Raw genomic sequence first — 49,261 nt, 5'->3', positions numbered from 1 at the left:
TTTAAAATTTTTTAAAATTTTTATAAATAAATTGAAAGAAGAATTTAGGTATTTGATAAATCGTTAAAAACTATAAGTTAGAATTTAAAATAATAAATTATTTTAACATCAAAAAAGTTTTCATTGCATGAAAAACAAAAAAACATATATGACTAGTTTAATATTAAAAAAATAATTAGGTTGAAAAAAAACTCAAAAATTAAATTACTATAATCTAGTTTTAAAAATTAATAACAACCAGATATTAAAACTAACTAAATTTGAAAGTAGAATTAAAATAAGATAATTAATTTAAAATTATAGGTTTTAATTATCAGGATTACAAAAAATTAAACAATAAAAGAATTGAGCATTGGGAATCTAAAATAAAAAAATAACGAAAATAGAATTAAGTATCAAATTCATTGCTATTTAGCAACCAACTTAGAAAAACCATGGTAAATTCCCATTTAATTGGTTTTACTTTTTAATAAAAATATTAGTAAAATACCATCTATCATTTATATTCTTTTCAGCAGAAATATCAAAATGTGTAAAATCCCCTTCTATATTTTCTTTATGCGATTCGCTTTTTAACCAAGCATTTACAACACCTTGTGCAGTACTGTAACCATAAGCCACATTTTCAGAAACTTTTAATGCACCTACATTAGCTTTCAAATAATCGCTTCGAGTATAAAAATTAGCATGAGATACTTCATCGTTATCCACCATATAGTCTGTATGGGAATGCGCTACCGATTTTACTATATTCAAATCTGCTAAAGGTTTTAAACCTAAAGATTGCCTATGGTCATTAATTAAATTTAAAATTTCCACTTCGATGCTTTTAGCTTGTACATTTTCAAGGTTTAATTCTATGGCATCTACTCTATCATCTATGCTATCTGTTGAACATGAAGAAAATGTCAAAATAACTAACAGTGCCAGTAAAGGCAGTTTGGTAAACAATTTCATAGGTTAAGTAAATTTAGATTTGGTATTATAAATTTAACAACCTAATAATGAAATGAATGTTAATGATATGTTAAAATCGACTAAAAACATACATTTAAACGATATTAAATGTTTTTAATCGATAAAATACACAATGTATTTAAAATATTATGTATTTAGTCGTTAAAATCATGGAGATAATCGATTAATTTGCCAGCTAAAATCATCTTGTAGCTTATACCTAATTCTGTCATGTAATCTATTTGGCCTACCTTGCCAAAACTCAATCTCTACTGGTTTAACTATATAACCTCCCCAAAAGGAAGGTCTTGGGATATCTTTACCTTCAAATTCTTTTTCTAAATTCAAAAGTTTATCTTCAATATACTTTCTATCTGAAATAATTTCACTTTGATTAGATACAACTGCCCCTAATTGGCTTCCTCTTGGTCGCGATTCAAAATAACCATCACTTAAATTTTCAGCAATCTTTTCTGCTTTCCCTTTTATGATAACTTGTCTTTCTGCTCCATGCCAAAAAAAAGATAAACAAACATTAGGATTATTAGCTATAGCCCTTCCTTTTTCACTGTTATAATTTGTGTAAAAAATAAATCCCTCATAGGTATATCGCTTAAGAAGTACGACTCTACTTTTAGGGAAACCATCTAATCCTATTGTAGAAATAGTCATAGCATTTGTTTCATCTTGTTCAAAATGAGAATCTACTTCATAAAACCATTTTTGAAATAGCTCTAAAGGGTTTTCTAGCATATCATTTAAAACTAAAGCACCTTTCTCGTAAGATTTCCTATAATTACTTAAATCTTTTTCCATAAGCTACAAAATAACAAAATTTTAAATTTGGTTTCATTGTTTATAACTATAAACTTCTTAACTTGAGCATACATTATTTTTTTATGAAATTTGAAACTTCAAAATTTTTCAAAGAATTACATCCTTTCAAATTAGAGATGCCATTTGGTAATTACTACTTTTTTGAAAACTTTGTAGTTGCAGAATTGTTTGAAGGTGTACATTTTGATTGGGATAAAGTAAAAAAACTTATTACTGAAATAATTAAATTTTATGGTCAAGATGCTCAAATAGGGTTTATTTCAAACAGGGTTAATCATTACTCAATAGACCCACAAAATTGGACTAGACTAGAAAAGGAATATAATTTAATAGTTGCAAGTGCCATTATTATGTACAATAATTTAACTTACATTAACGCTTCAATAGAAAGACAATTTGCTAAAAAGAGTATTAAACGCTGTACAAGTATAACAGAAGCTTTTGATTGGATGCTGAATTTGAAAGAATTTAATTAAAATTCAAATACTTTACCGTCCTCAGATAACTCAACATTTTTAAAAACTTCCTGAGCTTCATCTTTAAATACATTTAGGCTATCGTAACGCGTAGAATAATGTCCTAGAAGTAATGTGTCTACTTTAGCTTTTTTAGCGATTAGAGCAGCTTCTTTTGCTGTTGAGTGCTTTGTTTTCACTGCTAAGTTAGCGTGTTTATCAAGAAATGTAGATTCATGATAAAGGACATGTGCATTCTCAATAATAGATACAATATCTTCTTTATACATGGTGTCACTACAAAACGCATAACTTTTAGGCTTTTCACAAGCTGATGTAACTGTATCGTTTTTTATAACAACACCATTTTCACTAACTACATCAAAACCCTGTTTTAATTTTGAGTAATAAGCTACATTAATTTGAGCTTTTTCAGCAGCTTCAATATTTAACTTTCGTTCGCCTTCTTTTTCTTTAAAAAAATAACCATTTGTATAAATTCTGTGATTTAGTGGAATGGTATAAACTTCAACTTTTTCATCTTCAAAAATTAATTCGGAAGTTTTAGAAGTTAATTCGTGAAAAATAAGATTGTAATTAGTCCAAGAATCGGCCAATTTCATTTGAAGTGTCACAATTTCTTTAATCCCTTTTGGTCCGTAAATATTTAAATCCGCTTCTCGAGTCAGTAATCTAAACGTAGAAATTAATCCAACTAATCCAAAAAAATGATCTCCATGTAAATGGGAGATAAAAATATGCTTAATTCGATTAAATTTAATTTTATGTTTTCTTAATTCTACTTGAGTACCTTCTCCACAATCAATTAAAAACATATGATTGTTAATTTCTAATACTTGTGATGTTGTATTATTTAATGTTCTTGGAGTTGCACTATAACAACCTAAAATGGTTAACCTCATAGTTATAAAAGAGGTTTGTAGTTTAATGAATCGGAAACAGAAAATTTACTTTTAAATGTAAAAGCATAAGGACTTTCTCCGTGATTATTTAGATAATCTATACGATTTTTTGCATCTTTAAATGTAGGTTGATAATCTTCTAAAGTATACCAGAATGCCATATGCATCATTTTGATTTTACTAAACCATTCCTTTTTACGTCTAAAAATTTCAATGTGTTCTGAGTTATATGTAAACTTAAAAAGGGACTCCAAATCTTTCCAAACAGACATGTTTATAATTAAAGTATCATCTTGAAAAATAATAGCAGCTTCTTCTTTATCTTCATTTTGTAAACGCCAAATAAAACCTTCACTAGAATCTGCAACAGTATTTATTCTATCAAGATTACCAACAAAATCTTTCATCATTGGATTTTCCATTGGTGCCAATCTTTTTGCAATATTTACTTGTGCTAAATGGAATTTACTCATATTAAAAACCTAAATCGCGCTCCATTTCTTCCATTTCAATAATATCATAAGCTTCTTGTAATGTGGGTACTACAATAATATGATCTGGAACAATATTTAAATCAATTTTATCAGAAACAATCACAAAGGAATGTTTTGAGGCTTTGTGCATTTTTGATAATTCTAAAAACTCAATGACCTCGTTTAAAACAATTGTTTTTAAAGATGAAAGTAATACAATAAGATTATCATTCTTAAACTTTGGATAAATAGCTTGAAGTTTTTTAACCAACTCCACAATGGTGAAATTTTCTTGTGAAACTGTAGTGAAATTTCCGTTTTGATTTAAAATCATTAGTTACTGTTTAATTTTTGAAGCTAATAAATAAATAACTGCCATTCTAATTGCTACGCCATTTTGAACTTGATCTAAAATAATGGATTGCTTAGAGTCTGCAACATCACTAGTAATTTCGACACCTCTATTAATCGGTCCAGGATGCATTATAACAATTTCTTTATTTAGAGAATCCAACAACATTTTATTAACTCCAAACTGTTGTGTATATTCCCTGGTTGATGGAAAATAAGTGATATCCATACGCTCATTTTGAACCCTTAACATATTAGCCACATCACACCAATTTAATGCTTTAAATAGGTTTGTTTCAACTTTTACACCAAGTTTTTGGATGTATTTAGGAAGTAATGTTTTTGGACCACAAACCATAACTTCGGCGCCTTGAAGTTGTAGTGCAAATATATTTGAAAGTGCTACTCTACTATGTAAAATATCTCCAACAATAACCACTTTTTTTCCTTTAACTTCCCCAAGTTTTTCTCTTATTGAATAAGAATCTAGAAGTGCTTGAGTAGGATGTTCATGTGCACCATCTCCAGCGTTTATAATACTCGCTTTAACATGTTTTGATAGAAATACACCTGCACCAGGATTAGGATGACGCATCACTACCATATCAACTTTCATTGATAAAATATTATTAACAGTATCAATAAGTGTTTCACCTTTTTTTACTGATGATTGTGATGAAGAGAAATTAAGTACATCAGCTGAAAGTCGTTTCTCAGCTAACTCAAAAGAAAGTTTAGTCCTCGTTGAATTTTCAAAAAATAGATTAGCAATAGTAATATCTCTAAGAGAGGGCACCTTTTTAATAGGACGATTAATTACCTCTTTAAAATGATCGGCAGTTTCAAAAATAAGTTGAATATCTTGTTTGTTAAGATATTTAATCCCTAATAAGTGATTAACACTTAATTCGCTCATTGTTTTATTATTTTTCAATTAAATAAACTGAATCTTCTTTATCGCGTTCTTTCCAGTTTACTTGAACTTTTTCATTATTTATAACATCAACCTGCCTTCCTCTATAGTCGGGTTGTATTGGTAAATGCCTGCTAAAACGTCTATCAATTAATGTTAATAGTTCTATTTCATTTGGCCTTCCAAATGATTGAATAGCTGTAAGAGCTGCTCTAATACTTCTTCCTGTATACAGAACATCATCAATAAAAACAATGTTTTTATCTTCAACTATAAAATTAATTTTAGTCATATTGGCTTCTAAAGGTTTATCACCTCTTCTAAAATCATCTCTAAAAAAAGTAATATCTAGATAACCTAATTGAATATTTTTAACTTTATAATTTTCTTTCAAAATTTCTGCTAACCTGTCAGCTAAAAAAATACCTCTTGGCTGTAAACCAATTAAAACCGTATTAGAAAAGTCATTATGTTTCTCAATAAGTTGACAAGCCAATCGATGAAGAATGATGTTTACCTCTTTTGCGTTAAGTAAAACTTTTTGACTCATATAGTATCCAAACGTATTTGGTTTACAAATGTAATGCAAAATTTTAGAAGTTAAAACATAAAATATAATACTTACGTTTAAGTATGCTTTCTTTACAAAAAAAAGCCTTCAATTTCTTGAAGGCTTTTGTATTAAAAAAATGACTTAAAAATTACTTTTTCTTAGCTTTTGGCTTAGCAACTTTTCCATCCATTTTATCTTTCAGAGCTTGTAAAGAATCGTTTGCATCACCTAAAGTTGGTTTTGCTTCTGCAGCTGCAGACTCCGCTTTTCTTACCGCTTGCTTAACTATTTTAGCTTCTTCAGCTTTAAATACGGCTGTATGAGATGCCACTACACGTTTAAATTCCTTATTGAATTCAATAATTTTAAACTCGGCAGTATCTCCTTTTTTAAGCTTACTTCCATCTTCTTTTTCAAGATGACGTACTGGTACAAATGCAACGATATCTTCATTAAACTCTACAGTAGCGCCTTTATCTACGATTTCAGAGATTGCCGCTGTATGTACAGTATCTAATGCAAAATCAGTTTCGTATTTATCCCAAGGGTTTTCTGTAGTTTGTTTATGACCTAAACTTAATTTACGTCCTTCAACATCTAATTCTAATACAATAACATCTAGTTTATCACCAACTGCACAGAATTCGCTTGGATGCTTGATTTTCTTAGTCCAAGATAGATCAGAGATGTAAATTAATCCATCAATACCTTCCTCTAATTCAACAAAAACACCAAAGTTTGTAAAGTTTCGTACAATACCAACATGGCTAGAACCTAATGGGTATTTACCTGTAATATCTGTCCAAGGGTCTGAAGTTAATTGTTTAATACCTAAAGACATTTTTCTATCTTCTCGATCTAAAGTCAAGATAACTGCTTCAACTTCATCACCAACAGAAACAAAATCTTGAGCAGAACGTAAATGCGTAGACCAAGACATTTCTGATACGTGAATTAAACCTTCAACACCATCAGCAACTTCAATAAATGCACCGTAATCAGCAATAACAACTACTTTACCTTTTACTTTATCACCAACTTTTACAGTATCTGCTAAAGCTTCCCATGGGTGTTTAGATAATTGTTTAAGACCTAATTGGATTCTAGATTTATCTTCATCAAAATCAAGAATTACAACATTTAATTTCTGATCTAATTCAACAATCTCATTTGGATGGTTGATTCTAGACCAAGATAAGTCAGTAATATGAATTAATCCGTCAACTCCACCAAGATCGATAAATACACCGTAAGAAGTTACGTTTTTAACAACTCCTTCTAATACTTGACCTTTTTCTAATTGACCGATAATTTCTTTTTTCTGCTCTTCAATATCAGCTTCTATTAAAGCCTTATGAGAAACAACTACGTTTTTAAACTCATGGTTGATTTTAACAACTTTGAATTCCATAGTTTTATTTACAAATTGATCGTAATCTCTAATTGGTTTTACATCAATCTGAGAACCTGGTAAGAATGCTTCAATACCGAAAACATCTACAATCATACCACCTTTAGTTCTACATTTAACAAAACCATTAACGATTTCACCAGTTTCATGAGCCGCGTTAACACGATCCCACGCTTTAATTACACGAGCTTTTCTGTGAGATAATACTAATTGTCCAGTTGCATCTTCACGAACATCAATTAATACTTCTACTTTATCTCCTACTTTTAAATTTGGATTGTAACGAAATTCGTTTAAAGAAATTACACCTTCAGATTTAGCGTTGATATCAATAATTGCATCACGATCTGTAATGTGTATTACTGTACCCTCTACAACTTCATCATTTAGTGTATCTACGAAATTTTCTGCTACTAGTTTTTCAAATTCTTTAAGTTGTTTATCGTCAACTTCATCAATACCCTCTTGGTAATTATGCCAATTGAACTCTTTTAAGAATTTTTCAGGATTTGCTTTAGCTTCAGATACTACTGGAGCTGATACAGTTGTTGCTTCAGTTGCTTCAACTTCTGCTTGTTTTGCCTTTTCAGCCATGTGCTGATTAAATTTTGTATTCTGTATGTTTCGGAAGATTTAAGCGTTTAGCACACAGAAGTGTTATTGTTTTTTTAGTTTCAGTTCCTTTTATCTTTCCGACGATTCGCTAAAAGGAGTGCAAAAATACATATTTTTGATGTAATTACCTAAAAATGAGAAAATAAATTAATTGTGACTTTTTCAAATATCTAGTGTCCTAAAATCAGAAACAATATCTTAGGAAATAGATAATATCAAAACATAAATAATTCCTTATATTGTTATTGTATATTAACATTAAATATTTTATTATGACTGCAAAAAGTAAATATCAAGCTGTTCTGGATTTAGGAGAATTATTAAAAATTCAAGATGGAAATGTAAGTGAAGAAAATGGTGTTTTGAAAATCAAAGGCACTGCAAAAACACCTTATGAGAAAAATATTATTTGGGATAAAATAAAAGAAATTGGTGGTAGTAACCCAACAGATATAAAGGCCAATATTTCTGTTGCTGATGAAAGTGTATATGCCTTGCATACTGTAAAAAGTGGCGAAACTTTGGGTAAAATTGCTAAACATTATTACGATAGCGCATCAAAATACCAAGCTATTTTTAATGCAAATACTCATATTTTGAAAAATCCAGATTTAATTCATCCAGGACAGGAGTTAGTAATCCCTAACCTTTAATTTTACTAAAAAAATCAAAACCACTAATATTTATAAAATGTTAGTGGTTTTTTTATACATGTTGTTTTTAATGGTAATCAAAAAAATTCTATTAAATTTATAATCTAAATTGTTACTAATGAAAAATATATTTGGGGTTTTAGCATTAATACTTCTATTTAATTGTTCTAAAGACGAAACCCAAGAAGCTAAAGACATATTAGTAGATAGTCAATTGATTTCAGAGTGGATTATAGAATCAAAAGGTATTAATAATACACCGTCAATTGAAACTTACTGTTGTGAGTCTATCACATTTTTATTTGACAATAACATCCAAGATTTAACCGGTAATTTCATTCAAATTATAGATTCCGAGGAAATTACTGGAAAATTCACTGTAAATCCTTTAATAAATACTATATCGTTTTCTAGCCCTAGCGTAGCTGATTTTATTTATAATTATGAAATTGAACAGTCAGATTTTTTAAAATTATCTTATTTTGAAAATGGTGCTGTTTATTACATGCGATATAGCAGAGCTAACTAATTAAAGTTATTCATAATCTTCAATAGTAATCATTACTAATTGAAGTATTTTATTAAATTGATCTTCTAAAGACATTTCAGAGTTATCTATTTCTATAGCTTCTTTAGCTTTTTTTAATGGCGAATCATCTCTGGTTGAATCCATGTAATCACGAGTTATTACATTTTTTAAAACATCTTCATAAATAACATCATCACCTCTTTCAATAAGTTCGTTAAATCGTCGTTTTGCTCTAGTTTCAGAAGATGCAGTCATAAATAATTTAAGTTCAGCATTGGGAAAAACAACAGTTCCTATATCTCTACCATCCATAACAACACCCTTGCTTTGCCCCATTTTTTGTTGTTGTTCCACTAGTTTTTGACGAACTTCTGTAATTGCAGCAACTTGACTAACAAAATTAGAGACTTCAAGAGTTCTAATATTTTTTTCAATATTTTCTCCATTCAAATAAACCTCAGCAAAACCTTTATATCTATTAAATTTAAAGCTGATTTCAATGTTTGGTAATTGATAAATAAGGGCTTCTTTGTTGAAATCTTCTTTATTTATTAAACCTTTTTGCATTGCATAATAAGTAACAGCTCTATACATTGCTCCTGTATCAACATAAACATATCCTAAATATTTGGCAAGTTGTTTAGCTACCGTACTTTTACCAGTTGAAGAAAATCCGTCTATGGCTATGGTTATTTTTGTCATTATTAAGTTTGAAGTGTCTAAAGTAATTAAAATGTAGAAAGTGAAAAAATATGAATTTTAAATACTAATAATAATCATTGTAAATCTATTTGCAAACCAAAGAAGTTTGAATTTGCTGCACTTGTGAATTTTGCATGTGTATAGCTAAAACGCATCTTATTCATTTTAATAGAAATACCAGCTGATAGTCCAGAGAAATTCCTTTGATCAATAATTCTAAGTTCTTCACCTCTTCTAAAATTATACCCTAAACGAATATTAAAACCTCCTTCTGGAAATAACTCAGCTCCCAAAATAGTGTGACGGATAACTTGACCTAATAAACCAACTTTTTCATTGGTTTGATTACCACTTAAATCACTGGTAGTTCTTGCAGGGTTTGGTCTAGAAATAGGCCACTCTTGGAGGTTCTCTAGAGTAACGTGCCATCGAATTGGTACGTTTTCTACCCTTTGAGACATCCCAAAAGCCACTTCAAAAGGTAAGGGTTCATTTAACCCTGCATAAGTAGTTATTTGTGTTCCTAAATTTCTAACTACTAAAGCTGCATTAAAATCTAAATTTTCATTAATATAAATTAAACCTAAATCTACAGCAGCACCAAATGAATTATATTGTTCTAATTTTGAGGTAATTAATTTTATGTTTCCACCAAAATAAAAATCTGAGTAGCCTACTTGAGTTGCATAACCCATGGAAAGTGCCGTTTCATTCCCAGTAAACGTTCCTGTGGCATTTCCAGCTTCATCATAACCATCAAATGAACCATAATTTATATAAGTTATTCCAGTATGAAAGGTTTGTGTACGCCTATCCACAGTATAAGCATAAGAAGCGGTGCCATAACTTATACCACCTAAATAACTGGTGTAATTTATTGATAATTGATTATCCATTTCAACATTGATGGTTGCTGGATTAAAAAGCCCTTGTGTTACATCATAATCTACATTAGTGAAAACTTTACCACCTAATGCTGCTTGTCTGGGTGATGATATCAAATTTAAGAACTGATAAGTGGTTTCTCCTCCTACTTGGCTATAGGATAAAGTAACCATTAACAAACAAAAAAATGAGATAATTTTTCTTAGCATATTTACGATACAAAGTAAGTAAATCTATCTTAAAACGATAGCATGTATCTTTTATTTTAAACGAAAAAAAACCTTGAGTATTTTGGCTCAAAGTTTTTTTAAATTTTTATTCTATTAAAAAATAGAAATCCTTTATATATTCTTAGGATTTTTAACTTTTTGATTCGTTATAGCATGCTTTATTACCTCACTCATATCAGTAACATAATAAAACGTTAAGCCTTTTAAGTATTCTGGTTTAATTTCTTCAATATCCCTTCTGTTATCTTCACATAATAAAATCTCTTTTATTCTTGCGCGTTTAGCTGCTAAAATCTTTTCTTTAATACCACCAACTGGAAGTACTTTACCTCGAAGTGTAATTTCACCTGTCATTGCTAAACTTTTCTTAACTTTTCTTTGAGTGAATAAAGAAACTAATGATGTTAACATCGTTACACCTGCACTAGGTCCGTCTTTAGGCGTTGCACCTTCAGGAACATGAATGTGGACGTTGTAATTTTCAAAAACAGAAGTGTCTATTCCAAATTCCTCTGCATTAGATTTTATATATTCCATAGCTATGGTAGCTGATTCTTTCATAACAGTTCCTAAGTTACCAGTAATACTCATAGTCCCTTTTCCTTTTGAAAGAATAGATTCTATAAATAGAATATCTCCACCAACACTCGTCCAAGCTAATCCAGTTACTACACCAGCTACATTGTTATTTTCGTATTTATCTCGCTCTAATCTTGGGCCACCTAAAACTTCAATTATATCTTCATTAGTAACTTTTAAATTGTAAACCTCTTCCATAGCGATATTTTTAGCAGCATGACGAACCATTTTTGCTATTTGCTTTTCAAGACCACGAACACCAGATTCTCGAGTATAACCCTCTACTATTTTTTCTAATTGTTGTTTAGCAATTTTAAGATGAGAATCATTTAAACCATGCTCTTTTAATTGTTTAGGTAATAAATGACGCTTTGCTATTTCTACTTTTTCTTCGATGGTATAACCTGTTACATTTATAATTTCCATACGATCGCGTAAAGCTGGTTGTATGGAAGACAAACTATTAGAAGTTGCAATAAACATTACTTTAGATAAGTCGTAACCCATTTCTAAAAAGTTGTCGTAAAACTCATTATTTTGTTCTGGGTCTAAAACTTCTAACATAGCAGAAGATGGATCGCCTTGATGTGAGTTTGATAGTTTATCTATTTCATCTAAAACAAAAACTGGGTTTGATGTTCCTGCTTTTTTTAAACTTTGAATAATTCGCCCTGGCATTGCTCCTATATAGGTTTTTCTGTGCCCACGTATTTCGGCTTCGTCTCTTAAACCTCCTAAAGAGATACGAACATACTCGCGACCTAAAGCCTCTGCAATAGATTTTCCTAAAGAAGTTTTTCCAACCCCTGGAGGGCCATATAAACACAAAATAGGCGATTTCATATCGTTTCGAAGTTTTAAAACTGCTAAATATTCAATAATTCTGCGTTTTACATCTTCCAATCCAAAATGGTCTCTATCAAGTATTCGTTTTGCACGTTTTAAATCGAATTTATCTTTGCTAAATTCATTCCATGGTAAATCCAAAAATAGCTCTAAGTAATTACGTTGTATAGAATATTCAGCTACTTGAGGATTCATACGTTGCATTTTAGCTAATTCTTTTTCAAAATGTTTAGCAACTTTTTCATCCCAAAGCTTACCACTAGCTTTATCGCGCATTTCTTCTATCTCCTCGTCATGACTAACACCACCCAATTCTTCTTGAATAGTTTTCATTTGTTGATGTAAGAAATATTCTCGCTGTTGTTGGCTCATATCCATCTGAACCTTTGACTGAATATCATTTTTAAGTTCCAATTTTTGAAACTCAACATTCATATACTTAAGCGTCGCTAATGCACGTTTTTTAAGGTCATCCATTTCTAATAGCGATTGTTTTTCGCTAACTGAAAGATTCATATTTGACGATACAAAATTTATCAAAAATGAATTACTTTCAATATTTTTTATAGCAAAAGATGCTTCACTTGGGATGTTTGGACTTTCCTTAATAATTTCAAGAGCTAAATCTTTAATAGAATCGATTATAGCAGAAAACTCTTTATTTCTTATTGCTGGTTTTGCCTCAGGAATATCTCTTATTGTCGCAGTCATATAAGGTTCTTCTGTTAGAACTTCGGTCACTTTAAATCGTTTCTTCCCTTGAATGATTACCGTTACATTTCCATCAGGCATTTTTAAAACCCTTAGTATTTGAGCAACTGTTCCAATTTCATGTATTTCTTTTGCAGAAGGATTTTCAACAGATTCATCTTTTTGAGCAACAACACCTATAATTTTTTTTCCTTTGTTAGCATCGTTTATAAGTTTGATAGATTTATCTCTACCGGCAGTAATTGGAATAACAACACCAGGAAATAAAACCGTATTTCTTAATGATAAAATAGGTAAAGTTTCGGGCAATGTCTCATTGTTTATAGCTTCTTCATCCTCAGGTGTCATTAAAGGAATTAGCTCTGAGTTTTCATCAAAGTCCTGTAATGACAAACTGTCAAGTGTAATAAAATTTGACTTTTTCATATATATTTTTTGGTCAATCTGTCATTAAAACAAATTAAACTTTTCTTTTTGATATTTAATAAAACCATTTAAATATCTGAAAAACAATAACTTAATAAAATATAAAGTAATTCAGATAATAAATAAAGTCAATACTTATGCCATTAATAGATTATAGAAACAATACTTTATATTTTACCTATTTTCTTTAAAACAAATATCAATACAATAGGGATTGCTAATAAAACAATCATCAATAAATTAGTTTCAAATAGCCATGGCGAAAGAATCAATGTAACTATATAGCCACCTATTGCACCACCAAAATGTGCATCATGCCCAATATTACTTATTCTTTTTTTCATACCATAAATTGAATATAGTAAATAGCCTATTCCGAAAAGATATGCAGGAATAGGAATGGGTATAAAATACATATACAAACTCATCCCAGGTTGTAATAAAATTGCGGAGTAAATAACGCCCATTACTGCACCACTAGCTCCAACAGCGCTATAATGATATTCGTTTTTATGAAAATAAAAAGATAATAAACTACCTAAAACCAAACTGCTAAAGTATATGAGTAGAAACTGTATGGGATTCAAAAGACTTATAATCACATCTGCGAAAAAATAAAGTGAAAACATGTTAAAAAATAAATGTGCTGTATCTGCATGCAAAAAACCAGAGCTAACCATTCGTATTTGTTCACCACGCTGTACAGCTCCAACTTGAAATTTATACTTATCAAAAAAGCTATAATCACTAAAACCTTTGTAAGATATTATAACGTTAGCTGCTATTATTATAATGGTTACTATATCTAAATTAGCCATAGGGTGTAAACGTTTAAACTTAAATTAATTTATATTTGCCAGTACAAATCTAAAATTAATTAATGCAATTTCTAGCTTATATTATTATTTATCCTTTTTTATGGATTATTTCAATATTACCTTTTAGATTATTATATTTTTTTTCTGACGGACTTTATATACTTATTTATCGCATTATTGGGTATAGAAAAAAAGTAGTAATTAGTAATTTGAATTTGGTTTTTCCGGGAAAATCAGATTTAGAGATTAAGCAGATTACTGAGGTTTTCTATCATCATTTATGTGATATGATATTAGAATCTATCAAATCCATGACTATATCAGAAGCTGAAATGAAAAAACGTTTTATGTTTACTAATGTAGAATTGATGCAAGATATTGAAAACCAAAATAAAAGTATCATTTTAATGTGTGCTCATTATGGAAGTTGGGAATGGATTTTTATTTTACAAACCTATGTAAAATCTAGGGGTAATGCCGTTTATAAGCAGCTAGCAAATCGTTATTTTGATAAATTAGTAAAAAAAATAAGAGCAAAATATAACAGTTATTTAATAACAACAAAAGATATTATACCCACATTAATTGAACAAAAAAGAAAAGGTATTATATCTATAAATGGTTTTGCATCAGACCAGTCTCCAAAACTTGATAAAGCTTTTCATTGGAATGATTTTATGGGTATAAGGGTTCCAGTGCATACTGGTGCTGAAATGCTTGCCAAAAAACTAGATATGGCTGTAGTGTTTTTTTGTGTTAAAAAAATTAAACGTGGCTATTACGAGACTACTTTTAAAACTATAACATTAAACCCAAAAGAGTTTAAAGATTACGAAATAACCGATATTTTTTTAAAACTAGTTGAAGCACAAATCCTTGAAGCTCCAGAGTATTATTTATGGACTCATAAACGTTGGAAGCACCTTGACAAGGAAAAAAATAAAAAAACAACAATCTGAAAAAACATTTAAATTGTAATCGCTATTTCAGCTCTTTTGATGTAAAAATTAAAAATCTTAATTAATTATTTGAAATTTATTATTCTAAGATTTTTATTAAGTATTTGATTTAATAATTTTTTCCAATTTTAATTTTCTGTTTTCTTCCTATAATAAAATATAAAACCTTACCAAGTAAGTTAATAAACAAAACAACTAACATCCAAATAATCTTATTATTACCTGAGAATTCACTTTTTAAAATATCAATAAGAGCAACTATAGTTATTATAAATCCGAAAAACACCACAAATAATATTAAAATTATTTGCAAAGGCCCAATAGATAAAAGTTAGTTCAACTTATTAATATTTATGTAAAGTTAACAATCCAATTTAAATCTATTTTATACGTCATAGTTAAATCTTGTTTTAGCCCCAATTGAAATTGCATCCTTTTTAAAAGCCTAAACTATCCACAAGGTCTCAACTGTTTGCAATCTCTCCAATTTCAGCAATAAATTTATCAGCTAAAGCATCAGCTTCTTTTTGCGATTTTGCTTCGGTATAAATTCTTATAATAGGCTCTGTGTTGCTTTTTCGTAAGTGTACCCAACTTTCTGTAAAGTCTATTTTTACGCCATCAATAGTTGTAAGTTGTTCTATGTTATAGCTGTTTTCTATTGTTTTCAAAATACGATCTACATCCAAACCAGGCGTTAATTCTATTTTCTTTTTACTCATAAAATAATTTGGGTAGGTTTTTCTGAGTTGGCTTACAGACATTTTTCTGTCTGCCAATAAACTTAAAAATAAAGCTACTCCTACTAAGGCATCTCTTCCATAATGAGCCTCTGGATAAATAATACCTCCATTACCTTCGCCACCAATAACCACTTTATTTTTTTTCATGAGTTTAACCACATTTACCTCTCCAACAGCACTAGCTTCATAAAAGCCGCCATATTTTTCTGTAACATCTCTCAAGGCTCTAGTCGAGCTCATATTGCTCACCGTGTTTCCTGGAGTTTTACTAAGTACATAATCTGCGCAGGCTACAAGAGTATATTCCTCCCCAAACATCTCGCCATTTTCGTCCATAAAAGCTAAACGATCTACATCTGGATCTACTACAATACCGAAATCTGCATTATGTTTTTTAACAGCTTCAGATAAATCTCCTAAATGCTCTTTTAAAGGTTCTGGATTATGAGGGAAATGTCCGTTTGGCTCACAATATAGTTTTACAACATCTACACCTAAACGTTCTAAAAGTAAAGGAATTGCTATACCTCCTGTGGAGTTTACACCATCTACAACCACTTTAAATCGGGCTTCTTCAATAGCATTTACTGTTACTAAATCTAGATCTAAAACTTCTATAATATGCAAATCTATATAAGCTTTATTTTTGGTTATTTTACCTAAGTTATCCACATCAGAAAAAATCATGTTATCGCTTTCTGCAATTTCTAAAATTTTAGCGCCTTCAAAATTATCTATAAACTCACCTTTTGCGTTTAATAATTTTAACGCATTCCATTGTTTTGTATTATGACTTGCTGTTAAAATTATACCACCATCAGCATGCTCTAAAGGCACAGCAACTTCTACAGTTGGTGTTGTTGATAAACCTATATCTACTATATGAATTCCTAAACCAACTAACGTATTCATTACTAAATTTTGTATCATTTGCCCAGAAATACGTGCATCTCTTCCTACTACAACTTTATAGTGCTCTTTATCTCGCTGTTGTTTTAACCAAACACCATAAGCCGATGCGAATTTTACAGCATCTATTGGCGTTAAGTTTTCTCCTACTTTTCCACCAATAGTACCTCGTATTCCTGAAATTGATTTTATAAGTGTCATACTTTATTTTAAATTTAGAAAAACAAATATAGTATTTCAAAATCGGTTTGTTAAATCAGAATTCGTAAATTTCACAAATGAATTACTTGGCCCATATTTATCTATCTGGTGATGATCCTTTAATAACAATTGGTAATTTTATTGCAGATGGTATTAAAGGAAAAAGTTACAATAAATACCCAAAAGATATACAAATAGGTATTTTACTTCATAGACACATTGATAGTTATACAGATGCGCACAAAACAGTAAGACTCAGTACTAAAAGGTTACATGAGAAATATGGCCATTATTCTGGCATTATAGTAGATATTTTGTATGACCATTTTTTAGCTAAAAATTGGAAAAATTATAGCGATATTCCTCTTAGTGTTTTTGTAGAATCTTTTTATGATTCTCTTGAAGCGCACTTTGATATACTTCCTTCAAGGATACAAAAAATGATGCCCTTTATGTTAGCAGATAATTGGTTGTTAAGTTATGCATCTATAAACGGGATTTCAAAAATTTTAGATGGAATGAATAGAAGAACCAAAAATCGATCTGGCATGAATAAAGCTGTTATAGAATTAGAAACATTTTATAATGAATTTGAAATTGAATTCACCTTATTTTTTGATGAATTAAGAGCATTTTCAAAAAAAAAATTAAAAGAACTGACCAGTAAATCATGAAGAAATTCACCTATTCCTTATTGTTCATAGCATGTTTCATTTCTTGTAAAAAAGAACCCCTAATAATTAAAAAAAAAGAACCACAGGTAGGTTTAGTTTCTAAAAATGCGATGGTAGTTTCTGCGCGAGCTGAAGCCTCGCAAATTGGGATTGATATACTAAAAAAAGGCGGCAATGCATTTGATGCTATGGTTGCAACTGAACTAGCCTTAGCTGTCGCATATCCTTATGCTGGAAATATTGGTGGTGGTGGTTTTATGGTTTATAGAATGGCAAATGGGGATATTGGAGGTATTGATTATAGAGAAAAAGCACCTCTAGCATCAACAAAAAATATGTTTTTAGATAAAAACAGCAATGTAATACCAGGTAAAAGTACCCTTGGCGCCATGGCTGTTGGTATTCCAGGTACGATTGCTGGCGTATTTGCTGTGCATGAAAAACTGGGTTGGCTGCCTATTGAAGATATTTTAACTCCAGTTATTAATTTAGCCTATAAAGGCATTGTAGTTACAGAAAAACAAGAAAAACGCATTAAAGAGTATCAACCTCAATTCCTAAAAGCAAATAAAGAAGCTACACTATTTAATAAACATTGGAAAACTAATGATACTATAAAATACCCTGCCCTTGCTAAAACTTTAGAACGGATTTTAAAAAATGGTAAAGATGAATTTTATAAAGGAGAAACCGCTAAAATATTAGCTAGATTTATTAAAGATAATGGTGGTATTATAACCGAAGAAGATTTGTCTAAATATAATGCCAAATGGCGGGATCCCATAACATTTACCTTTGAGGATTTAAAAATCATTTCAATGTCTCCACCTTCAAGTGGTGGTGTTTGCTTGGCTCAAATAATGAAAATGATAGAACCTTATAATATTTCTCAATATAATCACAACTCATTAAAAGCCATCCAAATCATCACAGAAGCTGAACGACGCGCTTATGCAGATAGAAGTTTTTATTTAGGTGATCCGGATTTTGTTGAAATCCCTTTGGATAAACTAATTAGCAATTTTTATTTAAATGAACGAATGTCTGATTTTTCCTTTGAAAAAGCGACCCTTTCAAAGGATGTATCTCATGGCAATGTGCAAGTTATTGAAAGTGATGAAACCACACACTACTCTATTGTAGATCAATTTGGTAATGCTATATCTGCAACCACAACTTTAAATGGTGCTTATGGTTCAAAATTGTATTGTTCAGAACTCGGTTTCTTTTTAAATAATGAAATGGATGATTTTAGTAGTAAAACAGGAGAGCCTAATATGTTTGGTCTTATTGGAGCTGAGGCCAACAGTATTGCACCAGAAAAACGTATGTTATCTTCGATGACGCCTACTATTGTTGAGAAAAATGGAAAGCTTTACATGTCTGTTGGCACACCTGGAGGTTCAACCATTATAACCTCGGTTTTACAAACTATATTAAATGTATATGCTTTTAAAATGGGTATGCAAGAAGCTGTTAACGCACCTCGTTTTCATCATCAATGGTTACCAGATGAAATTAGAATGGAACCAAATTTATTTGATGAATCAGCAATAAACGAACTTAAAAAACTTGGTTATTTTATTAATGAAAAAGATTCTCGTGTAATTGGTAAGGTCGATGGAATACTAGTTTTAAATGATAAGTCTTATGAAGGTGGAGCAGATCATCGAGGTGACGATACTGCGGTCGGTTTTTAAAAGTTTTTTTTTTGCAACTCAATAGTATTTAATACTTTAGATTTTAGTTATAAACTAAACAGAAGATTTTATGTCAAAAAAAATAAAAAAAATACTAAAAATAGTAACTGGTATACTGGTATTTTTAACGTTACCAAGTTTATTGTTTTTTGGATTTTTATACTTTAAATATAACGAAGCCTTACCACTCGGTGTGCAAGGTGAAAAAGCGGATGCTTTAGCTAACAAAATGCTTGATGCACTTGATTTTGAAGCCTATAAAAACACGAATTATATTGAATGGACTTTCAAAAAAAGACATCATTATAACTGGGATAAAAAAAAGAATATATGTGATGTTTACTGGAAAGATTATAAAGTATCTTTAAATTTAAACGATAATTCTAAAAGCAAAGTATATATCCATAGTTTTATTAACGAAAGTGAACTTGCTGACGGTTTAATAAAACAAGCCCGCGAATATTTTAATAACGACTCTTTTTGGCTTATTGCACCTTATAAAGTATTTGATACTGGTGTAGAGCGCAGGTTGGTTAAAACGGAAAATAATAAAGAAGCTTTATTAGTAACCTATACCAGTGGCGGTTCAACCCCAGGAGATTCTTACTTATGGTTACTTAATGAAGATGGCTCACCAAAGGCTTTTAAAATGTGGACTTCCATTTTGCCTATTGATGGATTAGAAGCTTCTTGGAACCATTGGACAACTACAGAAACTGAAGCAAAGTTACCAACATTACACAAACTTTTGGTTTTAGGTTTAGAAATTGATGCTATTAAAACAAGCAAATAACTTATTTACTCTTATGTCCCACAAAACGATGGCTATCAGATTTAAAAAGGATATTAAAACTAGTTAAACTACCATAAATTCTTGTAATATACTGTTGTAAATCAATTTTACTCTGTTCATCTAAATCACTAGAATTTACGCGTTGTTCCATAACACGTAATCTATCTCTAACCATGGTTATTTTGTGAAAAAATGTATCAATAGGTAATTCATAAGATTTCATACTTGTATCGGCAGGCTCTAAAATTAATTTACCTCCTTTATACTTATCAGCAATAGGAACAACTTCACTTACATCACTCCATTTTTTTAAAATGCTAGCTAAACTACTTTCAATATCAAAAAAACTAACACTATCAACATCGCCATCGGCAGCCTCAATAATTTCAAAATTGCTATCTAAATCAATAGTTTCTAAACCATTTTCAATAAAAGTCACCCAATAATGTTTTGAGGTTAAATTAGTTACAACACCTTTCCCATATTCTGCATGGTTTATTCTTGAGCCAATTCCTAGTAATTTCATAAAAATTTATTTTTCTTTTTTATTCGTTTTATTAATTCTAAAATGATTGATTTCTCATGCAATAATAATAAATCTAAAAGAAATCTTCACACGACTTTAACATCTAAAATTGTACCTTTGCACTTTTGCAATTTTATGAGCCAATTTGATGATTTTATTGAAGTAAAAGGTGCGCGTGTTCACAATCTTAAAAACATTGATGTATCAATTCCTCGTGAAAAACTTGTGGTTATTACAGGGTTATCTGGTAGCGGGAAATCGTCATTGGCATTTGATACTATTTATGCTGAAGGACAACGTCGTTATATTGAAACATTTTCAGCATATGCGCGTCAATTTTTAGGTGGTTTGGAACGACCCGATGTGGATAAAATTGATGGCTTATCTCCGGTAATTGCCATTGAGCAAAAAACAACCAGTAAATCGCCTCGTTCAACAGTAGGTACCATTACAGAAATCTACGATTTTTTACGTTTGCTTTTTGCGCGTGCCAGTGATGCTTATAGTTTTAATACTGGAGAAAAAATGATTAGCTATAGTGATGAGCAAATTAAAGAGCTTATTACTACTGATTTTAAAGACAAACGTATTAACGTTTTAGCACCAGTTGTACGTTCTCGTAAGGGACATTACAGAGAATTATTTGAGCAAATTGCAAAACAAGGTTTTATAAAAGTAAGAACTGATGGTGAGATTGTAGATATTACAAAAGGCATGAAGCTAGATCGTTACAAAACTCATGATATAGAAATTGTAATTGATAGACTTAAAATTGATGATTCGGTTGATAATGATAAACGCCTAACAGAAACCATCAATACAGCCATGTATCATGGCGAAGATGTGCTTTTGGTAATAGATCAAGACAGCAAAGAAATAAGATATTTTAGTAGAAGTTTAATGTGTCCTAGTTCGGGTATTTCTTATCCAAATCCAGAGCCTAATAATTTTTCATTCAACTCTCCAAAAGGTGCTTGTAGTAACTGTAACGGCATTGGTAGTTTATACCAAGTAAATGAGAAAAAAATTATTCCAGATGATTCCGTTTCAATAAAAGCTGGTGCAATCGCACCTCATGGACCTGAAAAAAATAGTTGGATTTTCAAACAATTTGAAACTATAGCACAACGCTTCAATTTCAAATTAACTGATGCTTATAAAGATATTCCTGAACAAGCAAAACAGGTGATTTTGTATGGTGGCAATGAAAAATTTTCAGTTGAAAGTAAAACTTTAGGCGTTACTAGGGATTATAAAATAGATTTTGAAGGTGTTGCTAATTTTATTGAAAACCAATACAATACCGCTGAGACTAACTCTCTAAAGCGTTGGGCTAAAGACTACATGGATAAGATTGAATGTCCCGTTTGTGAAGGCTCTAGATTAAGAAAAGAATCTCTTTATTTCAAAATAAATAATAAAAATATAGCAGAACTTGCAAATACAGATGTTGTTGAATTATTAAAATGGTTTAAAGATTTAGAAAACCATCTTTCAGAAAAACAAATTAAAATTGCAGAAGAAGTTTTAAAAGAAATAAAATCAAGACTGCAATTTTTACTCGATGTTGGTTTAGATTATTTGTCATTAAACCGAAGTTCTAAATCCTTATCTGGTGGTGAAGCACAACGAATTCGTTTAGCAACACAAATAGGCTCCCAATTAGTTGGTGTGCTTTATATTTTAGACGAACCTAGTATTGGTTTACATCAGCGCGATAATGAAAAACTTATAAACTCCCTAGTTTCACTTCGAGATATTGGTAATTCTGTCATTGTAGTAGAACATGATAAAGACATGATTGAACGCGCAGATTATGTTATTGATATTGGACCAAAAGCCGGAAAACATGGTGGTGAAATTATAAGTATAGGCACCCCAGAAGAGCTTAAAACTCATAACACATTAACTGCCGACTACCTTAACGGAAAAAAGGAAATAGAAGTACCCAAAAAGCGTCGTGAAGGTAACGGTCATTTTTTAGAACTTAAAGGCTGTACTGGTAATAATTTAAAAAATGTTTCAGTAAAATTCCCTCTTGGTAAAATGATAGGTATAACTGGCGTATCTGGTAGCGGAAAATCAACGCTTATTAATGAAACCTTATACCCTATCTTAAATGCCTATTACTTCAATGGTGTAAAAAAACCAATGTCTTACAAAAGCATTTCAGGTTTAGAGTATATTGATAAAGTAATAGATATAAATCAATCACCAATTGGTAGAACTCCACGAAGTAACCCTGCAACTTATACCAAAACTTTTGATGAAATAAGAAGTTTATTTGCTAAAATACCAGAAGCCATGATTAGGGGTTATAAGGCAGGACGATTTAGTTTTAATGTAAAAGGTGGGCGTTGTGAAACCTGTCAAGGTGGAGGTTTAAGGCTAATAGAAATGAATTTTCTTCCCGATGTTTATGTGGAATGTGAAACCTGTCAAGGCAAACGTTTTAACCGTGAAACTCTAGAAATTCGTTACAAAGGAAAAAGTATAAGTGATGTTTTAAATATGACAATTGATGACGCGGTTCCTTTCTTCGAAAATATTCCTAAAATTCATAATAAATTAAAAACAATTAAAGATGTAGGTTTAGGATATATAACGTTAGGCCAACAAAGTACAACACTTTCTGGTGGAGAAGCACAACGTATAAAACTAGCAACTGAACTTTCAAAAAGAGATACCGGTAACACTTTTTATATTTTAGATGAGCCCACTACTGGATTACATTTTGAAGATATTCGTGTTTTAATGATTGTTTTAAACAAATTAGCTAACAAAGGAAATACGGTATTAATTATTGAACACAATTTAGATGTTATTAAAACCGTTGATCATATTATTGATATTGGGTATGAGGGTGGAAAAGGTGGCGGACAAGTAATAGTTGAAGGTACTCCAGAAGAGATTGCAAAACACAAAAAAAGTTACACTGCTAAATTCCTTAAAAAAGAATTAAATTAGTAAAAATATTGACTATGAGAAAAGAAAAACATCATAAAAGCTGGAACGAGATAAAGACTAATGATTCCTGGGCCATTTTTAAAATCATGGGCGAATTTGTTAATGGTTTTGAAAAAATGAGTAAAATAGGACCTTGTGTTTCTATTTTTGGGTCCGCTCGAACAAAACCAGAACATAAATATTACAAATTGGCTGAAGCTATTGCAAAAAAAATAGTTGAAGCTGGATATGGCGTTATAACCGGTGGTGGTCCAGGTATTATGGAAGCTGGAAATAAAGGCGCTCATTTAGGTGGCGGAACATCTGTAGGCTTAAATATAGAATTACCTTTCGAGCAACATGACAATCCTTATATTGATTATGATAAAAGTTTAGATTTCGACTACTTTTTTGTTAGAAAAGTCATGTTTGTTAAGTACTCACAGGGGTTTGTTGTTATGCCAGGTGGCTTTGGAACCCTTGATGAACTTTTCGAAGCCATAACACTCATACAAACTCATAAAATTGGAAAGTTCCCTATTATATTAGTAGGAACAGACTTTTGGGAAGGTATGATGACTTGGATAAAAACTACACTTTTAGATTCTTTTTCAAATATTAGTTCAAAGGATTTAGATCTTATTCACTTAGTAGATACTGAAGATGAAGTTATCCAAATACTTGATGCTTTCTATAAAGAATCTGGATTAAGTCCTAATTTTTAGCAAATCATAATAGATTACTTATTTAGCTATAAATATTTGATTTACTATTTATTATATTGCACTGTCTTTCATGAAAAATTAACCATTTAATGTTCAAATTATAAATTGAAATCTAAACTTTTAAGTTTTTCCTTATTAGCTATATTATTTTTTAAAAGCTTTGGTCAAAATAACATAGACTTAAAAGCTGTTTTTGATATTGATAATAAGCAAATTAAAATTTCACAAACAATAAAATACCAAAACTCATCACAACATGTTTTGGACACCATCTATTTAAGTAATTGGGCAAATAGCTTTTCATCAAAAAAAACACCGCTTGCCATAAGAATAGCCGATGAATATATAAACGATTTTCATTTAGCTAAAAGTATTGATAGAGGTTATTCTGTAATTACTTCTATTAAACAAAACAATCAAGAATTAATTTTTAATGAATTAAAAAATCAAACAGATATTACCAAAGTTATACTTAATAAACCTTTAAAACCTGATGCCTATTATACCATTCATTTGGAGTACATTGTTCAAATACCTAATTCCAAATTTACGAGTTATGGTTTTACTGATGAAGGCGATCTAAACTTAAAATATTGGTATATAACCCCAACTATTTATAATGGTGAGTGGCAATATTATAGTAATAAAAATTTGGATGATTTATTTATTCCAAAATCGGATATTACTCTAGAAATTGAGTATCCATTAGGTTATACTTTAACTTCAGAATTAGATATAGACGAGTCTAAACAAGAAACAAATAAACAAGTAGTTAAGTTAAAAGGAAAAGATAGATTAAGCACTAAATTATTTTTAAGTAAAACTTCAGATTTCAAAACGTTACAAACAGATGATTTTTCTTTAATTTCAAATATAGATGATGAAAATATAGAACTTATTGAAAAAGTTATAATAACTGAAAAAGTTATTAATTACATTTTTGAAAATTTCGGGAAATATCCCCATAAAAAACTTCTACTAACTAAAATAGATTATGATAAAAATCCGCTTTACGGATTAAATTTATTACCAAGCTTTTTAAAACCTTATCCTAATCATTTTCAATACGAATTAAAACTCTTAAAAATTGCACTACAGAATTATTTAGAAAATACATTACTAATAAATCCTAGAAAAGAACAATGGCTGCTAGATGGCATTCAAATATATTTTTTAATGAATTATGTTGATGAATTTTATCCAAATATGAAATTTTTAGGTGCTTTTGCCGATTTATGGGGTGTGCGTTCATTTCATGCAGCAGATATGAAGTTTAATGAAAAGTATATTTTGGCTTTCATGTCTATGGCAAGAACCAACAGAGACCAACCTTTAACAATGCATAAAGATTCATTGTTGAAATTTAATGCCAACATATCCAACAAATATAAAGCTGGAATTGGATTTAAATACTTAGAAGATTTTGTTAATAGTAATATTATTAAAAATAGCTTAGAGTCGTTTGTTGATGAAAACAAATTAAAAGTAACTTCTACAGAAAATTTTGAGAATTTTATCAAGTCTAAAACTGATAAAAATATAGATTGGTTTTTTGAAGATTATTTAAAAACAAGAAAAAAGATAGATTTTAAGATTAAAAAAATTAAAAAAACAGAAGATTCTATTACCATAACTATAAAAAATAAACGCGATAACAGCATGCCTGTTTCATTGTATAGTTTTAATAACGATAGTTTAGTATCGAAGATTTGGATAGAAAATATTGACGAAATAAAAACTATAACAATCCCAAGAATAAGCGCTAACAAACTGGTTTTAAATTACAACGGCGTTATTCCAGAAATTAATTTAAGAGATAATTGGAAATCTTTAAAAGGTTACTTTTTTAACAATAAACCACTTCAATTTAGACTTTTAAAAGATATTGAAGACCCTAATTATAGTCAAGTGTTTTTTATGCCTACGGCAGAATTTAATAATATTTATGATGGTTTAACACTGGGTTTTAGAGTATATAATAAAACGGTTTTAAGAAGGCTTTTCAATTATAAGATTGAACCTAGGTATGCTTTTAAATCAAAATCATTAACTGGTTCAGCATCAGTATCTAATACACACTATTTGGAAAACCATAATTTATTTTCTATAAATTATGGTATTGCAGCAGGATACTCTTCTTATGCTGAAAATTTATTTGTAAGAAAAATTACACCTTCATTAACTTTTAACTTTAGAGAGGATAACGATTTTCGTTCTAATAAACGTAAATCATTAAATTTCAGATATATTGATATTAATAGAGATAAAGATGCCAATAACATTTTAACTTCAAATCAACCAAATTATAGCGTATTTAACGCACGTTATTTACATTCAAATGATAATTTGATAAATTTTAATAAATGGTACACTGATTTTCAAATTGGAGCAAAATTCAGTAAGCTATCATTTAATTACGAATATAGACGCCTATTTGAAAGTAACAGACAATTAAATATACGCGCCTTTGCTGGTACTTTTATAAAAAATAATACAGATCCAACCTCAAATTATTTTAGCTTTGCATTAGACAGACCTACAGATTATTTATTTGATTATTCGTATTTGGGACGTTCTGAAGCTTCAGGGATATTTAGTCAACAATACATTGATGCAGAAGGTGGTTTTAAATCTAAACTTGAAACCCCATTTGCAAATCAATGGATGACAACTTTTAATACCAGCACAACAGTTTGGAAATACATATTAGCTTATGGCGATGTTGGTTTAGTAAAAAATAAATCTTTTTCTCCCAACTTTGTATATGACTCTGGTATTAGAATTGATTTAGTTACAGATTATTTTGAAATTTACTTCCCTATTTATTCTAATTTAGGCTGGGAAATTGATCAAACAAATTATGATCAAAAAATCAGATTCAAATTCACTGTTGATCCCCAAGCCCTTTTAGGTCTTTTTAGAAGGCGATGGTATTAAAGCTTATTTTGAATAATTGTCAGTTTTGATTAATTTTACTGAATATAAATCAAAAAAATCATTTATTTATTTAATTTTTTAAATATTCACCATCAAATAACAGTATTGATTTATTGTAAATAAGCTAAACTTTAGCTATTTTTGCAAGAGCTAAAGCATACTTAAATGCAATCTATTACCAATTTGGAAAATAAATTATCATTCGAAGACTTTAAAACAGAAGTTTTAACTGACTATAAAATAGCGGTTGAAAGTAGAGAATGTAGTTTATTGGGACGTAGAGAAGTATTAACTGGAAAAGCAAAGTTTGGAATTTTTGGTGATGGAAAAGAAGTTCCGCAACTAGCTATGGCTAAAGCCTTTTTAAAAGGTGATTGGAGGTCTGGTTATTACAGAGATCAAACTTTCATGATGGCTATTGGCGAGTTAACTAAAGAGCAGTTTTTTGCTGGTTTATATGCTAATACTAATATTGAATATGAACCAATGTCTGCTGGTCGCCAAATGGGTGGGCATTTTGTTACGCATAGTCTAAATGATAATGGTAGTTGGAAAGATTTAACCAAACAATACAATTCTAGTGCAGACATCTCTCCTACTGCTGGGCAAATGCCTCGTTTATTAGGTCTAGCACAAGCTTCAAAAATCTTCAGAGAAGTTGAAGGTATTAATAAAGCCAATTTTTCTGTAAATGGAAACGAAGTAGCATGGGGTACCATAGGTAATGCCAGTACCAGTGAAGGTTTGTTTTTTGAAACTATTAATGCTGCAGGTGTTTTACAAGTACCAATGATTATTAGTGTTTGGGATGATGAGTATGGTATTTCTGTTCATGCAAAATATCAAACAACTAAAGAAAATATTTCTGAAATCCTTAAAGGTTTTCAACGAGATAAAGACAATAAAGGCTACGAGATTTTACGTGTGAAAGGTTGGGATTATGCCAATATTGTTGAAACTTATCAAGAAGCTAGCACTATTGCAAGAGAAGAGCACGTGCCTGTTTTAATTCATGTATTAGAATTAACTCAACCTCAAGGACATTCTACATCTGGCTCTCATGAGCGTTACAAAAATCAAGAACGTTTGGATTGGGAAATACAACATGATTGTAACACCAAAATGCGTGAATGGATTATTGAAAGTGGTATCGCAACAAATGAAGCACTTACAGAAATAGAAAGAACTGCAAAAAGTCAAGTTAGGGATGCAAAAAATAACGCTTGGAATACGTTTTTAAAACCTATTAAAAAAGAGCAACAAGAACTAATATATATCCTTAAACAACTAGAAAACGTTAGTGCTAATAGCGTTTTTATTGAAAAAATAAAAGAAAGCTTAATAGCCATTCAAGAAGTAACTAGAAAAGATCTTTTATCACATGCAAGAAAAGCACTAAGACATACTATTGGAGAAGATTCTAATGAAAAGTTCCAATTAAGCAATTGGATAAATACAATTTTTGAAACTGCTCAACCCAAATTTAGTTCGCATTTATATTGCGAAACTGAACGATCAAATTTGCTTGTTAAAGAAGTTAAACCTACCTTTAATGATGAAGCGGAATTAGTTGATGGAAGAATTATTTTACGTGATAATTTTGATGCTATTTTTAGTAATCATCCTGAGGCTTTAGTTTTTGGAGAGGATACAGGTAATATTGGAGATGTAAATCAAGGTTTAGAAGGTTTACAAGAAAAGTATGGAGAACTAAGAGTCGCTGACACTGGTATTCGTGAAGCCACCATTATAGGTCAAGGTATTGGAATGGCATTACGTGGTTTAAGACCAATAGCGGAAATTCAGTATTTAGATTATATCCTTTATGCTTTACAAATAATTAGTGACGATCTGGCTACTACCCATTACAGGACTAAAGGAAAACAAAAAGCACCTTTAATTATTAGAACCAGAGGCCACAGGCTAGAAGGTATTTGGCATTCTGGATCTCAAATGGGAGGTATATTAAACTTAGTTAGAGGTGTTCATTTATTAGTACCCAGAAACATGACTAAAGCAGCTGGTTTTTATAATACACTTTTACAAGGAGATGATCCAGGTATTGTTGTAGAGTGTTTAAATGGCTACAGATTAAAAGAAAAAATGCCAAATAATTTAAATAATATTAAAACACCTATAGGCGTTGTTGAAACTGTAAAAGAAGGTACAGATATAACGGTAGTATCTTATGGATCTACACTTAGAATTGTAGAACAAATTAGTAAAGAGCTTTTAGCAATTGGTATAGATATTGAAATTATTGATGCACAGTCTTTAATTCCTTTTGATATCAATCATGATATCGTTAAAAGTATTGCAAAAACAAATCGAGTAATCATTATAGATGAAGATGTGCCAGGTGGGGCATCTGCCTATATTCTAGATCAAATAATAAACATTCAAAACGCTTATCAATACTTAGATAGTAGTCCGAAAACATTAACTGCAAAAGCTCACAGACCAGCATACGGAAATGATGGTGATTACTTTTCTAAACCATCTGCTGAAGATATATTTGAAGCTATCTATGATGTTATGAGTGAAGTAAACCCTTCTGATTATCCAAAATTGAGATAATTTATTTTCAATAAAAAATACAAAACCATTGTTAGAGCAATGGTTTTTTTATATTTATACCCTAATCTATTTTAAAATGAAAGCTGTAACCTTAAGAGAAATTAAAAAAGAATTGGATACACTTTCTACTCAAGAAATTCAAGAACTTTGTTTACGTTTATCACGATTTAAAAAAGAAAATAAAGAGCTCCTTACCTATTTACTATTCGAATCTCATAACGAAACAGGTTATATTGACAGTGTAAAAAAGTATATAGATGAAGAATTTGAATTAATTAATACGGATAGTTATTTCTACATCAGAAAAAGTACTCAAAAAATTTTAAGAAACGTAAAAAAATACATTCGATATTCTCAAAAAAAAGAAAGCGAAGTGGAGCTTCTCCTCTACTTTTGCGAAAAATTAAGAGATTTTAAACCGAGTATTAACCGTGGTACACAATTACAAAATATGTATAATCGTCAATTACTTCTATCTAAAAAAATAATAAATAGTTTACATGAAGATTTACAATACGATTATAATTTGATACTTGAAGATTTATGATTTTTAAAACTTCAAATACAAAATGTTGATCTAATATAAAATAGCTTCTTTTTAGTCTAATATAATTAAACTAAAACACCCTTATAATCATTTAAATCAAAAATTACTCAATTAATAATTTATTTACAAAATCATCAAAATCTTTTTTAAACTCAGTAAACTTTTTACCTGTGGCTGGTCCGTTAAAACCTGTGTGTATTTTTCTAACTTTACCAGTTTTATCAATAAAAATACTGGTTGGGTATGATAATACATGATTTAACATAGGTAGCTTATCATTAGCTTCTTGTTTATCATTTGATCCAAATTGTGCCAATAATATTGGGTAACTTATTCCTGTTTTATTTTTTAAACGTTGAATGTTTTTAAATGCTGCTTCTTGAGTTTTTACGTACTCAAAAGCTAAAGCTATAAACTCTAAATTTTTATTTTTGTTATTCTTAAAATACTCTGAATAATATTTGCTTTCATCTAAACAATTTGGGCACCAAGTTCCCATAATTTGCACCAAAACAACTTTATCTTTAAATCGATTATCTGTTAGAGAAACCATATTACCATTTTCATCAGGAAATGAGAATTCAATTTTATCATAACCTTCTTTTAAATATGTAAGTTCGTTTGCATCTGGTAATTCAAAATTATCACTTCGTTTAGAAATAAAAGGTTCTTCCCAATGGGTTCCAGAAAAAAAATTGCCAACCATAGTACTATCGGTTACTTGTGCTGTAAATAAAAAAGCATGGGCACCATCAAATGCAGATAATTGTAATTGATTACCATCTAAAACGCCTTCTAAAAACCTGTAATCTCCGGTATTAGTTCTAAAAGTACCTGTAACTGTGTTGCCATTTTGCTTAAAAATACCTTTACCTAAATAGGTGTCATCTTTATTTTCTGGACTAAATATGGTTTCCCAATTACCCGAAAGATCATAGTTTGCCTTTAAACCTATATCAAATCTGGTGTTATTTTTTTCAGCTTTAAAAAACATATGTCTATCCAAGCCAGGAGTTATAAAACTTCCGTTTAGTTTGCCTTCTTCAATTTTAGCTACAAGAAACCCATCAAAAACAGGCATATTAATGTAAACAGAATCATTATTATAAACTATATCATCAACTTCAATGATTTCTTCAGCATTAAAAACAAGTAATTTGTTTGCAGAAAACACTTCAAAATTAAAAGGTAAATCAAGCGAATCATTCACTTTTAATTCAGCTCTAAACTTACCTTTTTCCAAGTACGTAATTTTATTTTCATACTTACAAGAAAATAGTCCCAAAAACAATACAACTAAAAAAATATGCTTCATAAAGTCTTATTAAAATATATTAATCGAATTTCTGGCAAGATACTAACAAAATTATTCTTTTTAAATGACAATTTAGAATGCTTTGTTTGAATGCTAGCTGCAATATTTTATATTTGCGAACTTATAAAGGATAATGATTTATGAAGATTTCATACAATTGGCTAAAACAATTTTTAAAAACAGATTGGACTCCAGAACAAACTAGTGAATTACTTACAGATTTAGGTCTTGAAGTTGAAGGTATAGATACCTATCAATCTGTTAAAGGCGCCCTAGAAGGTGTTGTGGTTGGTGAAGTTTTAACGTGTATAAAACACCCAGATGCAGATAAATTAAAATTAACTATCGTTAATATTGGTGGAGATGATCCTGTACAAATAGTATGTGGCGCACCTAATGTTGAAGCAGGACAAAAAGTACCAGTCGCAACTATTGGAACTGTTTTATTTACTGCTGAAGGTGAATCTTGGACTATTAAAAAAGGAAAAATTAGAGGTCAAGAAAGTCATGGTATGATTTGTGCCGAAGATGAATTAGGACTCGGTAAATCTCATGATGGTATTTTAGTATTAGATGCTGATTTAAAAGCTGGAACTTTATTAGCTGACATTTATGAAATTGAAAATGATCAGGTTTTTGAAATTGGCTTAACACCAAACAGAGCTGATGCTATGAGTCACTTAGGTGTTGCAAGAGATTTAAAAGCTGGATTGATTCAAAAAGAAATAAATTTAGAGTTAATAACACCATCAGTTAGTGCCTTTCATGTGGATAATCGAATGCTAAAAATTGATGTTAATGTTATTAATAAAGATTTAGCTCCTCGCTATTGCGGTGTTACGATTTCTGGTTTAAAAGTAAAAGAATCTCCAACTTGGCTCAAAAACAGATTAAAAGCTATTGGACTGAACCCAATTAACAACATTGTTGATGCTACTAATTATGTTTTACATGATTTAGGACAACCATTACATGCTTTTGATGCTGTTAAAATCTCAGGCAATAAAGTTGAAATTAAAACTCTTAAATCTGGAACAAAGTTTACGACTCTTGATGGTATTGAACGTGAATTACACGAAGAAGATTTAATGATTTGTGATGCAGAAAAACCTATGTGTATTGCAGGTGTTTTTGGAGGAATACATTCTGGAGTTACTGAAAATACAACTAGTATTTTTTTAGAAAGTGCTTACTTTAATCCTGTTAGCATTCGTAAATCGGCAAAACGCCATGGTTTAAACACAGATGCATCGTTTAGGTTTGAAAGGGGTATAGATCCTAATATTACTGAATATGCATTAAAACGAGCAGCATTACTTATTCAAGAAATTGCAGGTGGTGAAATAACTAGTGATATCATAGATATTTATACAACAAAAATTAAAGATTTTGAAGTAAGATTGAGTTTTGAGAATGCCAAAAAGTTAATAGGTGAAGAGATTCCTAAAGAAACAATTAAACGTATTTTAACTTCTTTAGAAATAAAAGTTAACAATGTAACTGAAACTGGTTTAGGTTTAACTGTACCAGCTTATAGAAATGATGTACATCGGGAAGCTGATATTATTGAAGAAATTTTACGTATATACGGTTACAATAATATTTTAACAACTGAAAAACTAAATGCATCTATTTCGACAATATCTCGTTTTGAAGATTATAAAATTCAAAATATTATAGGAAATCAATTAGCATCGCAAGGTTACTTTGAAATTTTATCAAACTCGTTAACCACGCCTGAATATATAGAACTTAGTGAACAAATAAAAGAAAATCATAACATTGCAATTTTAAATCCTTTGAGCAATGATTTATCAGTTTTAAGGCAATCCTTATTGTTTTCAGGCTTAGAGGCTGTTTCTTTTAATATCAATAGAAAACGTACTGATTTAAAACTTTTTGAATTTGGTAAAACATATCATAATTTTAATGATAATCGTGAAGAGTTTAAGCATTTATCACTATTCACAACAGGAAATCAATCGCAAGATAGTTGGTCTAACATTAGTAAAAAAAGTGATTTTTTCTATTTGAAAGGTTCCATTATTGCCATTCTTAATAGATTAGGTGTTACTGGATATTTTGAAGCACCAGTAAATAATGATTTATTTAGCGAAGGATTAACTTTATGTCAAGGAAAAACAAAGATTGTTGATTTTGGTTTAATTAAAAAATCTATTTTAAAGCATTTTGATATTTCTCAAGAGGTATTGTTTGCTGATTTTAATTGGGATGCTATATTAGAAATTGTAAAAAGGAATAAAATTACATTTAAAACAATTGCTAAATACCCTGAAGTAAAACGTGATTTCGCTTTACTTTTAGATGATAATATCACATTTGAGTCTATATACAAAATAGCTAAACAAACTGAAAAACAATTACTTAAAACTGTTAACTTATTTGATGTTTATCAAGGTAAAAACTTACCAAAGGGCAAAAAAAGTTATGCTATTAGTTTTACATTACAAGATGAAAACAAGACACTTACAGATACTCAAATTGATAAAATTATGAGTAAACTTCAATCTAACTTTGAAAATCAATTAGGTGCAGAACTAAGGTAGTTTTTATTAAATATAAAATTTAAGCCTACTTTTTAGTAGGTTTTTTTTGTATCAAAAATGTCGTATATTTAATAGTTTTCATAAACTAAAAAACATGTCTAATTCAAACTACATAAAAATATTTACTGGAGATTTTATTATTGTACAACGCATTATTTCTGAATTAGAAAAAGAAGACATAATACCTGTTGTTAAAGACCATACTGAATCTGCCCGATTAGCAGGTTTTGGTGGTGGTATTATCCCTGGTTTTCAACAAGTTTATGTTCACAAAGACGAACTTGATAAAGCTATCATCATTGTTGAAAATATTACTTCAGAATTACAAGAGTAATTAAGCAGTAACAGCGTACATTTTATCACGCATTTCTTTGATTTTCTTGTCTTGCATATAATCATCAAACGTTGTATAACGATCAATGACACCACTTGGAGTTAATTCCACTACTCTATTTGCTACGGTTTGAGCAAACTCATGATCGTGTGTCGTAAAAAGCATAGTCCCCTTAAAGTTTTTTAATGAATTATTAAAGGCCGTTATACTTTCTAAATCTAAATGGTTAGTAGGTTCATCTAACATCAATACATTGGCTCTAACCATCATCATTCTACTTAACATACAACGTACTTTTTCACCACCAGAAAGTACATTCGATTTTTTTAAAGCTTCTTCTCCACTAAAAATCATCTTTCCTAAGAAACCTCTTATATAAACTTCTTCGCGTTCTTCTTCAGTAGTTGCCCATTGTCTTAACCAATCAACTAGAGTTAAATCATTATTAAAAAACTCACTGTTATCAAGCGGTAAATAAGATTGAGTCGTTGTTACACCCCAGTCAAATTTTCCTTCATCAGCCTTTTCTTTACCATTTATTATTTGATAAAATGCAGTTGTAGCTCTAGAATCTCTAGAAAAAACAACAACTTTATCACCTTTAGCTAAATTTAAATCTATATTTTTAAATAACAATTCGCCTTCAATGGAAGCGGCTAAATTTTCGATATTAAGAATTTGATCTCCAGCTTCTCTATCACGCTCAAAAATAATAGCTGGATAACGTCTACTTGTGCGTCTAATATCAGCTATATTTAGCTTTTCAATCATTTTCTTTCTACTTGTTGCCTGTTTACTTTTTGCAACGTTAGCAGAAAAACGACGGATAAATTCTTCTAATTCCTTTTTCTTTTCTTCAGCCTTTTTGTTTTGTTGTGCGTGTTGGCGTGCAGCTAATTGAGAAGATTCATACCAAAAGGTATAGTTACCAGAAAAATGATTAATTTTTCCGAAATCAATATCTGAAATATGAGTACAAACGGCATCTAAAAAGTGTCTGTCGTGAGATACAACTATTACACAGTTTTCGTAATTAGCTAAGAAATTTTCTAACCATGAAATAGTTTCATAATCTAAATCATTTGTAGGCTCATCCATTATCAATACATCAGGATTTCCAAAAAGCGCCTGTGCTAATAAAACACGTACTTTTTGTTTACCATCCAAATCCGCCATCAAAGTATAATGATGCTCTTCTTTTATACCTAAACTAGATAGCATAGATGCGGCATCACTATCAGCGTTCCAACCATTCATTTCTTCAAACGCTACTTGTAACTCACCTATTCGATCTGCATTCTCATCAGAATAATCAGCATAAAGCGCATCCATTTCTGATTTGATTTTATAAAGTGGTTTGTTTCCCATTAAAACAGTTTCCAATACAGTATGAGAATCATATAAATTATGGTTTTGCTCTAAAACAGACATACGCTTACCTGATTCTAGATGGATTTGACCTGAAGTAGGATCTTGTTTTCCGGAAATAATCTTCAAAAAAGTAGATTTTCCTGAACCGTTAGCGCCAATAATACCGTAACAATTACCATTATTAAACGTTGTATTTACTTCATCAAAAAGAACACGTTTTCCAAATTGAACCGAAAGATTAGATACTGATAACATATAGGGTGTTTTAATTTGGTGCAAAAGTAGAAAATTCTAATGGTAAGTCGAAACTTAAGATAGCTATTTTTATGTAAACACTAGTCGTAAAGATATTTTTGTGTCCTAAATATTTAACAACGCATTAACAACACTTTAATGTTACAAACTATATTTTTGTTTAGAATTGTTTTTAATAAACAAAACAACGTTTAAAAATTTATGAAATTATACTTTTCAATAATAATTATAGTTATTACGTTTTTGGGTTGTAAAAAAGACACTCCTAATGCCGATTTAAATTATGCCTATTTAGGAGGAGAAATTATTAATCCAACTACTAATTTTGTTGTGCTTTCCAAAGATGAAGTTGTTATTGATACTGTTAAACTTGATGTTAGAAATAGATTTATTTATAAAATAATTAATTTGAATGAAGGTATGTACACCTTTAGACATGGTGGAGAATATCAAATGGTATTATTAGAACCACAAGACAGTTTACTTTTCAGATTAAATACTTTAGATTTTGATGAATCACTTGTTTACACTGGTGAAGGAGATAAAAAAAATAATTATTTAATAAATCATTTTTTAGAAAATGAAAAAGAGGAGAAAAAAATAGTTAAACTTTGTCAATCAAATCCATCTATTTACGAAAAACATATAGATTCCCTAAAAGACGAAAAAGAAAAAGATTTAAACAGTTTTATAAAAAGATTTGAAACTACACCATTATTTGAAAAAATTGCTAAAGCAAATATAAATTACAGTTATTATTCAAATAAAGAGGTTTATCCATTTATACATTTCGGAAAAGACAAAGCTGCTTTTTTAAATTCTATTCCTGAAAGTTTTTACAGTTTTAGAAAAGATGTTAATTATAATGATACTTTTTTGAGCAAATATTATAATTACAACACATTTTTAAGACATAATGTTAGTAATATTTCGTTAAAAATTCATGACAATCACTCTGAAAACAATTCTTTTGATAGGACTTCAATATGTTATAACTTGGATAGATTAGAATTAATAGATAGTTTAATCTCCAATGCAAAAATTAAAGATGATATTTTACATTACTTTACTTTAATGTATTTATCGAAAAGTCAAAACAATGAAAATAACGAAACCATTTTAAAATCGTATTTAAACAAAAGCCATAATGATAAAGACAAAAAAATGATTTCTGATTATGTAAAATCATTAAATAGTCTTAAGGATGGTGAGTTTTTACCTAGTACTCAACTTGTTGATTATGATGACAAAGAAGTAGATATTTTTTCATTAATTAAAGAACCCTCTGTTATTAGTTTTTGGTCTAGTGCTTACTTCTCGCACTTTAAAGATAGCCATAAAAAACTAATAGAATTAAAAGAGAAATATCCAGAGACGAGATTTATAACTATTAATGTTGATAATTATAACATAGATAAATCAAAAAACATATTACTGAGTTATGGTTTTGATTTAAAAAATGAATATCAATTTAAAAACCCAAAAGAAGCTAAAAACACTTTAGCTATCTACCCAATGACTAAAACAATAATTGTAGATAGAAACAAAAAAATTGTAAATAGTAATACTAATATATTTTCAATTCTTTTTGAAGATCAACTTCTTGGCACAATAAATCAATAGATTACAATTTATAGTGTTTCATTAAAAGTTTTTCGTAAACTTTATCAGGCAAAATTCTTTTTAAGACAATAGAAAATTTTTGCAAAGTCTCCCCTACTTTATAATGCACTTTTGGATGAGACGTATTAATAATTCTAAAAATAGCTTCAGCCATTATGTTGGGATTGCTTCCATTATCAACATGCTTATTCATTAACTCTAAAGTATCACCATAAGGCTTGTTGTAGGGTGAATTATCTAGCAAAGGTGCATGGTATCTTCCTTCAGCAATATTAGTAGCAAAATCTCCAGGAGCCACATTAGTCATTTGAATGTTAAAATCTTTTAACTCCATTCTAAATGCTTCTGTTATTAGTTCTAAAGCACCTTTACTTGCACTGTAAATACCTCTATAAGGCAAACCCATGTAACCAGCAATAGACGTTATATTTATTATTAAACCAGATTGTTGTTTACGCATTTGAGGTAACACAGATTTAACAACATTAATAGGACCAAAAAAATTGGTTTCAAAATTGTTTTTAATTTCAATTTCAGGAATTTCTTCAATAGGACCTGTAATACCAGCTCCCGCATTATTAATTACAATATCTAATCTATTTTCAATTTCAATAATTTTAGAAACTGTGCTATGTATGGTATCTAAAACTTTAACATCTAAAGCTAAAATAGGGAACTTACTATCTTTATATTTTTCAGGATTTCTGCTAGTTCCATAAACTACAAAACCTTTCTTAATTAAAAACTCCCCAATAGATTTTCCTATACCAGAAGAACCACCAGTTATTAAAACAACTTTAGACATTTACTGAAATTTTTTGAGTTTAAAGATAGTAAGATTTACGAAACTATAAGGCATAAAAAATGGCAAGCTACCTACATCACACCGCTACGACCATTTACCTTTGCTTCGTTCCCGACCTGGAGGATTCAACAGGAGCTGGTTGTGTAGGACTTGCCGGATGCAAAGATACAACCTTTTAAAATTTTCACAATGATTTTTTAAACTGATTTTAAATAAATATCTTGCTATAAATTTAAAATTAAACATGAATACATTCAAACATCTAGCAATCATATTTTTAAGTATTATTATTATTTCTTGTGGATCAAATTCTGCTAATTTAAAAAATGATTTTTTGATAGTTACAAACGCAGAAAAAGGTAATATCTCTATTGATGAAACTCTTAAAATAAGTTTAGAAAATAAGAAAAATCACAAATTTGATTCCATTACCTATACATTGGATGGTAATAAAATTAAGGAAACATCTGAATTAAAAAATTCTAAACTTGGTAAGCAAGTTATTGAAGCTACTATTTTCCTCAACAATGAAAAAGTAATAACTACAACTGCCATAACAATTTTAAATAACCAAACACCTAAAGTTTATACCTATAATATTTTAAACGAATACCCACACGATATCACATCATATACACAAGGTATTGAGTTTTTTAATGATACTCTTTATGAAAGTACTGGCCAGTACAAAGAATCAAAGCTTAGAAAAGTTGATTACAAAACTGGTAATATTTTAAAAAATATAAATTTAGCAAATGAATATTTTGGTGAAGGACTTACTATTTTGAATAATAAAATATATCAACTCACTTGGCAGTCTGGGACTGGTTTAATTTACGATGTAAATACTTTTGAAAAGCAAAGTAGTTTTAAATATGGAAACAGTAAAGAAGGTTGGGGTTTATGTAATTTTAACAATGTTATTTATAAAAGTGATGGTACTGAAAATATATGGCTGCTTGATCCTGAAACCCTAATTGAAGAAGATTATATACAAGTTTACACAAATAAAGGGAAAATTGTTGGTATTAATGAAATGGAATGGATTGATGGAAAAATTTATGCTAATCGTTATCAAAAAGATGGTGTAGCTATTATAAACCCTAAAAACGGTGGTGTTTTTGGTGTTATAGATTTTTCACCTCTTAAAAAGTTAGTGACTCAGCATGACGGTTTAGACGTACTAAATGGAATAGCATATAACCCGAAAACCAAAACCATTTTTGTAACAGGAAAGCGCTGGGATAAGATTTTTGAGGTTGAAATTATTGAATAATAATTAATGTACTGGACCTTGTGTACAAGGACAATTACTAATTCCTTGAAGAAAATCTAAACCAATAGTTACAACGTGAGTTCCAGAATTAAAACCCGCTAAATCATTAGTAGTAACTTGGTAGGCATATCCAAAATAAAATATTGATTTTTTGAAGCCTGCCATTGGCCCTATGTTTAATGGTTTTAAAAATTGATCGTTGAGGTAGCGAAATGATATCCCAGCCCAATAATAATCATCATTTCTATCATACTTTCTAAACTTGAAATTTAAATCAGTGCTAGAACGTTTATCACTTGTGAACATTTGATAAAAGATTGAAGGCTCAAATTCTAAACCACTTTTTTTAGGTCCTCTAAAAGTATAACCAGTATATATTTGATAATTTAAAAGTAAATTTGGTTCCAATCTTCTAAGAGAACTATCAAAATCTTTATCTAACATATTATTAGCGTTTACACTTAAAAAGTAACCTTTAAGTCTGTATAAAACACCTACATCAAAGTTATGATTAGTTGTTCGTCTATCATCAGTAACAAAAGGATCAATAATTGGATTACTATAACCATTATCAAAATTATTGATGTCAATTCTAAAATTATTGAGATTATAAGAAATACCAAACGATAAATATTGTTTTGAATAATAATCTAAAATTAAATGGTGTGCAAAAGAGAATTTAGCACCTGTTTGAATCGTATTACCATTCCTATCATTATAAAAAGATAGACCAACACCTGTTCTATCTGCAATTCTAAAATCGGCATATAAAGATTGATTATCTGGAGCGCCTTTTATACCAACCCATTGTGTTAAGCCATTAGCTCTTATTTTTAAGTTATCCCCTATTCCAGCATAAGTTGGAGATATAACAAAATTATTATCTGCCAAGTACTGAGTAAAAACAGGTAAATTCAACTCCTGACCATAGCCCTTTAATAGAACTATAAAAAGTAGATATAAAATTAATTTTCGCATTTGCATCATTCTTTATTTAGAAGGTTACCTACTTAAAATCTATCTATAGAGTGTAAAATGTCCAACAAATTCTCTATTATCATTTCTATCATTTAATCTAACAACATACCAATAATCTCCTGTTGGTAGTTCTACCCCATTATATCTTCCATCCCATTTTTCTCCAACTCTTAAGGTTGCAATCTTACGACCATACCTATCAAAAATATCAAAGGTTAAATTTCTATACTGATTAACACAATCTGGACCCCATTCATCTAAATTACCATCGCCATTAGGCGTGAAATAATTTGGAATACAAATATCTATATATTCAAAAAATCTGGTAGCAGAAGCTATACATCCATTACTATCTGTAACATTTACAGTATAATCACCTGATTCATAAATTATGAATGTGTTAGAATTCCCTAGAGATACCCCATTTAAAGTATACTCATAAACTCCAGAACCACCATCTGTTAGTGCAACTATTTCATTTATTTGACCATTTTCTAAAACCAATGCTAAGGGATCAAATTGTTCAATTAGAAAATCAATGATTTCTTCACATGAATTTGTATGCCTAATAGTAATAAAATGATTTCCGGCAGCTATGTCTACAAAGATGTTACTTGCTTGAAAGAGGCCACCATCTAATGAATAATCTAAATCGTCTATATCGACTACTGATTCGTCAATATTTACAGTTACCATATTACTGGTAGCATCAATGGTGTTAGTACAATATTCAATAACTAAATTAGCATCAATTAATACTGATGGTGGAAATGTAACATTCCACTCGGTTTCACAACCCAAATTATCACGAACATATACAATATGATCTCCGCCAGCTAAACCAGTAAAATCAAATTGAGTTTGTGTTAAAGCACCTATTGTGTAAACACCATTTATATCATCTAAACTTACACTGTAAGGCATTTCGCCTCCAGAAATCTCAATACTAAATTCTCCATCTAAATCACCACTACATGCCTCAGGTAAAATTGAATTAGCAACGATTGTAAGTGAAACAGGAATAGGATCTACGATAGTAAAATCATAAAGTATAAAACAACCCAATTCATCTTGAGCTATGGCTTGATAATTACCAGAAGGAAGATTTTCAAAAGTTGATGTTTCAAAAAATTGATCCAATCTAGGAGAAATAGCATATTTTATAATACCAGTTCCACCAGAAGCTGTAATTACTAAGGTACCATTACTAGTACCCGGACATGTAATATTTGAAGCAACAAAACTAGCAGTTAATGGCGCAAAAGGTTCCGTAATGGAAATTTGAGCACTTGTAGTTAAACAATCCCCACTATCAAGTCTAACTTGATAATTTCCAATAGGAAGATTAGTAAAAACACCAGGGCTATCTTGAGTAACAGGAGCAATGGCATTTCCGAAAGTATCTTCTAAAGTATAAATATAATTTCCTAAACCACCTTGACCTGTTGCTATAATAACACCATTATCATCACCAGCACAATTAATTGTAGCATTGGTAACATCTAAAATAATATTAAGTGTTGGAAGTGGATCAATAGTAATCTGATTTGAAACTGAAGCAAGACAACCATTAGCATCTCTTATATAATATTGATAAGTTCCTACTCCAACTGATAATGTTGTAGATGTTGTAAATGATCCTAAAATAGTAGCAAAATTAGCACTATTACTATATTGGTAAATACCTGTACCGCCAGTAGCACTTAATGTGATTGAGGAATTAGTTAAACAAGTTTGCGAGGTATTTTTTACCAAACTAGCTTGTATTTCTGTTGGCTCAGATATTATTATATCTGGTGAATTAAATGAACAATTATAACCATCAGTAACCAATACATTATAAGTTCCTGCTCCAAGATTATCAAAAACTGGTGATGTTTGAGGACCTGATGAATTTACCGTTGGGGAAACCATATTTAAGGTGTATGTATAATTACTACCTTGACCACCTGAAACTCCACTAACAGTTATAACAGCATTAATATCTCCAAAACAATTTAATAATGAAGCATTAGCCGAAACTGCTGCATTAATAACTGGTGGAATTGTTAAAGTAACAGTACTAGAGGCTATACAACCACCAGAATCTCTAACATTTATTGTATAAACTCCAGCAGATAAATTTATGAAAGTTCCGTTTGATGAGAAAGGTATTGTAGCAGCACCAGTTAATTCATAATCATAGGTTCCCCATCCACCAGAGGCAATAGCTGTGATAGTTCCAGAGTTATCCTCACAAGTTACATTAGATGTTTCTGTTGAAACTAAAGTTAATGCTGATGCAGGAGATTGGATAATAATCCCTCCAGATGTAGCAGAACAAAATGGACTAGCCGTTTCATTAATTACAACTGTATATGTACCCGCTAAAAGACCAGTTACTATTTGAGGATTCGTAGTTGTATTGGCAGAAATTACTCCGAAAACTGATGTTGATGAACTATCTAATACTTCATAAGTATAAGCACCAGTATATCCACTTACATTAATTTCAAAAGTACCATCATTATCACCAAAACAAGTAACGGATGTTGGAGCTGATAAAGTTACGGTTGGAAGTATTGCAGGTTGAACAAATATATCACTGTTTTCAGAACATAATGTAATGACATCTGTCATTGTAATCGTGTAATTACCTGAAGGTACACCACTAAATACATTACCTAAAGTAGTTATACTTGCTGGATTTGGACTTATGGTATATGTATAAGTTCCAGTTCCTCCGCTTCCAGTAATTGTTATAACGCCATCATTATCATTACAGCTAGGTAACGTAGTGATGTTGGTTATCATTTGAATTGGAGCTTCAATATCAACTGATACTAAATTACCACAACCATTTGGATCACGTACCTCAACTGTATGAGTTCCTGATGCTAAGTTTGAAATTGTAAAAGGAGCCGTTCTTGTTTGAAATGCACCACCATCAATACTATAACTATAAGGTGATATACCTAGTGTTGTTAAAGTAACATCTATTTGAAAATTACCTTCTGTAACCGTACACTGATTATTCACTGTAGCATTTATAATTGGCTCAGAATCTGCATTTAATAGAATTGCAGAGGTTGTTCTAACACATCCAAAACTATCAATAACATGTACATAATAATTTCCTGCATTCATGTTAAAAACACTTGCAGTTGCCCATGAAGGATCTGAAGCTAAAGGTGCTGAAGACGTAGTAGTAATTTGATACAAATAAGGAGCAGTCCCATTAGTAGCAATAGCGCTAATGATTCCTGAGTTTGGATTACAATTTGCATTTTTATCAACACTGGCTGTAATATTTAAATCTACAGTTGATTCTGTGATATTAAATGGAACAGAAACCACACTGCATCCTATATTAGGTCCAGAAGTTTCAGAAATCAATACAAAATAATTTCCAAAAGGTAAAGCTCCTAAATTTGATATTGATAAAGAGCCCAAAGTAGGTACAATTCCAGATCCACTAATTCCTGTAGAGACGAGTGATAAAGAATCAAATATCTCGTAATTAACATTAGTTGCTGATGGATATAAACTATTGATTGTAAATGATACATTACCATCTGCATTTCCAACACATGTAATATTATTTGATGTTAATGTATTTACTGTTAATGTTGAATTAGTTGGAATTGGTGTTGTTGCAGTTTCATAATAACTACAACCTGTAGACGTATCATAAACAATAAATGTATAAGTTACACCTGGAATTAAACCCGTAAATGTTGCAGATTGGCTACCTGTAGTATCTTCTGCTTGCCATGTTCCTCCTGGTGGAGGCGTTGGTATAAAACCTCTATAAATATCAAAATAAAAAGGACCCGTACCAACTAATGTTGTACCAATACTTACCACAGCTTCACCTCCTAATGTACAATCTGCTGAAGCATTAATTGAAATATCTAAGTCATCTGGTGGAGAGGCTACTATTACATCTTGAATCAGAACAGAACAACCATTAGAATCAACTACATTTATTTGATATAATCCAAAATCTACAACATCAAATGTAGTGGATGTAGTTCCAGATGCGTTAAGTTCAACTGCTGAATAACCATTGGTACCTGTAACATAATAATTATAAGGAGCTGTTCCACCTGTAACTGAATTAACAATAACAGATCCAAATGAAACACCACTAGCAGTACAAGTAATAGGAATGGTGCTGAATGATACATTTATTGGAGTTGGTTCTAAAATTGTTATAGTTTCAATATCTGTACAAGAATTTGAATCTGTTAATGAGATAGTATAATTACCTGATGTTAAACCAGATGTTTGTGTACCATAATCAATACCACTTGTATTATTAAATACATTTATATTGAAAGCTGGTGTACCTAAAGTATTATTTATAGTGATTTGTATGGCAGCATTATTATCACCGTTACACAAAATTGGTTGTGTTTGAATAACCGATGTTATTTCAGGTAATGTTATCGCATTAATAGTTTGAACACCAGATTCAACTGAACAACCATTAGCATCAGTAATTAAAAACTGATAGACTCCATCAGATGGAGCTGTATGAGTAAATGTTAAACCTGTTACAGATTGTACGCTTCCATAAGATCCTCCATTAAAGGATACTTGATATGAGAATGGAGGAACACCCGTTAAAATATTTCCTGTGATTAAACCGTCAGGAGAGGATGTACAATCTAAATCTTTAGTTAATACCATATTTACAGTTACTGGCTGTAAAGGTAAAATGGTATAAGATTCAGCGTAAGTACAATCATTTGCGTCTCTCACTTCAAATGTATAAGTACCTGGTGATAATCCTAAGAAAATATTAGAACCTTGATAAACTGAAGCAGAGGGAGCTATAATTCTATATTCTAAGGGAGCTATTCCACCTGTGGTATTTAATGTAACATCTGAAGTTATTATTGGACAACTTAAATTTGTACTAATAAAATCTAAATTTGTTGGTGGATTTAATGAATTTATAGTTACAGGAATTGTTTGAAATGAACAAACATTAGCATCTCTAATTGTTACTATATAGTTACCATCCGTTAAACCAGTAAATGTGTTGCCTAATTGAAATGACACACCATCAATGCTATATTGATAAGGTCCAATTCCACCAGAAACACCAGAAACTGTTATTATGCCATTTGAAGTACAATTGTAAGGTGATGTTACTGTAGCTATTCCATTTATAGCACTTGCAGTTGTAATAGTTATAGTTTGGGGTGACGAAATACAAACATCTGTTCCTAAAGTATACTGAACTAAAACTTCATAATCGCCAGCAATTAGACCTGTAAAAATTGGTGAGTTTGAAAATGTGATTCCGTTATCAATACTGTAAGCTAAAGCATTTCCGTTGGGGTTTGTTACGTTAAAAGTTATGGTGCCAGAATTAAAAACATCAGCACATGTAATATTTGTTTGAGAAACTGAAAATTCTGGAGCAGGAGTTGGATTAACTGTTATTGAAGTTTCGGCTGAACAATTATTAAAGTCTACAACAGTTATATTATAAACCCCATCAGTTGTCACATTAATTATTGGTGATGTTTGAAAAGTTGTTGAACTATTTACAAAATAATAATATGGAGCAGTACCACCTACAGGATATACCGTAATTTCTCCATCAGTACAAGTTAATGGTTTAGTAAGTGCCGATGTTGCTTCTAATAATGCAGGATTTATGATTTCTATATCTCCAGTAAATAAACATCCATCTTCAGTTGATACATTTATTGTATAAATACCAGGATTCAAATTATTAAAGGTATAATCACTTTCAACTATTGGACCAACACTATTTACTAATGTTGCTCCATCATAAATTGAAAAATAATATTGTGGACGAACATCATTGGCTGCAACTATAACACTTCCTAAATCACCATTACAATATGGCTGAGTTATTAATGTAGAAACTGTAAAATCTCTTTGTCTAATTTGTACATCTGGCACAGTGAAAATACATGGGTTTGGAGTTACTCCTATTTGTCTAACATATATACTATAAATACCTGGAGTTGCTATAGAAAAAGTATTACTAGTTTGATAACTTATACCATCTATACTATATTCATAACCTGTAGGCACACCTCCAACTACAATCTCCCCAAGTGTAGTACAATAAATATCTCTTGATGAAACAGTTGGTACTAATAAATTTGTATAAACATTAAAATAAAACTGATTAAAACATCCTCCAGAATAATTCAAAGTTAATCGATATTGTCCGGCTGAATTTATGGTAAAATCTGAACCGATGGCAACTTGATTCCAAGTACACGCTGCATCTTCATTAGCACAATCTTGATTGGTAACTGCTGTACAACTTGTTTCATCAAGTAGTTCCCATATCATTGATGTTATATCTGTTATTCCTGTTTGTATAAACCTCGAATCATTTAAACCACATAAATAAAAATTAGGTAATTCCTTGCCGTCATTTGGGCAAGTAACTACTTCATCTGCAAATGGTATTAAAGGGTTAGTTAGATTGCCTCCAAATGTAATAACATTAAATTCTTGCGATGTAGATTGACAAGGAGCTATTGCTGTATTATTAACATAATAGGTACCTGTACTTGTAACTGTTATTGATTGTGTATTCCCAATTACAGGTGATCCAGAAGGGCTTGTAGACCAAGAATAAGAATCATAACCAGCTCCAGCAGTTAAGGTCACATTAGCACCACAAAGCACAACTTCTTCTTCAAAAATACAGTTAAGATCAGCCAAAAAATTTGTTGCTGCCGGTGTGATTAAACAACCTGTATTTGTACTAAAACTTGGATCATCAGAAATAGCAAAAATAGCATTGATTGTACCATTATAAGTTACATAGGCCTGATTACTAATTATATTAGAACAAGCATCATTTAACAAACTACATGAAGATACAACTGTTACTTTAAATCGTATTTCTTGAACAGGATCATTTTGCTCTACAACAGAATTATCTACACTAAAAACTAGCTCTCTTGTTGTAGGATCATAACTTTGAACTGAAACTCCTGGAGGTAATAACCCCATATCAGCTGGATAGTTAAAAACAATATTAGTAGGTAGGATATCCCTAATAATAAGATTTGTGGCATCATCGTTTCCTGTATTTTGAAAACCTATAACATAATTTAATTCATCACCAAGATTAACTAATTGATTACTAATATCATTTCCAAGAGGGTCTTCAACAATTTTAGTTAACGTGATTTTTGGTTCAATAATTTCTACGGCAAAAGATGTTAAAAACACCCCATAGCCATCTCCATTAGTTGTTAGTTTTAAATCTCCAGCACTAGCATCATTAGGTAAAACTGTGTTTAATGGATTAGGTAATCTAAAATTATTTACATCTAAACCCAACGTATTTAAACTTGCAGGGTTTCTATTGGTTACATGTACTCCATTTAAAGTTATGCTAGAATTGAAGAAATTATTAGGTTGATTTATGGCGTCACTTAATATAGTATAAGTTGGAGATGTACTAGCTTTAAATTGAAAGGAATCTCCCGTAATACCTATATCTCCTTCTAAAGCTGATACACCAATATTTGAATTTACAGGTAATGGAGAAGGTAACGTTTGAAATCCAGAAACAGGAATATCCAACTCTGAACCTCCTTGAACTCCTGCATAACCATCAAAAACAGAAATAAATTTACTAGCTAATAGAGGGCTCTCATAAATTACTACTAGCGTCCAACCAGCAGAACATCCACCTAATCTTATTCCTCTTGTAGCTCTAAGGTTAGCAACTGTATACTCTCCATCTGCGTCAGGCAAACTTTGTAATAAATTAGTAACATTCTTATAACATATTATAGGAGAATCTTTAAAAGAATTAACAACACCTGGTCCATAATACTCATAACCATCAAAAATAATATCATCTTCTTCGCCAGCTGGATCAGGATTATTATCGGCTACTAAATCAATAAATCCTCCTGTAGGTAGTTTAAATTTTATTTGATTCCAATCTTCTATTCTAGGTGTACCTTGAAACTGAACATTTCTGTTATTGGCAACTTCAAGAGGATAAACAGAAGCCCAATATAAACCTGCATATAAAATTCTTTTACAAGAATTATTTATTGCTAAATCCGCACTACTTGAACTAAATATTGAAGGGTCTCCACCACTTGCAACATTTATATAAATACCCTCATTATTATTATTTATTTGATTTCCATTATAAGGTAATGGTAAATCTTTTGCGGTAACTATTCCATTACCAATTAATATAATATCCCCTTTAACTTTTATACTTCCACCTGGTAATCTGGGTGAAAAAGGTACTGGAAGCTGAGCGAATACATGCGTACTAAAAAACAGAGTAATAAGAAATAGAAAAGTAAATCTTTTGTTTACATAAGTAGTTTTTTTCATAGTCGATTATATTTAGCGCTTCTTTTCTATTTGGGAATTCAAAAAGAACTATTAATCCATGTTTAAAACATTAATTATGTAATACAATTATTATTATAATTATATTTTATCTAAATAACATGTTTTTAAACGGTATAAATATCGTAAATATTTTTCTAATGCGTACTAGAAAAGTATACAAATAATGTATTTAATCGATGAATTACTACTTTTAACTAAAATATTCAGTTTTTTTGTAAGTAATTATATATAATTATATAGTATTTAATATGACAAAA

The 49,261-nt window shown here is 30.2% G+C and carries 36 protein-coding genes and 1 other RNA gene; 16 read left to right on the top strand and 21 right to left on the bottom strand.

From position 1 onward, the window contains the following. Nucleotides 1-459: 459 nt before the first annotated feature. Together AC1XJX_RS11260 and pdxH are read right to left on the bottom strand one after the other, a co-directional pair. Nucleotides 460-957, bottom strand: coding sequence for a CAP domain-containing protein (locus AC1XJX_RS11260; RefSeq protein ID WP_482004084.1), 498 nt, complete (start codon nt 955-957; stop codon nt 460-462). 168 nt (nt 958-1,125) lie between these two features. Further along, on the bottom strand, nt 1,126-1,773 hold the full coding sequence (pdxH, locus tag AC1XJX_RS11255; protein ID WP_482004083.1) for a pyridoxamine 5'-phosphate oxidase: 648 nt from the start codon (nt 1,771-1,773) through the stop codon (nt 1,126-1,128). An 83-nt stretch (nt 1,774-1,856) separates the two neighbouring features. Here pdxH and AC1XJX_RS11250 point away from each other — a divergent pair, with 83 nt between their 5' ends. Then, nucleotides 1,857-2,270 carry a hypothetical protein gene (locus AC1XJX_RS11250; RefSeq protein ID WP_482004082.1) on the top strand — a complete coding sequence of 138 codons (414 nt, stop codon included), beginning with the start codon at nt 1,857-1,859 and terminating at the stop codon, nt 2,268-2,270. Here AC1XJX_RS11250 and AC1XJX_RS11245 read toward each other — a convergent pair. The 6 genes from AC1XJX_RS11245 to rpsA form a co-directional block, all read right to left on the bottom strand. Further along, nucleotides 2,267-3,172 (bottom strand): ribonuclease Z, encoded by a 906-nt coding sequence (locus tag AC1XJX_RS11245; RefSeq protein WP_482004081.1) that lies wholly within the window; start codon nt 3,170-3,172, stop codon nt 2,267-2,269. The two genes, AC1XJX_RS11250 and AC1XJX_RS11245, sit on opposite strands and share 4 nt — an antisense overlap. A 2-nt stretch (nt 3,173-3,174) precedes the next feature. After that, on the bottom strand, nt 3,175-3,645 hold the full coding sequence (locus tag AC1XJX_RS11240; RefSeq protein ID WP_482004080.1) for a DUF3291 domain-containing protein: 471 nt from the start codon (nt 3,643-3,645) through the stop codon (nt 3,175-3,177). A gap of 1 nt (nt 3,646) precedes the next feature. Beyond that, the gene (locus tag AC1XJX_RS11235; RefSeq protein WP_482004079.1) at nt 3,647-3,979 is read right to left on the bottom strand and encodes a ribonuclease Z; all 333 of its coding nucleotides are present in this window, start codon (nt 3,977-3,979) and stop codon (nt 3,647-3,649) included. Between the two features lie 3 nt (nt 3,980-3,982). Then, nucleotides 3,983-4,912: an aspartate carbamoyltransferase catalytic subunit gene (locus tag AC1XJX_RS11230; RefSeq protein WP_482004078.1), complete on the bottom strand. Its 930-nt coding sequence runs from the start codon at nt 4,910-4,912 to the stop codon at nt 3,983-3,985. A gap of 7 nt (nt 4,913-4,919) precedes the next feature. Next, nucleotides 4,920-5,459 carry a bifunctional pyr operon transcriptional regulator/uracil phosphoribosyltransferase PyrR gene (gene pyrR / locus AC1XJX_RS11225; RefSeq protein WP_482004077.1) on the bottom strand — a complete coding sequence of 180 codons (540 nt, stop codon included), beginning with the start codon at nt 5,457-5,459 and terminating at the stop codon, nt 4,920-4,922. A 151-nt stretch (nt 5,460-5,610) separates the two neighbouring features. After that, a complete protein-coding gene (gene rpsA / locus AC1XJX_RS11220; protein WP_482004076.1) occupies nt 5,611-7,467 on the bottom strand; it encodes a 30S ribosomal protein S1 in 1,857 nt (618 codons plus the stop codon). A 293-nt stretch (nt 7,468-7,760) separates the two neighbouring features. Here rpsA and AC1XJX_RS11215 point away from each other — a divergent pair, with 293 nt between their 5' ends. After that, nucleotides 7,761-8,141 (top strand): LysM peptidoglycan-binding domain-containing protein, encoded by a 381-nt coding sequence (locus AC1XJX_RS11215; RefSeq protein WP_482004075.1) that lies wholly within the window; start codon nt 7,761-7,763, stop codon nt 8,139-8,141. 118 nt (nt 8,142-8,259) lie between these two features. Next, the gene (locus AC1XJX_RS11210) at nt 8,260-8,670 is read left to right on the top strand and encodes a hypothetical protein (protein ID WP_482004074.1); all 411 of its coding nucleotides are present in this window, start codon (nt 8,260-8,262) and stop codon (nt 8,668-8,670) included. 6 nt (nt 8,671-8,676) lie between these two features. On the opposite strand, the gene cmk is transcribed toward AC1XJX_RS11210, so the two are convergent. The 4 genes from cmk to AC1XJX_RS11190 form a co-directional block, all read right to left on the bottom strand. Next, on the bottom strand, nt 8,677-9,372 hold the full coding sequence (cmk, locus tag AC1XJX_RS11205; RefSeq protein WP_482004073.1) for a (d)CMP kinase: 696 nt from the start codon (nt 9,370-9,372) through the stop codon (nt 8,677-8,679). A gap of 74 nt (nt 9,373-9,446) precedes the next feature. Continuing rightward, entirely contained in the window at nt 9,447-10,466 is a 1,020-nt protein-coding gene (gene porQ, locus AC1XJX_RS11200) for a type IX secretion system protein PorQ (protein WP_482004072.1), read from the bottom strand. A 132-nt stretch (nt 10,467-10,598) separates the two neighbouring features. Next, nucleotides 10,599-13,049, bottom strand: coding sequence for an endopeptidase La (lon, locus tag AC1XJX_RS11195; RefSeq protein WP_482004071.1), 2,451 nt, complete (start codon nt 13,047-13,049; stop codon nt 10,599-10,601). Nucleotides 13,050-13,216: 167 nt separating this feature from the next. Further along, nucleotides 13,217-13,867 (bottom strand): rhomboid family intramembrane serine protease, encoded by a 651-nt coding sequence (locus AC1XJX_RS11190; RefSeq protein WP_482004070.1) that lies wholly within the window; start codon nt 13,865-13,867, stop codon nt 13,217-13,219. A gap of 62 nt (nt 13,868-13,929) precedes the next feature. On the opposite strand from AC1XJX_RS11190, the gene AC1XJX_RS11185 reads away from it, so the two are divergent. Beyond that, complete coding sequence (locus AC1XJX_RS11185; protein WP_482004069.1) at nt 13,930-14,826, top strand: lysophospholipid acyltransferase family protein; 897 nt, start codon at nt 13,930-13,932, stop codon at nt 14,824-14,826. Nucleotides 14,827-14,935: 109 nt separating this feature from the next. Here AC1XJX_RS11185 and AC1XJX_RS11180 read toward each other — a convergent pair whose 3' ends face one another. Next, nucleotides 14,936-15,112 (bottom strand): PLD nuclease N-terminal domain-containing protein, encoded by a 177-nt coding sequence (locus AC1XJX_RS11180; RefSeq protein ID WP_482004085.1) that lies wholly within the window; start codon nt 15,110-15,112, stop codon nt 14,936-14,938. A 178-nt stretch (nt 15,113-15,290) separates the two neighbouring features. Beyond that, the gene (gene glmM / locus AC1XJX_RS11175; RefSeq protein WP_482004068.1) at nt 15,291-16,679 is read right to left on the bottom strand and encodes a phosphoglucosamine mutase; all 1,389 of its coding nucleotides are present in this window, start codon (nt 16,677-16,679) and stop codon (nt 15,291-15,293) included. Nucleotides 16,680-16,756: 77 nt separating this feature from the next. Between glmM and AC1XJX_RS11170 the strand changes: the two genes are divergently transcribed. From AC1XJX_RS11170 to AC1XJX_RS11160, 3 genes are all read left to right on the top strand, one after another. Continuing rightward, nucleotides 16,757-17,353, top strand: a complete 597-nt coding sequence (locus AC1XJX_RS11170; protein WP_482004067.1) for an acyl carrier protein phosphodiesterase — start codon at nt 16,757-16,759, stop codon at nt 17,351-17,353. Further along, the gene (ggt, locus tag AC1XJX_RS11165; RefSeq protein WP_482004066.1) at nt 17,350-19,053 is read left to right on the top strand and encodes a gamma-glutamyltransferase; all 1,704 of its coding nucleotides are present in this window, start codon (nt 17,350-17,352) and stop codon (nt 19,051-19,053) included. The genes AC1XJX_RS11170 and ggt overlap by 4 nt, the downstream gene beginning before the upstream one ends. Before the next feature lie 70 nt (nt 19,054-19,123). Further along, entirely contained in the window at nt 19,124-19,846 is a 723-nt protein-coding gene (locus AC1XJX_RS11160) for a hypothetical protein (RefSeq protein ID WP_482004065.1), read from the top strand. 1 nt (nt 19,847) lies between these two features. Here AC1XJX_RS11160 and AC1XJX_RS11155 read toward each other — a convergent pair whose 3' ends face one another. Continuing rightward, the gene (locus AC1XJX_RS11155; protein WP_482004064.1) at nt 19,848-20,372 is read right to left on the bottom strand and encodes a hypothetical protein; all 525 of its coding nucleotides are present in this window, start codon (nt 20,370-20,372) and stop codon (nt 19,848-19,850) included. A gap of 135 nt (nt 20,373-20,507) precedes the next feature. Between AC1XJX_RS11155 and uvrA the strand changes: the two genes are divergently transcribed. From uvrA to AC1XJX_RS11130, 5 genes are all read left to right on the top strand, one after another. Next, nucleotides 20,508-23,339: an excinuclease ABC subunit UvrA gene (gene uvrA, locus AC1XJX_RS11150; protein WP_482004063.1), complete on the top strand. Its 2,832-nt coding sequence runs from the start codon at nt 20,508-20,510 to the stop codon at nt 23,337-23,339. Between the two features lie 14 nt (nt 23,340-23,353). After that, on the top strand, nt 23,354-24,043 hold the full coding sequence (locus tag AC1XJX_RS11145) for an LOG family protein (protein WP_482004062.1): 690 nt from the start codon (nt 23,354-23,356) through the stop codon (nt 24,041-24,043). A 105-nt stretch (nt 24,044-24,148) separates the two neighbouring features. Further along, on the top strand, nt 24,149-26,980 hold the full coding sequence (locus tag AC1XJX_RS11140; protein ID WP_482004061.1) for a gluzincin family metallopeptidase: 2,832 nt from the start codon (nt 24,149-24,151) through the stop codon (nt 26,978-26,980). Between the two features lie 165 nt (nt 26,981-27,145). After that, nucleotides 27,146-29,557 (top strand): alpha-ketoacid dehydrogenase subunit alpha/beta, encoded by a 2,412-nt coding sequence (locus tag AC1XJX_RS11135; protein ID WP_482004060.1) that lies wholly within the window; start codon nt 27,146-27,148, stop codon nt 29,555-29,557. Nucleotides 29,558-29,633: 76 nt separating this feature from the next. Further along, a complete protein-coding gene (locus tag AC1XJX_RS11130) occupies nt 29,634-30,104 on the top strand; it encodes a hypothetical protein (RefSeq protein WP_482004059.1) in 471 nt (156 codons plus the stop codon). A gap of 103 nt (nt 30,105-30,207) precedes the next feature. Here the strand turns inward: AC1XJX_RS11130 and AC1XJX_RS11125 are convergent, their stop codons facing one another. Then, nucleotides 30,208-31,419, bottom strand: coding sequence for a peroxiredoxin family protein (locus tag AC1XJX_RS11125; RefSeq protein WP_482004058.1), 1,212 nt, complete (start codon nt 31,417-31,419; stop codon nt 30,208-30,210). Between the two features lie 140 nt (nt 31,420-31,559). Between AC1XJX_RS11125 and pheT the strand changes: the two genes are divergently transcribed. Together pheT and AC1XJX_RS11115 are read left to right on the top strand one after the other, a co-directional pair. Further along, on the top strand, nt 31,560-33,986 hold the full coding sequence (gene pheT, locus AC1XJX_RS11120; RefSeq protein WP_482004057.1) for a phenylalanine--tRNA ligase subunit beta: 2,427 nt from the start codon (nt 31,560-31,562) through the stop codon (nt 33,984-33,986). A gap of 94 nt (nt 33,987-34,080) precedes the next feature. After that, nucleotides 34,081-34,320, top strand: a complete 240-nt coding sequence (locus AC1XJX_RS11115) for a putative signal transducing protein (RefSeq protein WP_482004056.1) — start codon at nt 34,081-34,083, stop codon at nt 34,318-34,320. On the opposite strand, the gene AC1XJX_RS11110 is transcribed toward AC1XJX_RS11115, so the two are convergent. Further along, complete coding sequence (locus AC1XJX_RS11110; RefSeq protein WP_482004055.1) at nt 34,321-35,946, bottom strand: ABC-F family ATP-binding cassette domain-containing protein; 1,626 nt, start codon at nt 35,944-35,946, stop codon at nt 34,321-34,323. A 201-nt stretch (nt 35,947-36,147) separates the two neighbouring features. On the opposite strand from AC1XJX_RS11110, the gene AC1XJX_RS11105 reads away from it, so the two are divergent. Then, nucleotides 36,148-37,569 carry a TlpA family protein disulfide reductase gene (locus tag AC1XJX_RS11105; protein WP_482004054.1) on the top strand — a complete coding sequence of 474 codons (1,422 nt, stop codon included), beginning with the start codon at nt 36,148-36,150 and terminating at the stop codon, nt 37,567-37,569. A 1-nt stretch (nt 37,570) separates the two neighbouring features. Here the strand turns inward: AC1XJX_RS11105 and AC1XJX_RS11100 are convergent, their stop codons facing one another. Beyond that, nucleotides 37,571-38,374 carry an SDR family oxidoreductase gene (locus AC1XJX_RS11100; RefSeq protein WP_482004053.1) on the bottom strand — a complete coding sequence of 268 codons (804 nt, stop codon included), beginning with the start codon at nt 38,372-38,374 and terminating at the stop codon, nt 37,571-37,573. 57 nt (nt 38,375-38,431) lie between these two features. After that, an RNA gene (gene ffs, locus AC1XJX_RS11095) (signal recognition particle sRNA small type) lies at nt 38,432-38,530 on the bottom strand. 88 nt (nt 38,531-38,618) lie between these two features. On the opposite strand from ffs, the gene AC1XJX_RS11090 reads away from it, so the two are divergent. After that, nucleotides 38,619-39,650, top strand: a complete 1,032-nt coding sequence (locus tag AC1XJX_RS11090; protein ID WP_482004052.1) for a glutaminyl-peptide cyclotransferase — start codon at nt 38,619-38,621, stop codon at nt 39,648-39,650. A gap of 3 nt (nt 39,651-39,653) precedes the next feature. On the opposite strand, the gene AC1XJX_RS11085 is transcribed toward AC1XJX_RS11090, so the two are convergent. Together AC1XJX_RS11085 and AC1XJX_RS11080 are read right to left on the bottom strand one after the other, a co-directional pair. Further along, nucleotides 39,654-40,628: a PorP/SprF family type IX secretion system membrane protein gene (locus AC1XJX_RS11085; protein ID WP_482004051.1), complete on the bottom strand. Its 975-nt coding sequence runs from the start codon at nt 40,626-40,628 to the stop codon at nt 39,654-39,656. Between the two features lie 39 nt (nt 40,629-40,667). Next, nucleotides 40,668-48,983 carry a T9SS type B sorting domain-containing protein gene (locus AC1XJX_RS11080; protein ID WP_482004050.1) on the bottom strand — a complete coding sequence of 2,772 codons (8,316 nt, stop codon included), beginning with the start codon at nt 48,981-48,983 and terminating at the stop codon, nt 40,668-40,670. Between the last annotated feature and the right edge of the window lie 278 nt (nt 48,984-49,261).

The sequence above is a fragment of the Flaviramulus sp. genome (genome assembly GCF_982512915.1).
Note: the sequence above shows the minus strand (reverse complement) of the source record. Positions and strands in the feature narration are given on the sequence as shown.

What these genes read in the sequence shown, in the direction of transcription:
- AC1XJX_RS11260 (WP_482004084.1), bottom strand. Translation starts at nt 957, where the DNA reads ATGAAATTGTTTACCAAACTGCCTTTACTGGCACTGTTAGTTATTTTG.
- pdxH (WP_482004083.1), bottom strand. Translation starts at nt 1,773, where the DNA reads ATGGAAAAAGATTTAAGTAATTATAGGAAATCTTACGAGAAAGGTGCT.
- AC1XJX_RS11250 (WP_482004082.1), top strand. Translation starts at nt 1,857, where the DNA reads ATGAAATTTGAAACTTCAAAATTTTTCAAAGAATTACATCCTTTCAAA.
- AC1XJX_RS11245 (WP_482004081.1), bottom strand. Translation starts at nt 3,172, where the DNA reads ATGAGGTTAACCATTTTAGGTTGTTATAGTGCAACTCCAAGAACATTA.
- AC1XJX_RS11240 (WP_482004080.1), bottom strand. Translation starts at nt 3,645, where the DNA reads ATGAGTAAATTCCATTTAGCACAAGTAAATATTGCAAAAAGATTGGCA.
- AC1XJX_RS11235 (WP_482004079.1), bottom strand. Translation starts at nt 3,979, where the DNA reads ATGATTTTAAATCAAAACGGAAATTTCACTACAGTTTCACAAGAAAAT.
- AC1XJX_RS11230 (WP_482004078.1), bottom strand. Translation starts at nt 4,912, where the DNA reads ATGAGCGAATTAAGTGTTAATCACTTATTAGGGATTAAATATCTTAAC.
- pyrR (WP_482004077.1), bottom strand. Translation starts at nt 5,459, where the DNA reads ATGAGTCAAAAAGTTTTACTTAACGCAAAAGAGGTAAACATCATTCTT.
- rpsA (WP_482004076.1), bottom strand. Translation starts at nt 7,467, where the DNA reads ATGGCTGAAAAGGCAAAACAAGCAGAAGTTGAAGCAACTGAAGCAACA.
- AC1XJX_RS11215 (WP_482004075.1), top strand. Translation starts at nt 7,761, where the DNA reads ATGACTGCAAAAAGTAAATATCAAGCTGTTCTGGATTTAGGAGAATTA.
- AC1XJX_RS11210 (WP_482004074.1), top strand. Translation starts at nt 8,260, where the DNA reads ATGAAAAATATATTTGGGGTTTTAGCATTAATACTTCTATTTAATTGT.
- cmk (WP_482004073.1), bottom strand. Translation starts at nt 9,372, where the DNA reads ATGACAAAAATAACCATAGCCATAGACGGATTTTCTTCAACTGGTAAA.
- porQ (WP_482004072.1), bottom strand. Translation starts at nt 10,466, where the DNA reads ATGCTAAGAAAAATTATCTCATTTTTTTGTTTGTTAATGGTTACTTTA.
- lon (WP_482004071.1), bottom strand. Translation starts at nt 13,049, where the DNA reads ATGAAAAAGTCAAATTTTATTACACTTGACAGTTTGTCATTACAGGAC.
- AC1XJX_RS11190 (WP_482004070.1), bottom strand. Translation starts at nt 13,867, where the DNA reads ATGGCTAATTTAGATATAGTAACCATTATAATAATAGCAGCTAACGTT.
- AC1XJX_RS11185 (WP_482004069.1), top strand. Translation starts at nt 13,930, where the DNA reads ATGCAATTTCTAGCTTATATTATTATTTATCCTTTTTTATGGATTATT.
- glmM (WP_482004068.1), bottom strand. Translation starts at nt 16,679, where the DNA reads ATGACACTTATAAAATCAATTTCAGGAATACGAGGTACTATTGGTGGA.
- AC1XJX_RS11170 (WP_482004067.1), top strand. Translation starts at nt 16,757, where the DNA reads ATGAATTACTTGGCCCATATTTATCTATCTGGTGATGATCCTTTAATA.
- ggt (WP_482004066.1), top strand. Translation starts at nt 17,350, where the DNA reads ATGAAGAAATTCACCTATTCCTTATTGTTCATAGCATGTTTCATTTCT.
- AC1XJX_RS11160 (WP_482004065.1), top strand. Translation starts at nt 19,124, where the DNA reads ATGTCAAAAAAAATAAAAAAAATACTAAAAATAGTAACTGGTATACTG.
- AC1XJX_RS11155 (WP_482004064.1), bottom strand. Translation starts at nt 20,372, where the DNA reads ATGAAATTACTAGGAATTGGCTCAAGAATAAACCATGCAGAATATGGG.
- uvrA (WP_482004063.1), top strand. Translation starts at nt 20,508, where the DNA reads ATGAGCCAATTTGATGATTTTATTGAAGTAAAAGGTGCGCGTGTTCAC.
- AC1XJX_RS11145 (WP_482004062.1), top strand. Translation starts at nt 23,354, where the DNA reads ATGAGAAAAGAAAAACATCATAAAAGCTGGAACGAGATAAAGACTAAT.
- AC1XJX_RS11135 (WP_482004060.1), top strand. Translation starts at nt 27,146, where the DNA reads ATGCAATCTATTACCAATTTGGAAAATAAATTATCATTCGAAGACTTT.
- AC1XJX_RS11130 (WP_482004059.1), top strand. Translation starts at nt 29,634, where the DNA reads ATGAAAGCTGTAACCTTAAGAGAAATTAAAAAAGAATTGGATACACTT.
- AC1XJX_RS11125 (WP_482004058.1), bottom strand. Translation starts at nt 31,419, where the DNA reads ATGAAGCATATTTTTTTAGTTGTATTGTTTTTGGGACTATTTTCTTGT.
- pheT (WP_482004057.1), top strand. Translation starts at nt 31,560, where the DNA reads ATGAAGATTTCATACAATTGGCTAAAACAATTTTTAAAAACAGATTGG.
- AC1XJX_RS11115 (WP_482004056.1), top strand. Translation starts at nt 34,081, where the DNA reads ATGTCTAATTCAAACTACATAAAAATATTTACTGGAGATTTTATTATT.
- AC1XJX_RS11110 (WP_482004055.1), bottom strand. Translation starts at nt 35,946, where the DNA reads ATGTTATCAGTATCTAATCTTTCGGTTCAATTTGGAAAACGTGTTCTT.
- AC1XJX_RS11105 (WP_482004054.1), top strand. Translation starts at nt 36,148, where the DNA reads ATGAAATTATACTTTTCAATAATAATTATAGTTATTACGTTTTTGGGT.
- AC1XJX_RS11100 (WP_482004053.1), bottom strand. Translation starts at nt 38,374, where the DNA reads ATGTCTAAAGTTGTTTTAATAACTGGTGGTTCTTCTGGTATAGGAAAA.
- AC1XJX_RS11090 (WP_482004052.1), top strand. Translation starts at nt 38,619, where the DNA reads ATGAATACATTCAAACATCTAGCAATCATATTTTTAAGTATTATTATT.
- AC1XJX_RS11085 (WP_482004051.1), bottom strand. Translation starts at nt 40,628, where the DNA reads ATGCGAAAATTAATTTTATATCTACTTTTTATAGTTCTATTAAAGGGC.
- AC1XJX_RS11080 (WP_482004050.1), bottom strand. Translation starts at nt 48,983, where the DNA reads ATGAAAAAAACTACTTATGTAAACAAAAGATTTACTTTTCTATTTCTT.